A 57671-nucleotide genomic window follows, 5' to 3' on the forward strand; every position below is an offset into this window, starting at 1 on the left:
TGATGAAAAAGAAGTCCATCAAAGAAATTATCAGCAAATCGTTGAAACGTTCGAGCAAGAGCCTTATGCCCAGTACTTAGGGATCAAATTAATTGAATTAGGAGAAGGCACTGCGACTGCGGAGTTAGAGGCTAAGGATCATATGTTAAACTCTCATGGGACCGTTCATGGTGCAATCATTTTTGCTTTAGCTGACTATGTATTCGCAGCAGCATGTAATTCATATGGAAAAACATCTGTTGGGTTAACAACAACGGTCAATTTCATGTCGGCAGGGATGAAAGGCTCGAAGCTAAGAGCAATCGCTACGGAAGAGAAGAAAAACTTTCGGACAGCATGGTATAAAATTCGGGTTGAAAGTGACGACGAATTAATAGCAACGATGGAGGCATTGTGTTATCGGAAGGATCATTATTTTGTACCGATTGATAATGCAGAAGAAAAATAAGCAGGAAATCATGTTTAATCAAGTTATTATTTACCTAAAGCTTTATTATTTGAATTTTAAAAATAATGATAGCATTTCATTTTCTCACATGATAACTTTAGGGTGATAATAGTGATGAGAAAAGGAAGAATCAGAGGATAGGTACGAGCAGCTTTTCCCACTGTATGAGCATTACCGTAAGGCGTGTGAATTCATATCTAGTGAAGAGAGGTGCACAATCCAGATGAGTACACATATGGAAGGCAAGGAAAACAAGGTCATACGATTACACTACGGAGATGATCCCAATCAGTTTGGCGATTTACGAATACCAGATACAGCTGGGCCATACCCGGTGGTTGTTGTCATTCACGGTGGGTTCTGGAAATCAGTGTATGGGCTTGATTTATTGGAAGCGGTTTCGGAAGATTTGACACAACATGGGCTAGCAACCTGGAATATTGAGTATAGAAGAGTTGGTAATGAAGGAGGTAGCTATCCTGGAACCATGCAGGATGTATCACTGGCTACAGATTATGTACGTACGTTAGCTCCCACTTATAATCTAGACCTTTCCTCTGTTGTTGTTATTGGACATTCGGCAGGAGGACATCTGGCAATATGGACTGCTGGACGTCATCGTTTACCCGAAGAGAGTGAACTACGAAATACTACAGATCCTCTTCCATTAAAAGGGGCAATTAGTCTCGGTGGTGTTCTGGACTTAGAACAAATGTGGAAAATCTTTGATTATAAACAACAAACCTTTTCTACAGTAGAGATTGAAAATCCCGTTGCGGATCTGATGGGCGGATCTCCTTACGAATTATCCGAGAGATACGCACAGGCTTCCCCTGTAAATCTACTTCCACTCCAAGTGCCTCATGTCTTAATTCATGGAGATTTGGATGTAAATGTTCCATTTAAATTAAATGCGAAATATGAAGAGATTGCCAAAAAACAGGGAGATGCAATGAAGGTAATTATTTTACCTGAGGTTGAGCATTTTGAAATTACAAATCCGGCTTCTAAAGTTTGGCCGACTATTCGTGCTGAGGTAATGCGATTAATTCAAATGTAATCAGATGTTATACATAAAACGGGTAGCATATCGAAAGGGTGACCTCGCGCATGTCACAAATGGAAAAGAATAATCACGAAGAAAAGTCAGGTCTTGAGAAAGAGATTCATACTGATTTTCAAAAGGAAATGACGTATGGGGATTATCTTAAATTGGATCAATTGTTAGCTAGTCAAAGCAGGCTCTCTGATCATCACGATGAAATGTTGTTCATCGTGATTCATCAGGTGAGTGAGCTATGGATGAAGCAGATTCTACATGAAGTTCATGCGGCAATCGCTTGTATCCGCCAAAATGATTTGGAACCTGCTTTTAAGATGTTATCTAGAGTTTCTCGTATCCAACAACAATTAATTAAATCGTGGGATGTTCTTTCTACCTTAACACCTTCAGACTATATGCAATTTAGAGATAAACTGGGTCATTCTTCTGGATTCCAATCTTATCAGAATCGAATCATTGAATTTGCTTTAGGATATAAAAATCCACATGTCTTAGCTGTGTACGAGCATCAGCCTGAGTTACACACCATAATGGTTAATGCGCTGAATGAACCAAGTATTTACGATGCAGCGATTAGAGCAATGGCGACACGTGGCTTACCTGTTGATGCGGAATGCCTGGATAGGGATTGGACACTAGCTTATCAGCCTAATGAAAGCGTAGAGGAAGCTTGGTTAACTGTTTATCGCAATGTGGACCAGTACTGGGATTTGTACGAACTGGCTGAAAAATTGGTTGATATTGCGAGCCAGCAACAGCAATGGCGCTTTAACCATATGAGTACTGTAGAAAGAATTATTGGGCAAAAACAAGGAACAGGAGGATCTTCTGGTGTTTCCTATCTGAGAAGAGCCTTGGATCATAGATTTTTTCCAGAGCTATGGAGCTTACGTACCAAGCTATAATATCAAAAAAGCATCTTCTTGCATGTATTTGTACGTGCGAAGATGCTTTTTGTTTATTTATAGATGTATCAGAAAGGAATTACTTTATTAAGGCACTACATAGTATGAAAAACATTCACTAAAGTAGTGCCAGCTTTTTCTCCACCGAAGGTATGATTAAACGATCCTTCACAATAAATGGAATTTCAAAGCCTACTTATATTATTCAGAAAATTCATATAAATCAGATAATTACTTGACTATTTTTAACCACACCATATATGATGGAAAAATACAAATATAGGTAAAAACATAAGATGTACATCCATATTTCGTGGAAGGGAGGCCAAGTAATCCTGTTCTGAATCTTTGGAATCACAGTACAAGGTATCCAGTAGGAGGCGAAGAATCCATGAAAAAGATAATGTCCTCGGCAATTAGTATGATTTTATTAGTAAGCATGTTCTCAGGTGCTGCTTCAGCTGTAGCTGTAGAGGAAGTAGCTGACTCCGTTTACGTGAATGGGAACATTTATACAATGGATGATCAGGTGAAAAAAGCTAGTGAAGTGGCAATTAAAGGTCAGAAGCTGATTCACGTGGGAAAAGACGGAACATCGAAGAAATACATAGGTCCCAAGACGAAGGTGATTGATTTACAAGGAAAAACAGTAATTCCAGGCTTAAATGATGGGCATATCCATTTTCCATCGATCGGGATTAATCTTTTGCAAATTAATGGATTTAATAAACCTAAAGAAGATATATTGAAGCTGGTTAAGGAGGAGGCGTCGAAACGCGCAGCAGGCGAATGGATTATTGGAAATGGCTGGAATCATGAATTATGGCCTGACAAGCAATTTCCAACGAAAAAAGAGCTTGATGCTGTAGCACCGAATAATCCGGTATTGCTAGATCGAGTAGATGGCCACTCTATCTGGGTTAACTCCAAGGCTCTGGAATTGGGCGGTATCAAGAAAGAGACTCTTAACCCACAAGGTGGAGAAATCATTCGAGATAGCAAGGGAGAAGCAACTGGTGTCCTCATAGACACAGCAGGTGATCCAGTTTATTCTAAAGTTCCAGAATACAGCCAAGACCGTATAGAAGAGGGCTTATTAAAAGCACAATCGGAACTCTTCTCTAACGGTATTACTAGTGCATCGGATGCAGGAACGCACCTCAGTTATATTAATGATATGAAGAAGCTGTATGAAAAAGGTGAACTCAAAGTAAGATTAAATGTTATGGTTGCCAATGGAGAAGGTGGAGAAACAGGTGAAAGCCTGGAGTACTATTATAAAAAAGGCCCGGAAAATGGCTTATATGGTGACCGGCTAACCGTGAGCTCTCTTAAACTGGTAGGCGACGGCTCGCTTGGTTCAAGAAGCGCCGCGATGCTGGAAGATTACAGCGATCGACCAGGTCATAAAGGTAATTATCGATTTACGGATGAAGAATTATATCGATTGGTAAAAGAAGCGCGTGAAAATGGATGGCAAGTGGCAACACACGCAATCGGGGACGGTGCAATCCAGCAAGTCATCGACACATATGAAAAAGTGTTGAAAGAAAATCCGCTTGATGATCACCGGTGGAGAATCGAGCATTATCAGATTGCTACTGCAGAAGAAATCAGAAGGATGGCTGATTTGGGAATCATCCCTTCCATGCAACCGACTCACGCTACCTCCGACAAGAACATGGCTGAGACCCGGATAGGTCCAGAACGAATCAAATATGCTTATGCCTGGAGAAAGGCGATTGATGCGGGTACACATATTGTGGGAGGATCGGATGCGCCAGTTGAGTTGATCAATCCTTTCCACGGAATTTATGCAGCAGTAACAAGAATGGATCGAGAAGGAAGTCCGGATGGTGGATGGTATCCAGAAGAAAAGATGAACCGAACAGAGGCTATTAAGGCATTTACCATCTGGGCAGCTGAAGGAGCATTTGAAGAAAAGATCAAAGGATCGCTAACTGTTGGTAAACTAGCTGACTTTATTGTAATCGACAGAGATATCATGACTGTTCCTGAAAGCGAATTGAAGGATATTACTGTACTCTCCACAGTTGTTGGTGGGGAAGAAGTTTATAAGAAGAGCAATGAATAGGGAAGAATGAATGAATAATAGCCAAGAGACTGTCAGTTAAAATACAGTCTCTTGGCTTATTTTGCATCAAACTGAATGAAAAGTTTGGAATTACTTTACTCGTAGGCTTCTTTTTTTACGTACTAATGTCGAGATGTTAACTCCTAGTTTATCGGCACACTCCTGCATGGTTGAGGATTGGGCCAACATTTTTTCGATGTACTCTTTTTCGAATCTCTGAACAGCTTCTTTAAGAAGTAAGGGCTTTTCCATATCCCACATTCTAGTAGGTTCGAGTTCGTTACTCACAGGATGAATAGTAGAGGGAAGCTGTTCGAAGGTGATTTTGTCATGGTCACACAGATGATAGGTTCGCTCCATTACGTTTTTTAACTCCCTGATATTCCCGGGCCAACTGTAATCCACTAATTTCTCCAGCGTTCCGGTATCCAGACGTTTTTCGATACCGTATTTCTGTTCCAATCTGTTTAGATAATAAAAGATGAGAGCCGGAATATCCTCTTTTCTTTCTCGAAGCGGTGGTATGGTAATGGATAATACGTTTAGACGATAAAAGAGATCGCGACGGAATTTCTTCTCTTCTACCATTGCTTCCAGGTCGCTATTCGTCGCGGCAATAATTCGCATATTTACCAGCCGTACTTTCTTCCCTCCCAATCTTCTAATCTTACCGTCCTGTAATACATTCAAGAGTTTCACTTGCAGCTCATATGGAAGGTCCCCAATCTCATCGAGAAAAAGCGTACCGTTATCTGCTAATTCAAATAATCCCTCTTTTGACTGATTCGCTCCAGTAAAAGCTCCTTTTTCATATCCGAATAACTCAGACTCTAGCAAGTGATTGGGAATGGCGCCACAGTTAATATTGATGAATTCGCCTGATCTACCGCTTTGCTTATGAATATAGGTTGCAAGAACATCTTTACCAACTCCAGATTCACCTAACAACAAGATGGGCGAGTCATTTTTAGCAAATCGCTCAGCAAGTGATACGATACGGTGCATCGTACCACTTCTGTAAATGAGCTGATCAGCAAAAATATTGCCATTTTGAATCTGTTCCAGAGCTTTTTGATAGGTAGATGAAATCTGGCGTGTTTGTTCCAGATCTCGTTGAAGCTGATTAAGCTCAGTTATATCTCTTACATTACCTACTACGAATAATAATTTCTGATTATGGTCAAGTACAGGTGTTGCCGTATTAATGGTGGTCTTTCCGTTTTCATATTCAATCACGATGCTGTGGGTCTTTTTGGTTTGGAGCGCGCGTACACCTGAAGAATCTGAGACGATATGCAGATCCAATTGTTCGATAAAACTATAGGTATCCAGAATGGCAGCAGGAATCCCCGTTATGGAGAGATACGCATCGTTATAGAGAAGGACAAAACCGTTATGATCACAAATTGCCAACCCATCATGTGACGTATTAAAAATGGTGGTGATCAAGGTTACCAACTCATTTGTATTATTTGCTTGAAAATATTTAGTCTGATGCATATGATCCCACCCTTCCCTAACTAAGTGAATTACCTTAAGTGTAAAGAATATTCTGAGAGGTGTAAATACAAAATAGTCAGAATTGAGCATTATTATGCAAAACTGCATATGCAAAACTGCATTAGGAGTACATTCAGACTTATTATTAACCTGCTAAATCGTGTGTTTCAGTAAATGGCATGATTTTTGCTCATAAATTAAATGAAAGCGATTTCATTTGTAATGGATAGCCTTGTAAAAGATAGAAAGAGAGGGAACATCAATGACCAATCTATATCAAGTACTTACTCCCAAAGGTGAGCTATTAGAAAATATAGAAGGCAAGTTGGACGAAAAAATGATGGTCACCATGTATGAACAGATGGTGCTGGTCCGAGCGTTTGATCGTAAATCAATCAATTTGCAGCGCCAGGGAAGAATGGGTACCTATGCTCCGTTTAGCGGGCAGGAAGCTTCTCAGGTAGGAAGTGCGTTAGCTTTGTCTCCCGGAGACTGGTTGTTCCCGACTTATCGGGATCATGCGGCGAGTATCGTCCACGGTCAGACCATGGAACGCATCTTTTTATATTGGATGGGACATATGGAAGGAAGCATTAGTCCTGATAATAGAAGAATTATGGCTCCTTGCGTACCAATTGCGACGCATATGGTGCATGCGGTAGGAACTGCATGGGCGAGCAAGCTGAAGAATGAGAAACATGTTAGTATCGCCTATTTTGGGGACGGAGCTACCTCTGAAGGTGATTTTCATGAAGCTTTAAATTTTGCTGGGGTATTTAAAACTCCTACCATTTTTCTGTGTCAAAATAACGGATATGCTATCAGCGTGCCGTTCTCAATGCAGTCAGCTTCAGAAACGATTGCCCAACGTGCTGCTGCATATGATATAAAGGGGCTCAGAATTGATGGGAATGATATTTTTGCTGTGTGGCTAACTGTGAAGGAAGCAATTGAACGGGCATTCGCTGGAGAGGGTCCTACTCTTATTGAAGCGATTACCTTTCGTTATGGGGCACATACAACAGCGGATGATCCTAAGAAATATCGTGATCAGGACAGATTATCAGAGGAATGGCGAACACAGCGAGATCCGATATCTCGGCTTAATATATTCCTTGAAAAACGAGGACTCTGGGACGAATCCAAAGAAGCAGCCTTACAAGAAAAAGTTGGCATAGATATTGAGAATGCCTTGGTTGCAGCAGAAAGCTATCCGAAGTCTAAACCGGAAGACATGTTCAAGCATGTTTATGCAGAACCAAGCTGGATGGCGATCGAGCAAGAGAGAGAGCTGCCTAAACGAGGAGTAAAGGTAGGGATACACGCATGAGCAGAAAATTAACCATCATTCAAGCAATAACAGAAGCAATGGATCAAAAACTAGCAGAGGATCAACGTGTCATGCTGCTGGGTGAAGATATTGGAATAAATGGCGGTGTGTTTCGAGCAACAGAGGGCTTAATTGAAAAGTACGGAGCTGATCGAGTTGTTGATACACCGTTAGCAGAGGCTGGAATTATTGGGTCTGCTGTTGGGCTTGGCTTAAATGGAATGATTCCCATCGTGGAAATTCAATTTCTTGCTTTTATTTATCCGGGATTTGAACAAATTGTTTCCCATGCTGCCAGAATGAGATACCGTATGCGTGGTCAGTACAATGTGCCAATGGTTATTCGCACTCCTTATGGTGCTGGTATTCGTGGACCAGAGCTACATTCAGAAAGTGTGGAGACCCTATTCGCACATGTTCCAGGTTTAAAGGTAGTCGTACCTAGTACACCATATGATGCAAAAGGCTTGTTAATTTCTGCGATTGAAGATCCAGATCCGGTCATTTTTTTAGAACCAACTAAAATATATCGTGCCTTTAAAGAAGAAGTGCCAGAAGAGTTATATCGTGTACCAATTGGAAAAGCAAGAGTCGTGCAGGAAGGCGAGGACCTATCTATTTTTGCCTGGGGTCCTATGGTGAGAGTAGCAGAAGAGGCAGCGAAGCAAATTGAAAAAGAGCATGGGTATTCATGTGAAATCGTTGATATGCGCACAATATACCCATTAGATCGAGATACAATTGTAGATTCAGTGAAAAAGACGGGCAGAGGAATGGTTGTTCATGAAGCCCACAAAACAGCAGGAATGGGAGCAGAAATCATTTCAATTATTAACGATGAAGCGCTTGTCTACTTGAAGGCACCGATAAAACGGGTTACAGGATTTGACGTTCCTGTACCACAATTCTCCATTGAGGATGATTATGTACCGACGACTGATCGAGTCAAAACAGGAATCATAGAAACAATTCAATTTTAGAACAGGAGGGGCTTACTGCATGGTAGAGTTTAAACTCCCTGATGTGGGGGAAGGTATGCATGAAGGTGAAATCTTGCAGATGTTGGTAAAAGTAGGCGAAAACGTGAAGCAAGACCAGCCAATTCTGGAAGTTCAGACAGATAAAGTGAATGCGGAGTTAACTTCACCTGTCACTGGTATTATAAAACAAATCTTTTTCTTTGAAGGTGATACAGTTGAAGTAGGAACGACCCTCTTGGTCATTGATCCTGATTCCATTACTGGTTCAGAGTCAGGTAAGCAGGTAAACCAAACAAAATCAACGGATAATTCCAAAGAATCTGTTTCTAATCACGTAAGAAATGACTCAGCTTCAAATAGGATCGTTCCATCCAAAATGGAATCTAGCGAGCAAGCCTCGATTACGAACCAATCACATTCCGCTGCTAGAAAGTCAAGACGTGTCATGGCAACCCCTTATGTTCGTCAATTGGCTAGAGAAATGCAGATTGATATTGAACAGGTTAAGGGTACGGGTCCAGCAGGAAGAGTAACAGAGGAGGATGTTCGTAATTATGGCAAGGACGAAGCACTGGTTTCTATCAGCCAAGTGAGTGCCACTGAAGAAATCGGGAAGATTCGGACTACTTCTCAAAAAGCTACTCCTTCCATTAAACAGGAACGAGAAACACGCTATCACTTAAAAGGAATCCGTAAAAAAATAGCAGAACACATGGTCAAATCGGTATCCATCATTCCGCACGTAACCTCAGTAGACGAGATCGAGATGGATAAACTGGTGGAAGTAAGAGAAAACCTGAAACCATTTGCACAAAAACGGGGCATAAAACTAACCTATCTGCCTTTTGTGATTAAGGCTCTTGTGATTACGCTTAAAGAATTCCCAACCTTTAACGCTTCCATTGATGATGAGACGAATGAGGTTGTCCTGAAAAACTACTATAACATGGGCATTGCCACTGACACACCAAATGGGCTAATCGTTCCAGTTATTCGTGATGCTGATCAAAAAAGTATGTTTCAGTTAGCGGAAGAGATCAGCTCGTTTGCTCAACTCGCGCGTGACGGAAAATTATCGTTGGATCAAATTACTGGTGGAACGTTCACTGTTAGTAATGTGGGACCAATTGGCGGATTACAAGCTACACCTATTATTAATCACCCTGAGGTAGCGATTATTAGTCTTCACAAAGTGGAGAAGCGAATGGTAGTAAGAGAAGACCAGGCTGTGATTCGTCAGATGATGAACATCTCTCTCTCCTTTGATCATCGATTGATTGATGGAGTGACAGCAGTCAAATTCACGAACCGGATAAAAGAGCTGTTGGAGAATCCAAATCTATTGCTTGCGGAGATGGTATAGATGGTAGTCGGAGAAGTAGCTGTAGAAACAGATGTTGTCGTAATTGGTGGAGGACCAGGAGGATATGCCGCGGCAATTCGTCTTGGACAGCTGGGGAAATCTGTCGTGTTGGTTGAAAAAGAACAGCTCGGAGGCGTCTGTCTAAATCGAGGGTGCATTCCTTCCAAATCGCTTATCCATGCCGCTTCTGAGTTTTCAAGGATAGCTGGGTTATCCAAAATGGGCATACGTTTGCCGGAAGAAAAAGCTACATTTGAAATGATTGAGTGGCAAGAGTGGAAAAATTCTGTGGTATCACAGCTCAATAAAGGTGTAGGACAATTATGCGAAGAAAATGGAGTGACGGTGGTTTACGGTACAGCTAACTTTCTATCTGCTGATCGGTTGGGGGTAGAAACAGGAAATGACTTTGAGACGTTCAAGTTTCAACAAGCCATAATTGCCACTGGGGCAAGGCCGTTCGTCCCTACAATTTTACAACGAGATGGTATCCATATACTCGATTCTACGGACATCCTCCAGTTAGAAGAGATTCCTCAAAATCTCGCCATTATTGGGGGTGGCTATATTGGTATGGAACTAGGTATGGCATTTGCCAAGCTAGGAACTGCTGTTACAGTGATTGAAGCAACAGGTCAGATTCTTCCGCAATTGCCTACTCATCTGGTGCGTGAAGTGAATAAAAATAACAAAAAGCTAGGAATTATGGTGAAAACATCAACGAAGGTAGAATCGGCTGTGATAAAAGAGGGACAGGTAGAGTTACGTGTCACTTCTGAAAAGGCCGGATCAGAGAATCATTCTTTCAATAAGGTACTAGTGACCATCGGGCGTATACCTAATACAGAGGAGCTTGGTTTAGAGCAGGCAGGAGTTAAGGTGGATGATAGAGGTTATATTCACGTTGATTCTGCTGGACGTACTGAGCAATCACACATTTTTGCCATTGGTGATGTAACACCTGGCCCAGCAATGGCTCATCGTGCGACGAAACAGGGGATTGTTGCAGCAGAGGTAATTGCAGGTCTATCAAGTAGTGCAGCGGATGCTTTAGTTCCGTTTGTCATATTTACAGAACCGCAGATCGCTGGTGTAGGATTAACTAGGGATGAAGCGAAAGAACAGGGTTATAATGCGTCAGCTACTTCATTCCCTTATCGGGCAAACGGGAGGGCGCTTGCTACAGATGAAGCAGAAGGATTTGCCGAAATTATCATGGATGTAGATAATAATACGTTGCTGGGGATGTTTGTTGTGGGAGCAGATGCATCCAATTTAATTGGCGAAGGTGTTTTTGCCCTTGAAATGGCTGCGCGTGCTGAAGATCTCGCCTTAATCATGCATCCTCACCCGACGTTAAGTGAAATCTGGCAGGAAGCTGCTGAAGGTGCGTTAGGACATGCGATTCATATGATGAATAAAAAATAAGCAAAAGAGTGACTGTTCTTTCGTTTCATCTAAGAACGGTTGCTCTTTTTTTTGGTTCAAAATTCCTATTTAGTTGTTCATCTGCTGTTCATATTCCCTCTATATAATCTCCGTTAGAAAGAGAAGAAATAACACTTAGTAGTAAAAGGAGAGAAAAAGACATGTTAGCAGCAGTAATTGCAATAAATATGGCGCTGATCTTTTATACGATAGGGGTTTGGAGTGAAAAGCGTGCGGGTGAACTGAAAAAAGGACATTTGGGTTTATTTTCTCTCGGGTTAGTTTGCGATGTAATCGGTACTAGCTTGATGAGTATGATTGCTAATGCTAGCGGTGAGGTGAACTTCTTGCATGGATTAACCGGAACCGCAGCACTTGTATTAATGCTGGTGCATACAGCATGGGCAGCGATTGTGCTATGGAAGAAAGATCGTACACAAATTGAAAAGTTTCATAGATACAGCATATTTGTATGGGCAATTTGGTTGATTCCTTATTTCCTTGGTGTAGGTCTAAGCATTTTTGGATAGATGGAGTGATCATATTATTTCACAGTTAAAGAGGAAAGAATGATGTATAATGCATTGTTGTTTTCGCATGTCTTCAGTCTGTCGGTATAATCGCTCTCAAAATTAAACTCATCTTGACTTGTTGGTTAGAAAAATACGTAAAACCATCAAACTGAAGAAAAAATGCAGCTAAACAATCGATGTAACAACTTTTCATGTTGATTGGTTTATTTGTGATAGCTGTTACAGCAATCGTCTTACCTGTCAGCTTGAATGTTGTGTAAGCAAGGAGGGTTTACGTGAAGGTTTCCATATTGATTGCCGATGATGATTCACACATTTTGGAACTATTACGTTATTATTTGATCAAAGAAGGTTATCAGGTTATAGCTGCACCAGATGGTGAAGTGGCACTGCAATTATTAGAACAAGAAAAAGTTCACCTTGCTGTAATAGATGTAATGATGCCTGGAAAAACAGGATGGGAATTATGTCGAGAAATTAGAACCAATTTTGATATTCCAGTCATTTTACTCACAGCAAAAGGTGAGATTAAAGATAAAGAAAGAGGTTTTCTTTCAGGGACAGATGATTATCTGACAAAGCCATTTGAGCCTACAGAGTTACTTTTTCGTATAAAAGCATTGCTAAGAAGGTACCAAATTGTAAATCAACAGGTTATTACCATTCATAACACAGTGATTGATCGGAATAGCCATGTAGTAAAAGTGGGGGATGAGACAATTCATCTTCCACTAAAAGAATTTGAACTACTATCACAATTGGCTAGTTTTCCAGACCAGATTTTTACGCGTGATCAATTGTTGGAAATGATTTGGGGAATTGATTTCCAGGGTGATGCGAGAACGATTGATGTTCACATAAAAAGATTACGGGAACGCTTTGTCGATAAGTCACACGATTTTTTGATCACAACAGTTCGTGGTCTTGGATATAAGCTGGAGGTACGCGGCGAATGAAATCCTTGTACGGTCGCCTTGTTATTACCCTTGCAGCTATCGTTCTCGTCAGCAGTGTACTAGGATTCATTATTGCTAATATTTACTACCAGCAAAATGTAAGAGAGTATAACGAGAAAAAAATTGCTCGAATTGGTTATGAAATTGTAAATCTGTATGAAGAGAATCCGACTGGTGATCTGCACGGTTATTTTACCCATATTGCTAACATGCATTTTCAACTATATCTTGTTGATAGTCAGGGGAATGCGACATTATTCGGTGCACCTTTTCGTGAGCAGGAAATATCACCGGAAATAGTACAAAAGGTGTTAGATGGAGAAATATATCGGGGGATCACTGCAGAAAAGTATGGGTTGTTTATAACAGGCTTTTTTACAAATACACTAAAAAACAGCTTTGGACTCCCGATACATTCAAATGGGGAGACCTACGCCCTGTTCATTCGTCCCAATATTGAGCAACAATTTGGAGAAGTACATATCCTGTTTGGCTTGCTCTTACTTGCTACTTTTTTGATCAGTATTATATTTATTCTGATTTATACAAGGCAACTGGTAAAACCAATCAAGGAGTTAACGAATGCGACCCAGCAATTGGCTGAAGGGAATTATGATATTCACGTAGATAGCAATCGGCGAGATGAGATAGGGAATTTGTCTGCTAATTTTAAACAGATGTCGATATCTTTAAGGCAGCTGGATGAAATGAGGCAGGAATTTGTCTCTAATGTCTCACATGAAATACAATCCCCTCTTACCTCCATTCAAGGTTTTTCTCAAGCCATTCGTTCAGGTGGTGTTACTGATGAGCTGCAGGAGCAATATTTGGCAATCATTGAAGAGGAGAGCAAACGTCTGTCATTACTTAGTAAGCAGCTTCTAACGCTGGCTTCTCTTGAAAAAGAGACGAATCTATATGAACCGACGCTATTTCGCTTGGATGAGCAAATCCGCCTTATACTGGTTATGCTAGAGCCACAATGTAGGAAAAAAGGAATTGAGATAGATCCAGATCTACCTGAAACATACTTGTATGCAGATAAACAATTGCTAAGTCAGGTTTGGATCAATTTACTCACCAATAGTATCAAGTTTACGGAACCGGGAGGAACGATCTATATCAATGTTCGTTCAGGAAAAGATGTTACGGTCACCATTACGGATACAGGAATAGGGATCGCAGAAGAAGGATTGACTCAGATTTTTGAACGGTTTTATAAAGTAGATAAATCTCGTAGTCGTACTAATGAAGGTAGTGGACTTGGCTTGTCGATAGTGAAAGAAATTGTCCAACGCTCTGGTGGACGAATTGAAGTAAACAGTAAGTTAGAGGAGGGAACCAGTTTTCAACTGACATTTCCTTCAAAATAGAATATGATTGTAAGAAGCCTCTATTTCATGACAGGACCTTTCGAGTTCCATTGGAATAGTGGGCTTCTTTTTTATAAAATTGCTTTATCATTAAGGTGGAAATTGATCAATGTTAAACGAGAACTAAGAGAAAAATAATAAAATGTTAAAGAGTTATCGTATTCATATCCTGTATGAAATGGTAGAATAAACATACATTAACTTGCGTGAACTTCTGTTATGATTACACCTGTTTTTTGTGAGAAAGATGTAACCAAGTAGCTTGTTGTTGCGTACTAGGTATACCAACATAAAAGGAGTAATTGGATAAAAATGCCGCCACTTAAAGAGACGCTTCAAAGTTCGGGTGTGAAAAAAATAGTAGTTCTATTAACGATAGTTGCCTTTGCTTATTTTTTTAGAAGCATGATGAACATGATATTGTTTTTCTATATCATTACATTCTTAATGAATGAACTACACGTTTTACTTGTTCGGACAGGACGTATTCATTCAAAGATTATGCAAAAGATCATTCTTTTACTCCAATATGCAATTTTCATCTCTCTCATTGTTATAGGGGTATATAAGTTTTTACCTTCCGTTATAGAAGAAGTAACTCCTTTAGTACAGCAAATCATTAATTTTTATAAACAACCGATTGTGCTTCCTAATAATGTATATACCGAGTATATCGTTGATTATATCTCTAAAATTGACATTGCTAGTTATTTGAATAAGGGAATGGAATCTTTAGGAGCTCTTTTGGGAAGCGCCAGTAAGTTTGGTCTTAACTTCTTTCTTGGTACAATTCTCAGCTTGTTCTTCTTGCTTGAGAAAGAAAAAATTAAAGTCTTTAGTTCCAAATTTAAAACTAGTAAATTGTCGTATTTTTATAACGATCTAGCCTATTTTGGTCAGAAGTTCACTAACTCATTTGGTAAGGTAATTGAGGTGCAATTTATAATTGCGTTGTGTAATAGCTTACTTTCTATAATATTCTTGTCGATTATGGATTTCCCTCATTTGATCGCACTTGGAATCATGATATTTGTTTTAGGCTTAATTCCAGTGGCAGGGGTATTTATTTCCCTAATCCCGCTATGTGCAATTGCATTTAGTATTGGTGGGTTTGTAAAAGTAATTTACCTCTTACTCATGATTATTGTGCTACATGCATTTGAGGCATATCTGCTCAATCCGAAGCTAATGTCGTCCAAAACAAAACTGCCGATCTTTTTAACATTTGCAGTACTTCTAGTTGGGGAACATTTCTTTGGGGTATGGGGATTGATTTTGGGTATCCCAGTGTTTATTTTCTTGCTTGATTTACTTGAGATTAAGTTTTTGGAGAAAGAGTAATAAGGGATAGGCAATAGACAATTTCATATGATAAATGTCCCAATTAGTGCTGGCTGATTGGGATTTTTTATTTCTTGAAAAGAGTAACGGTGAATGAAAAAAATAAGACTGAATCATGTGGTAAAGCCAAGTTTTCTGTTCTGTAAGAATTTTTCTAATTCAGCAATTATATTAATAGATAGAGAATAAGATTGCAATGAAACCTGTTTCACTATAATATTACTAAATAAAATGAATATGAAATGATACAACTAGGTGCCTTAGTAAAGCGAGGCATAAAAGGGAATCGGGTGTAAGTCCCGAGCGGTCCCGCCACTGTAACCGAGGAGTTCTCTTTCACAAATGTCACTCAAACTAATCGTTGGGGAAGACGAAAGAGCGCATTGATTCGGGAGCCAGGAGACCTACCTAGATTGTTGATGCCTAAAGAACCTTCGAGGAAAGGAGAGGTGTACGAAAAGATAGTACGACGAGCAAATTTATGCGTGTCGAATTGTTTTGATTGTATACACTGCCCCATCTTCTAAGGTGGGGCTTTTTTATGTACGCGAAACACTTGAAACGAGCAGGATCCTTATTGCTCTATGACAATTCATCATGCATGAGAGGGAGTTGCAAATTGAGTGACTTGGTTACAAACCCCCTGCAAAAGAAAACTGTGCAATCTGAATCACAAGCACGTTTGACTCAAAGGGAAGGTAAACTGTCGCTACGAACGATTATTATGTTGTTGAGTAGCTTGTGTGTAGTGTCAATTACGCTCGCCGTTATGCTTGGTCCAGTGAAAATTGAGCCATTCACGGTGTGGAAAATCGCATTATCACATATCCCCTACATTGGAGACTTTATTGAGCCAGATTGGAGCAAATCGCAGGAGAACATTATCTGGACGATTCGATTTCCGCGTGTTCTCCTCGGGGCTGTGGCAGGGGCAGGACTTGCTTTGGCTGGTGCTGTTATACAGGCACTACTGCGTAATCCGCTAGCTGATCCATACATACTAGGTGTTTCTTCAGGGGCTTCAGTAGCGGCCACAACGATTATCATATTTGGCGGGTTTCAGATTTTCGGTCAGTATGCGTTATCCATTGGTGCTTTCCTTGGAGCCATTGTTTCGATAGTGATCGTCTATATTTTGGCACAGGTCTCGGGGAGGATTAATAGCTCACGTCTGCTTTTGTCAGGGGTAGCTGTATCTATGGTACTTTCTTCAATAACCAACTATATTGTTCTATCAGCACCGAAAGAGCAGGGAATGAGGGATGCCATGTTCTGGATGATGGGCAGTTTCTCTGGTGGGAAATGGGAACATTTAATGATTCCAGCTATAGTCGTGGCTGCTGGATTAACGTTTTTATTATTTCAATATCGTGCTCTAAATGCTCTGTTGATGGGAGAAGAGACGGCTAAGACACTCGGTATCAATACGGATTCTCTTAGGAAAATTCTAATTATCGTCATCTCACTATTGACAGGGGTAATCGTGGCTGTATGCGGTTCTATTGGATTTATTGGACTAATGATTCCCCATATATCCCGATTTCTAATTGGGTCTGACCATCGACGTGTTTTACCGGTAAGTGCATTACTTGGAGCGCTTCTCATGATCTGGGCTGATGTAGGAGCTCGGTTGGTGCTTGCACCGCAGGAAGTGCCAGTCGGGATCATAACCTCAATATGTGGCGGCCCATTTTTTATCTGGCTTCTAAGACGAGGTAACAATTCGCTTGGAGGGGGTAACAAATGAGTGTACAAGTAGAGAGTGTTTGTTTCCAGATTGGGCAAACCTCAATCATACAAGATGTATCAATCCGTGTAGCAGCAAAGCAATTTGTTGGGATCGTGGGTCCGAATGGAAGCGGGAAGTCAACGCTACTTAAAATGATATATCGTATCCTGCAGCCAGATATGGGAAGGGTTATTTTTGATAATCAAGATGTGTTTCAACTACCTGTGCGCACGATCTTTCAAAAAATGGCAGTTGTCAGCCAAGAGGCAGTACAGGACTTTGATTTTTCTGTACAAGAAGTCGTTCTGATGGGACGTACTCCGCATAAACGAATGTTTCAATCTGATACGGATGAGGATCATTTCATTGTCGAACAGGCATTATCTCGTGTAGATATGGGAGTGTACAAAGACAGGAGTTTTACGAGTTTATCTGGAGGAGAAAAGCAACGGGTATTGATTGCGAGAGCTCTAGCTCAGCAAGCAGAGATCATTGTGTTAGATGAGCCGACCAACCATTTGGATATTCGCCATCAACTGCAATTGATGGATCTTGTCAAAACCTTGAAAGTAACTGTCATATCTGCTTTACATGACTTAAATCTCGCTTCTACATATTGTGACTATCTATATGTCATGAATAAGGGGCAGATAGCTTGCGCAGGAACACCTGTAGAAGTGATGAAACCAGAAATACTCCGAGAGGTTTTTGGTGTGGAAACAGAAATCATCACCCATCCCGTAACGAAAAAACCGCATATTACTTTTTTGTCACACTGTTCACTAAAACTAGCACCGGCAGTAGGAGGGGGATGAGGAACGATGACGTTTTGGAAATGTAGTTTTTGTAACTTCATGTATGACGATTGGTACGGAGATAGTCGAAATGGTGTTCCAGCAGGTATTTCATTGCCGGAAATTGCAGGTAGCTTGTGCTCACGATGTGGTATGCAAGGAGCAAGGCACAAGAAGCAAGCCAGTCCATTTTACACTGGAATGGAGGCTGAGTATTATGATCAATTTGCTGGAAAGGCAGGGATTGCTTTTTACCGGAATTGGCTTCTTGAACAGGAAATGTCACCTGTTGTATTGGAGTTAGGTGTGGGAACGGGCAGAATTGCCACCGAGGTTGCAGAGAAAGCGGGAGCTGTATGTGGAGTAGATTGGAGCCCTGACATGTTGAAGGTGGCAAAAACGAAGCGTGACAGGATTTTCAGAGGGAAAACAGAGCGATTGGAATTGCTCGAATCAGACGTAATGGATTTTGATTCTGGCAAAAGCTTTTCACATATCATTTGTTCAGATGGGTTATTTCAACATTTTACTCATATAGAAGACCAGATTGCGCTGCTTCAACGAATTCGAAGTAATTTACAGGAAGGTGGCTCAGTCGCCATCGATCTGATGCTCCCACCTGCAGGAGAAGAGTGGAAAACGGCACGACGTAAACGGTTACCCAACGGAAAAGTAGTCTATCAACAAGTAGCAGGTGAGACGTCCCTACGTCGACAACTGTTCCATTTCTCAGTTACATATGAGGCATTTATAGATGGAGTTGAACAGACTCGCTATCGCATTGAACGCGAGTATTCGTTACTGACTCCTAAAGAACTAGGGTTGCTCTTGTCAATGGAAGGATTCAAGGTTACTCATACCTATGAAAATTATGGGTTATCAAAGCCGTGGCGAACTGCCCTTCTCACAGAGGTCCAACCGATGCTTGCTCCTCTGCACCCAGATGAAACACTTGATGAGGTACTGGGAGTCAGGAAAGATAATTTACTTCGTCCCTATCAAGAGGATGTGTGGGTGAACGGTGGCTATCCGTTTGACACAGAAGGTGTTCAAGCGAATGCAAATCATGCATCAAGATTTACACTGATTGCGAAAGTGTGCTAATGGAACAGAGTAGAGGGAAATGAAAAATCATACTAGAAAATAAGGGGATTTTGCACATGAATAACAGACACAAGGTAAGATTTTTATCCACAATGGTAATACTCCTCGTGCTCGTACTTACTGCATGTGGTAACAAAGCAACAAATACACAAGAGGGTGCTTCTAATGCCCAAGCAACTACCTCCCAAGAAACAAATGGGTATCAACCATTTGAACTAACCAATCTGGACAATACCATCACTTACACCCAAGCTCCAAAGCGGGCAATTACCTTAAACCAACATGCTACTGAGGTCATGCTTGCTTTAGGATTGCAAGATTCCATGGTTGGTACTGCCTATTTGGATGACAAAATTTTGCCAGAGTTTCAGGAAGCTTACGCGAAAATTCCTGTGTTGTCACCGAAATATCCATCTAAAGAAATATTCATCGCACAAGAACCTGATTTTGCTTATGCAGGCTGGAAGAGTGCTTTTACAGAAAAAACATTAGGTACCGTTCAGGACTTGAATCAAGCGGGAATTAACACGTATGTTCAGGAATCTTCTATCAAAACTGCACCTAGTTTAGAGGATGTATATACAGACATTCAGAATATCGGGCGTATATTTGGAGTAGAAGATAAGGCGAACGAATTAATTGATACGATGAAAAAAGAGATTGAGAACACTACAAAGAAAATTGGAGAGGTAACTACTCCGGTGAACGTATTTCTATATGACAGCGGTGATGATAAAGCCCTTACGGCTGCAAATAACTACATAACCCAATTGATTAAGATTGCTGGCGGAAAAAACATTTTTGATGATATTGAAAAAAGTTGGGCTGAGGTAAGTTGGGAAGAGGTAGTTAGCCGGAATCCAGACGTAATCGTCATTATTGATTATGGTGATCAGTCAGTAGACCAGAAAAAAGAGCTTCTCTTGTCCAAACCAGCACTAGCCGACGTCACAGCGATTAAAAACGAGCGATTCATTGTACTACCTCTATCAGCAGTAGCCGAGGGAGTTCGTGCTCCGATGGCGCTTACTATTTTGGGAGAAGGTTTTTACCCAGATCGTATGAAAGAATAACGGGAAAAGGGAGACTATGTATGGCTACTTGGGATTTATCCCGAACCAACCATCATATTTTAATATGTAATGGTGGAAGTTGTATGAGAAAAAGTGCAGAAGAAGTGACGCAAGCGATTCGAAGTGAAATCAGTCGCTTAGAGGCTCATGATCTTATTCATACGACAAGAACACGTTGCAACGGTCGTTGTGAAGATGCTTGTGTTGTTATTGTTTATCCAGAGGGTATCTGGTATAAAGATATTGGTCCTAATGAAGCACCGCTTATCGTGCAGCATCACTTACTAGAAGGAAAACCGGTTAGGGAGTTTGTTAGTCATGAGTACGCTCTACATGGTTTTGAACGAACAAAGGGTACAATAAGAGGGACTAATAAATCAGAGAAGTAGATAAAAAACAATATAATGAAGACTAAGCTTGGGCCATGAGGGATCCTCATGGCTTTTTTTTGAGAAAAAGTTTAATGACTTGGGATTGTGTAGATCAGTTACTCATACTCAGGGTGTATCTATTCGAAAAAGAAATATGTGGCAGTAAAATGAATGTTGTTCGAATTCTTAAACTTAGACCGAAAATATGTGACATTTATCACACGTGATTACGGTGGCATCTGGCAAAATAACTTCAGGATAGATATAAAACTAAATTGTTAAAAAAACTAAGAAATGAAATCTTCCTTTATAGACCTTAATTCTTGAGTCTTTTGGGAAGGTATTCATATGTGTCGGGGGAACAATTTGACAATTTTGTTAATACTCCTGATACAAAAATTATGAATGGCTAAGGGAGGAAAAGAAATGCTGGATATGGAAATGCTATCACGAATCCAGTTCGCTTCCACTACAATTTTTCACTTCTTTTTCGTTCCAATCACTATTGGTCTTGCTTTTTTTATTGCGATTTTGGAAACGATGTATGTAGTGAAAGGTGAAGAGCGTTACAAAGATATGGCTAAGTTCTGGGGGAAATTATTCCTCATTAACTTTGCTGTCGGGGTTGTAACAGGTATTATTCAAGAGTTTCAATTTGGTATGAACTGGTCTAATTATTCACGTTTTGTCGGTGACGTATTCGGTGCACCACTTGCAGTCGAGGCACTACTAGCATTTTTCCTTGAGTCTACATTTATAGGTTTATGGATTTTTGGTTGGGAACGCTTATCCAAAAAGGTCCACTTGCTTTGTATCTGGCTCGTTTCTTTTGGAACGACGATGTCGGCCTTCTGGATATTAGTAGCCAACTCATTCATGCAACGTCCAGTCGGATATCAAATGGTAAATGGTCGTGCTGAGATGAACGATTTCTTCGCACTCATTACCAATGGTCAAGTACTGGTAGAGTTCCCACATACTGTTTTTGGAGCATTAGCTACAGGTGCTTTCCTGGTTGCAGGTATTAGTGCATGGAAGTTAATCAGAAAACAGGATGTACCGTTCTTTGCAACTTCTTTCAAGTATGCGACTACCATTGGACTTATTACTTCTCTTTTAGTTGCTTTGTACGGTCACGCTCAAGCACAATATCTGGTGGGTACACAGCCGATGAAAATGGCTGCCAGTGAAGGTTTGTGGAATCAAAGTGAAGACCCTGCACCATGGACGGTTTTTGCAATGATTGATCCTGAAACGAAAACAAACACAATGGAAGTTAAGATTCCATATTTATTAAGTTTCTTGTCTTATAGTAAATTTGAAGGTTCCCTAAAAGGAATGAATGAACTTCAAGCAGAGTATGAACAATTATATGGTCCCGGTGACTACATTCCCCCTGTGAGTACTACCTTCTGGAGCTTTAGAATCATGGTTCTAGGTGGTACAGCAATGATTCTGCTTGCGATGTATGGTGTATATCTGACAGCACGTAAGAAACTGGAAAAAGGTAATACGATCTTTATGAAATTGATGGTAGCAGCTATTTCACTGCCATTTATATCTAATACAGCTGGCTGGATTATGACGGAAATAGGTCGTCAGCCTTGGACAGTATTTGGTTTGATGACAACGAAAGATTCTATTTCTCCTAGTGTAACAGGTGGAGAGGTACTCTTTTCTCTCATTTCATTTACAGTGATCTATACGATCCTGGGTATCTTGCAAGTGAAACTGTTCGTGAAAGAGATTAAAAAGGGTCCTTATCCTAAACTAGAGGCCGAAGCACATACGCATGATCCGTTTGATAAGGAGGATGTGACAAATGGCTCTTAATGAGATCTGGTTTATACTCGTCGCAGTTTTGTTCATAGGTTTCTTTTTTCTAGAAGGCTTTGACTTTGGGGTTGGTATGGCTACGAAGTTCCTGGCAAAAACAGATATGGAACGACGCGTTCTGATTAATTCAATAGGACCGTTCTGGGATGCTAACGAAGTATGGTTAATAACAGCTGGTGGTGCGATGTTTGCCGCATTCCCTCACTGGTATGCTACCTTGTTCAGTGGTTACTATTTCCCGCTTGTGATCTTGCTTCTTGCATTGATCGGTCGAGGTGTTTCTTTTGAATTCCGCCATAAAGGGCATACACAGAAGTGGAAAGATTCATGGGACAATGTTATTTTCATTGGAAGTCTATTACCTCCATTCCTATTTGGTGTTGTGTTCGCAGGATTGATTAAAGGCTTACCAATCGATGTCAACATGGAAATGCAGGCTGGTCTGTTTGATATGGTGAACGTCTACACAGTTGTAGGTGGAATTACCGTTACTCTCTTATGTTTTGTACATGGTTTAATGTTTACAACTCTTAGAACTGTGGGAGACTTACAAAATAGAGCACGTGCGATGGCTAAGAAGATGTTAGTACCGCTAGCGGCTTTACTAGCACTATTCGGAATCATGACGTACTTTATGACAGACGTATTCGAAGTGCGTGGAATCGTGTTAACTGCTATGGCGATTCTTGGCGTGATTGCGTTTGTTCTAATTGGTTTCTTTGCCTCTAAGAAACGTGATGGTTGGGCATTCAGTATGAGTGGTGCCGTTATCGTACTAGGGATATCGTCCGTCTTCGTAGGATTATTCCCTCGTGTAATGATCAGTTCGATTGATAGTGCGTTTAGCCTGACTGTCCAGAATGCAGCATCAGGAGCTTATTCATTGAAAATCATGACAATTGTTGCCTTTACCTTGTTACCATTCGTTTTAGGTTATCAAATTTGGAGCTACTTTGTTTTCCATAAACGTGTAAATGAGAAGGAGCACCTGGAATACTAATGAGTAAATCCCTGCTTGGATACAAAGGGAGTAAGCCGGTACTAGCGTCAGTTGCTGTGCTTACTCTCATCCAAACCATTTCAATTATTTTACAGGCAAAATGGCTGGCGGAATCTATTTCCGCCCTTTTTGCTGGACATTCACTGGAACAAATCACCACGCCGGTCATCTTGTTCCTATTTGCTTTTCTTATCAGAATCTTGTCTGGCTTGTTCCAGCAAAAAATTGCGTATCGATTTGCAGAAACGACTTCGGCGGCGATTCGCGGGCAACTGATGGAACAATTATTTAATCTAGGACCGCGGTTTGCCAGAATAGAAGGAACAGGTAATCTGGTTACGCTCGTACGGGAAGGAATTGGCCAATTTCGTACCTATCTGGAGATTATTATTCCACGAATGATAGCTACAGGTATTACCCCTTGGCTTGTTCTCTTGTTTATTTTTACGCAAGACGTACTATCAGGTCTGATCTTGTTGATCACCATGCCAATCCTGATTGCATTTATGATCTTGATTGGATATGCGGCGCGCAAACAGACCGAGAAACAATGGCACTCTTATCGCATTTTATCCAATCATTTTGTTGATTCCTTACGTGGCTTAGAAACATTGAAAGTACTTGGTCGAAGCAAAAGTCATGTAAAAACGATTGAAGATGTAAGTGATCGTTATCGAAGGGCAACAATGAAAACCTTGCGAGTTGCCTTTTTATCTTCCTTTGCGTTGGACTTTTTTACGATGCTGTCAGTTGCCTCTGTAGCGGTTAGTCTCGGTCTCAGGTTGATTGAGGGAGATATGACGTTACTAACAGGTTTAACTGTATTAATTCTTGCCCCGGAATATTTTTTACCCATTCGCATGGTCGGAGCAGACTACCATGCCACCTTAAATGGAAAAGAAGCTGGAGCAGCTATAGATAAAATTATTGGTACAAAACCAGATCAGGATAATTGCAGCGAACTCTCAGAATCCTACTCTTGGACAGGAAATAGCGAACTTATGATCCAAAAGCTTCGCGTTCAACATGATCAGGCGTCAAAAGCTTCTCTTGATCAGATAAACCTATGCCTTACAGGCAATAAAAAAGTTGGGATTGTAGGAGAGAGTGGAGCAGGTAAATCAACCCTGATTGATGTATTAGCAGGCTTTCTGCGCCCAGTGGATGGGGAGTTTATTCTTGAAGGGCACATGCTAAACAGCTTAACCTGTGAAACGTGGCAGAAACAGACTACGTATATCCCACAGCATCCTTACATTTTTGCTGGTTCGTTAGCTGAAAATATTCGCTTTTATACACCAGGTGCTTCAGACGAAGACGTAGAGAACGCTGTGGAAGCCGCAGGACTTAGTCCATTAGTTGCTAAACTGCCTAATGGATTACATGAACGTATTGGGAATGGTGGTAGACCACTTAGTGGGGGACAGGAGCAGCGTGTTGCACTTGCGCGTGCTTTTTTAAGTAATCGTCCCATTATCTTACTAGATGAGCCAACTGCTCATTTGGACATTGAAACAGAATATGAATTGAAGAAGACGATGCTTCCACTTTTTGAAGGGAAGCTGGTTTGTCTGGCTACACATCGATTACACTGGATGCTTGAGATGGACGTGATAGTGGTCCTTGATCAGGGAAAAGTGGTTGAGGTGGGGACACATCAGGAATTAGTAGCGAAACAAGGCTTCTATTATGAATTGCTTGCGACGCAACAGGAGGTGCTGTAATGAGGGGAAAAGAGTGGATTCGTCCTTATTTTCATCAGCATTTGCGTAGCTTCCTGCTGATTATTTTTCTCGGGGCGTGCACCATCCTATCGGCAAGTGCACTGATGTTTACCTCAGGAGACCTCATATCTAAGTCTGCGCTTCGACCTGAAAACATCCTGATGGTTTACATTCCGGTGGTACTGGTGCGTACATTTGGTACCAGTCGAGCGGTGTTTAGTTACGTTGAACGGTTAGTCGCTCATAATACGATCCTTCACGTACTATCTAATATGCGTGGACGTTTGTATAAAATTTTGGAACCACAAGCTCTCTTTGTACGCTCACGGTTTCAGACGGGTGATGTATTAGGCGTGCTTGCTGATGATATTGAGCAACTCCAAAATATCTATATTCGTACGATTTTTCCCAGTATAATCGCCCTCTTTATGTTCGTACTGACTGTGATTGCCTTGGGCTGGTTTGATCTGTGGTTTGCGCTTTATATTGGACTTTTTCTGATTATGTTGATCGTAATAATCCCGATTGGTTCATTATGGATGACGAAGGCAAAACAAGCCGAGCTAAAACAAGAGAAAAATCGTCTGTATCAGAAATTGACCGATGCCGTAATGGGTCTCGGTGATTGGATGATAAGTGGAAGAGCTTCACAGTTTATCTCTTCCTATCAACTGGATGAGGAAAATGCAACGGTACTGGAGAGCTGGCTAACACGCTTTGGAAGATGGCGAATGTTTTTTATGCAGATGATTGTAGCCTTTGTGGTGGTCGCAAGTCTCGTCTGGACAGCTGGAGAGTATGCAACGGGACAGCTTTCTGTTACATTAATCGCTGCGTTTGCCCTGGTTGTTTTCCCATTGATGGATGCTTTTTTACCTATTTCTGATGCCTTAGAGAAGCTCCCGCGCTATGAAGATTCTTTTGCCCGATTGGATGCATTAGATAATCCACTCGATAAACAAGTGAGTGAACAAGGAGCATTACCTACCAAGTTAGAAAATGAAGTAGTGGCGAAAGCCCACGAGAAAGCAAATCTCTCATTGGAACATGTATCCTTCCAATATGATTCAAAGGAGCATGCAGTTCTTGATATTAATTTGGAATTACCTCAAGGTAAAAAAGTAGCGATCATTGGGAGAAGCGGAGCCGGAAAATCAACTCTGCTAAAATTGATCCAAGGAGCGTATACACCAACTGATGGACATGTAAAAATCAATGGTGTAGATGCAAAGCTATATGGGGAAGAAATTCCAAGTGTGATTGGTGTATTACAGCAAAGCCCATATCTATTTGATACGACAGTAGCCAATAATATCCGATTAGGGAATCCGAACGCGTCCGATGACGAAATTCAAGCAGCAGCAAGACAAGTGAAGCTATCAGCAATGATTGAAGCCCTGCCGAATGGATACAAGACTCCTATGCATGAAACAGGCGAACGTTTTTCTGGGGGAGAGCGTCAACGAATTGCTCTTGCACGAATCCTTTTGCAAAATACACCTGTTGTCATGTTGGATGAACCGACTGTTGGATTGGATGCAAGAACGGAACGGAATTTGCTCCGAACGATTTTTGATACGTTACAGGACAAAACACTTATCTGGGTAACACACCATCTAGTCGGAGCTGAGCGGATGGACGAAATCATTTTCATGGAGCATGGAAAAATTGTAATGAGAGGTACACATGCCGAGCTGATGGAGAAATATCCTCGGTACCGTCAGCTATATCTCATGGATGCACCATGTCTAGAGAGTGAATAGTAGCCTCAGTAATAAATGAAACAAGAAAAGGAAGTATCGAACAGGAAACTCCTGTTGGATACTTCCTTTTTGCATTGTGGGAAAAAATTTGATCTTGCACCATTTTAAAACTTGAAAGTGACGTCACGTCATCTTTTATCATGAAGAGCAAGAGGAAAATTATCCTGTCACTTCGCTACTCAACTCTTTTTGCCCTTCTTTTGGTAAAGAGAAATTGATTTTAAGACTTACCAATGCACTGCTAGCAACGATGATTCCCGACACTATATATACAGTAACTAGCGAAAATTCTTCTTTCATGAAACCCGTAAGTAAGGAGGCTGCGATAATACTTGCTGTAAACATGGGAGCGATTATCCCGTTTACCCTTCCGATATGGCTTTCGGATACATATTGGATGAACCATGCACTAAGTAATACTTGAATGAAGGCTAAAAATACCCCGGTTAATAATTCAACACTTGTCGTTAACCAGAAGGAGGTAGACAAGCCTTCAATAATAGAACCAATGGCCAGAAATAAGATACTTGTTGACATTACGGCACCGCGATGGCGAGTTGTAAAGTTGCTGGCAGCTGAAGATAAGCCTATTCCGACAAACATTCCAATCCCTGCCGCAACCGTAAGCCATTGAAGAGATTCTTTAGGTAAACCGAGTCTTTCTGTCACAAGGAAAATTTCTAATGGTTGAATCAGACCAACACCAAAGCCAATAATGACTTGCACAACAGCTAGTAAGCGTAGATTAGCATTGGACCAAACATAGTGAAACCCTTCCTTGATATCTGTTCCAATATGGGTAGGCTCTTTTTGTTCTCGTTTGAAAGAAGGGAGAGCTAGTTGAATGAGAGAAGCAGTTAAGAAAATAGAAACCAATACGATAAGACAACCGTGCAACCCTAATAGCTGATACAGAGAGGTACCAATAATAGGGCCGGCAATTACGAATAGGGAAGAAAGTCCCTGCGTGATCCCCATAGCTGTCTGTACCTGAGAAGCTGGTACAAATCGCTTGAACAAAATAGAAGATGAGGGTACGGAAAATTGACTAACAATAGCTGAGATAGCCGTAGCAAAAAACACAGCCTGCCAGATGCCAGACGAGAGGCAAATCATGATGACCACGATTGATATAGCACTGAGTAAATCACCAATTACCACTGTTTTTTTCGGATTCCAGCGATCTGCGAAGACCCCGCCAAGTAGTGAGAAGATGAGAATAGGTGCCATTTCAAATACGGTGAGTAGCGAAATGGCAACAGCATTACCATTTGTCATCTCAGTTACAGCAAATAATAGTGCCATATTACGTACCCAGATGCCGACTTGTTGAAGTAAATCAGCAGAAGCAACAATGAGAAAAACCCGATTTCTCCATAAAGAGGGAGGAGTAGAGTCAATAGTACTTGTCATGTAAACCATCCTTTACAATTATTAAACTGACCGTTCGGTTTGATAAGGGGTGAAAAAGGAGATGGATGACGTACATCCATCTCCGTAAAGGTATGCTTCAGGTAATCGTTACGTTAATCGTATCCCATTCAAAAACAGATCAATTGCTTTATCATGGAGTTTTTCTATTTCTTCAGTCGTATAATCTTCAAATAAAAGGACTCCTAACCCACTAAAAATAATATGTAGCATAAGCGTAATTTTATCTTCATCTTCTGGTTTGAACTCCTGATTCGCGATTCCTTCCAATACGACTTCTTTTAGCAGAGGAATCGATACTTTTGACAACTCCACTACTTTAGCTGTAACTTCAGGATCTGCTCCTCGTGTTCCAGAGAACTCTATGGAAGCATGTAATAACGGATTGTTAAAATCGCTAGCAGATATTCGCCCATATATGTAGAGCTTTTCTGTTGCGGTAGCAGCAGTTTTAAATTGCTCCTTGCATTTCGTAACCCACTCCATCACGTTAAGTTCCAGCAAATAGAGAAACAATTTTTCTTTATTCTTAAAATGGTAATAGATACTCCCTTTGCTTGTTGCAGAAGCAAGTCGAATTTGGTCCATGGAAGTTGCCTGATAGCCATGCTGGATGAATAATTGCTTGGCAGCTTCAGCGATAGCTTGTTTTGTTTGTTCTGCTTCTTCAGCAGTTCGACGTGCCATTACAAGAGCCCCTTTCATTATTTGAACGATCGGTCAATATAATTCATTATAAAAAACTTGGAGAAATTGGTCAAATTGAAATAGCCTTCGAAGATAGAAGCTGGTTTGCAGCTATCATCGAGGGCTTTGTTATTATTCTTTCGGAACTTCACATTGTAATGTATCGTGGATAATACTGGAATCCTCAATCTGAAGAGTCGCATGCTCGATATGGTACTTCTCGGTTAATATGTGGAGTGCCTCCTTCAGGATCGGATAACTTGATAGCCCATCTTTTACCTGGAGGTGGCCACTTAGGGAGATAAAGCCTGAGGTGACAGTCCAGATGTGCAAATCATGTACTTTAATCACACCATCTAATTGAGTAAGGTCATCTAACACATCATCCGCATTGATATGGGAAGGAGTGGCTTCCATCAAGACATTGATCGCTTCTTTTGTCACTCTGTAAGCACTAATAATGATGAGAATCCCAACGATGATACTAATAATCGGGTCAGCGATGTACCAGCCGAATTTCCACATCAAAAGACCAGCGATAATCGCTCCCACAGAGCCTAACAAGTCACCTAATACATGGAGGAACGCACTTCGAATATTTACATTATCCTTGTAGTCACCGCGCATAAGCACAAAGGCAACCGCGATGTTTGCTAATAAACCAATAAAGGCTATTCCGATCATAGGTAGACTAGAAACTTGCGGTGGTGCTTGCAAGCGTTGATATGCTTCCCAAAAGATATAAAGTGAGATAAGAACGAGTGTAATCCCGTTAACTAACGCTGCTAGTATTTCGAATCGAAAAAAACCAAACGTTTTTTTAGCAGACGGTTTTCTTGCTGAAAAATAAACAGCAACTAAACTTAAGAACAAAGCAGAGGAATCGCTTAACATATGTCCAGCATCAGATAACAATGCGAGACTGTTGGTCTTTAACCCACCAATTATCTCTACAACAAGAAATATTGTAATAATGATGAGGGAGGTAGAGAGTGCTTTCTTATTCTCGCTACGGTTTACATGTCCATGACCGTGACTATGTAAATGATCGTGACCATGACCATGACCATGACCATGACCATGACTATGATTGTGATGTAATCCCATATTACATTCCCCTTTCCTTGTGAACCCAGTTACTCAGTTTTTTCTCTACTGTTATTATACATATAAAACAATAACATTCAAACGTTTATTTGAATGTTTGAATTAAAAATTTTTCTTGCCTATCTTATACCCATTTTCATCTGCATTTACTACATCTGATTTCGGGTCAGCTATTCTTCATTCTAAACCTGCCGAGAATACAATGCTATACACTGACGGATGACAAATCGTTTGCGAAAATAGGATTTCCCAGCTACTTTTTGTATACTTGAAGGAAAGGTACATGAAAAAAGACAAATAATTGAAGGGAGGAATCCTGTTGAACGTTCTAGTGCTTGGAGCAAGCGGTTATGTAGGTTCAATGCTGTATTCTAAACTTATAACCAAAATGGAATTTCGTGTCACAGGAACATGCTATAGGGAAGAGAGACCAGGATTACTAAAGGTGGATGTACGAAATGAGGAGAGCATTCGAGCTTGTTTACTTCAATCGAATCCAGAAGTCTTGATCTGGGCTTTGATGAGTGGAGAAGAAGAGGAGAAGCTCATTATGGAAGGTTTACGTCATACATGTACACACCTACAAAAAGATGCAAAATTGATCTTCCTTTCAACAGATGGTGTTTTTTCAGAAGGAAAAGGCGGATACTCTGAACAGGATACTCCTAGCTTTTTTCTCTCTGAGAGCAATCTCAGCCGATATTCAAATGCCAAATTAAATGGGGAACGCTTTCTTCAGGAGAGTTGGCCCAATCATGTTATTATTAGAATTGGACCTGTATATGGGCAAAAAGTAGATGGCTCATGGGATAAGAGAATCAGCTCATTTCTTATGCACCAACAACAGCACAAAGTACTACCGGCAGCAACAAATATGTACCGTTCCTTTGTTCATGTTGATGATGTCACAGATGCAATTGTGGAGTTATTACCACTATCATATCAAGGAATCATTCACCTAACCCCTGATCAGAAAGAGTCTCCTTATACTTTCTACTCGAAAATGGCAGTTTTATTAGGAGAGAGATCTAATAATCTCGTTATAAAAGATTTAGAAGAAACAGAAGCCAGTAAGAATGGTGTTCCATTCGACACTTCCTTACGCAGTATAGTTGCATCTACACTTCTAAGCAAAAAATGCAGGAATGTCGGAGAGGTACCCATTACGCTTCATAAATGAGAATGAGGAGAGAAACATGCTTACTATTGAACATGTAACAGGAGGTTATCCTCCAAGACTGGTCGTCACTAAAGATGTGTCCTTTCAGGTAGACCCAGGTAAAATCGTTGGGTTGATTGGTTTAAATGGTGCAGGAAAAAGTACAATCATTAAACAAATTCTCGGGATCTTACGTCCGTTTTCAGGAGAGATTCGATTAAACGGTAAAACGCTTCAGCAAGACCCCGTTCAATTCCGTTCGCACCTTTCCTATATTCCAGAGGTTCCACAATTTTATCAGGAGCTAACGTTATGGGAGCACTTGCAATTTACCGCCTTAGCGTATGGTCTTACAACAGAAGAACTGGAATACAGAGGAAACGACCTATTGGAACGATTTAGAATGACCAAGAAAAAGAATGAGTTCCCATCAACCTTCTCCAAAGGAATGCAACAAAAGGTAATGATCCTTTGCGCCTTTTTGGTTGAACGCCCTTATCTAATCGTAGATGAACCGTTTGTTGGGCTAGATCCATTGGCAATTGACGCACTGGTAGAGCTAATGAAAGAACGTAGAGAGGCAGGGACAGGAATCTTGGTCTCTACTCATATATTAACGATGGCTGAGAAGTATTGTGATGAGTTTATTCTGTTTCATGAGGGTATGATCAGATACAAAGGAAGTATGGAAGACATTCAAAAACAGAGTGGAAAAACAGGCGCCTCTCTTGAGGACATTTTTATCGGAGTGGTGAAGGAGTGAGACAGGAACAATACTTTGGAGAACTATATAACAAACGAGTAAAACAAAATGGAAAAGAGGTTGTACGCTATCTGACACGCATTGGTAGCAACAGCGGACTTTACTATTTGTTTATCTTATTTCTCTATGCGTATATTCAAGGGACAACGTGGCTGAATCAATGGGTAACGAACCAACAGCTTTTCTTAGCAGTAGTGGCAATTGTGCTAGCAATATTTGTGACAAAATCCCATATAAGAACTTTTTTTACTGACACGGATATCACGTTTTTATTACCTGCCGAGCCGTACCTGCGAGGGTTTTTTACAAAGAGCATCCTATATAGCTTTGCTATTCATGCACTTCAGTCTGTCTTGCTCGTCATGTTTATTTATCCACTTTTCTTGGCAAAAACAGAGAGTGTACCACTTTTCTTGTTAACTCTGTTTGCTGTGATCTTGTTGAAGGGGCTTCATCTCCTCTATCATTTTCAATATCGTCAAGGCAGTATCTTCACGAACAGGTTTGTTCAAATTATCATTGCCTTTGCCTTGTTCATGAGTCTATTCTTTAAACCGATTCTTTTTCTCGTATTGTTTGGGGTAACGAGCTATTTGATTATCATGAAAACAAGCTTGCTCATTCCTAGTTTTCACTGGAAAATACTAGTGGAAGAAGAGAAGAAAAGAAAGAGTGGGTTTATCTCTATCATTAATATATTTGTTGATGTTCCTAAGGAGCAAATAGTGGTTAGAAGACGAGCTTGGCTCGTGTCTCTATTTACGAAACATCCGTATGCTACCAAATCTCCGTTCTTTTACTTGTTTGGTCGTAGTTTAGTCAGACAGGGTGAGTTTTTCGGGATTTATATCAGATTGACGTTACTGATGTATATCGCTATCTGCCTGACGACAAATATATATGTGGGTATTCTGATCGTACTTATCGGGCTACATCTTAGTGCAAATCAACTAGGTTATCATGTAAAAATAAACAATTATCCGATGCTACTACGGACATATCCGGTTACCAATGAAGATGCCAAACTTGGGATTTCTCACGTATCTGTACTTATGTTAGGAATACAAATCCTATTATTGATCGTTGTATCACCAATCGCTCAATTATCAGTCGTAGAGATCCTCCTGTTACAGGGTATAGGTATATGTTATCTCTTGTTTGTCAGCTTAAAGATTGTTCCCAATAAAGTGATGCTGTAACTAGAGCTTTCACGCCCGGTTATAGAATAAACGTAGGGGATTGAAACATCCCATTTCGATCAAAATTAGTTGAATTACAAAGAGAATATGGGGAAATTAAGGCTATTTGAAAGGAGATTTTGTCAATAAAATAATTTTGAAAAATAAACAAGGAAGGCTTCCTAACAGGTAGGAGGCCTTTCTTATATGAATGGGTCAACAGGGATGACCTTTAATAGACCTAAAATAAATGTGTGATATTTTAAGTAGTAATTTAAGTGAAAGTAGGTATAATAAGTAATAATTAAATTTTTAGAATATTAGGAAATCGAGGTGGGATGATGTTAGAACTGACGCAAGCAAAGAATCCAGAGCAGGAAGATTCCTGGAAAATCCAGATAGATAAAATTGTAAGAAATCTTGAAAAAAAAGGCACTACCATTGGCATCTTGGCTAAATACCTCGATCGTAAAACTGAACAAGAGTACTTCTATTATCATGATGCAGACAGATTATTTACTCCCGCTTCAAATACGAAGATCCTAACGGTACTATGTGCACTCCTGCAATTAGGAGAAGAATATCAATTCAAAACTGAAATATCTTACTCGGGTATTCTTGAAGCGGATGGAACATTACAAGGAGATCTGTACATAAAAGGATATGGGGACCCATCTATTCATTCAGGTAAACCTCTACAAGTACATGATGGTGTATCCCTAGATCAAATCGTGAATGCTGTGAAACAGAAAAACATAAGAAGGATCAGCGGTAACATTATTGTAGATGATTCATTTTTTGATCACGTCCGCCTTGGTGAAGGATGGGGATGGGATTATGAATCAGAATACTACAGTGCTCAAAACAGTGCCTTATCCATCAACAGAGGGGTCGTACAAATAGAGTATCGTCCGGGAAAAGAAGTTGGAGAAGCGGTTGAGGTTATGCTGTCACCCCGGACGAAATATGTGCAGCTCATACCGGAAGCACAAACTGTTGCTTCCTCGGAACCCAATTCCTTTCACATTATAAGGGACCGTGCAAAAAATATTATACGGATAAAGGGGAATCTACCAATCGATGCCGAGGCTGGATGTGAGCAGATAACAGTTGAAGAACCAGCGCTCTATCTAGGAACCCTTTTACTTGAAAAATTACTAGAAACAGGTATTGCTTTCTCCTCTGAATGTACGGTAAAAGCAGGGTGCGTCCAAGAGGCGAACATCTTGATCGAAGAGTGTACCTCCCCATCATTAAAAGAAATAGTTAAACATCTTAATAAAACTAGCGATAACCTGTATGCAGAAATGTTACTCAAGACAATGGGTGCAAGGAAGAATGGGAAAGGAAGTGCAGACGCAGGTATCCAGGTGATTCGTAAGACACTGGATGATCTAGGGGTAAAAGGGCCATATGAACTGAAGGATGGCTCGGGTTTAACGAGATATAACAAGCTTTCACCCAAGCAAATTTCTATCGTGCTGGAAGAAATGATAAAAAGAGAAGAATTTATCAGTTTTCTTCACTCACTCCCGATTTCAGGAGTAGATGGGACGTTGGAGAATCGGTTGAAGAATGAAGACACGATCCAATCAGTTCAGGCGAAAACTGGAACTCTTAATGCAGTTAGCAGTTTGTCTGGGTATGCAACCTCAGTTTCAGGAGAACGAATGATCTTTTCCATCATGATTAATGGGTACGTCGGAGATACAGATGATTTGAAGCCTATTGAAGACAAGATTGTCACACTTCTTGCCAGCTCAACTCTTCTAAGTGAACAATGATAAGTATGAAAAAGGAGGAGCGTTATGGTTGGATACATTGTAAAACGGTTCTTCGCGAGTCTTTTAACAATGTTCGTTCTTATTACAATCACATTTTTCCTCATGCATTCCATTCCTGGAGGTCCATTCAGTCCCGCTGAGGAGAGAAAAGTACCTGCCAGTGTCCTTCAAAAAATGGAGGAAAAATTCGGCTTACACGAACCTCTTCATGTTCAATATGTGAATTACTTGAAGAACCTGCTACAAGGTGATCTAGGCTTTTCTTTTAAACAATTGGATGTATCTGTTAACGAATTAATCGCACAGGGTTTTCCTATATCAGCAAAGGTGGGACTGATAGCCATTGGTCTTGCTCTCCTTATAGGAATTCTACTCGGTATTGTCTCAGCTATTAAACGTGGAAAATGGGCAGACTGGACAGCCATGATTTTTGCTACTATTGGAATTTCTATCCCTAATTTTGTCTTAACGGTTTTGTTGATGTTCTTCTTTTGTGTGATGTTTAAGCTACTACCTACTTATGGTCTTACCAGTTGGAAACATTACATCCTACCCGTCATTGGACTCTCCTTTGGTCCGATTGCCTACATCGCTAGATTAATGAGGTCTAGTATGCTTGAAGTGATGAGGCAAGATTTTATCTTAACGGCGAGAGCCAAAGGTGTTCCGGAATACCGTGTTATCTTTAAACACGCATTAAAAAATGCCATTATCCCGATTGTTACATATCTAGGTCCGCTAGTTGCGGCAATGTTAACCGGTAGCTTTATTGTTGAACGGGTCTTTTCTATTCCTGGAATCGGAAGAGATTTCGTAAGTGGAATCGGAGATCGTGATTATTCTGTCATTCTTGGTTTAACGGTCTTCTTTGGGGTTTTTATCATCGTGATGAATTTTATCGTTGACATTCTGTACGCGATTATTGACAAGCGCGTAAAAATTGAAGAGTAGGTGATGACCTGATGCATTCTGCGCTGAATAAGAATGGAGACATTGTAGTTCCTCGTGAATCTAGCCTTGTGTGGCACGATATTCCGGATGAAGAGTTTGAAAAGTTGGATCAATCGGCAAAACAAAGCGAGGTAGTATTACGTAAGAGTAAATCATACTGGCAGGATGCCTGGTCCCGCTTTCGTAAAGATCCTTTGGCTATGGCAGGATTAGTCGTTATTGTCGTGATTACCTTAGCTGCCATTTTTGGACCAATATTCTCTTCCTACTCCTATGAGGATCAAAATATTGCGAATCAAAACCAATCCCCATCTCTAGAGCATTGGTTCGGTACTGACAAGTTTGGACGAGACATTTTTGTTCGTACTTTATATGGGGCAAGAATCAGTTTGACGATCGGTTTCGTGGCCGCAGGAATCAATCTGGTTATTGGAGTGATTTATGGCGGTATCTCTGGATACTTCGGTGGAAAAATCGATATGATCATGATGCGTTTCGTTGATATTTTATATGGCGTTCCGGATTTATTGTATATCATTTTATTGATGATGTTTCTCGGAAACACCCTTGAGAGTATTCTTATTGCTTTATCGTTAACGTATTGGATAGGAACAGCGCGAATGGTTCGCTCCCAGGTAATCACACTCAAATTTCAGGAATATACCTTGGCTGCAAAGGCGATCGGCTCATCCAATTTACGAATTTTGTTTAAGCATTTGATTCCGAACAGTATGGGTCCTATTATTGTGACTGTTACTTTTTTGGTTCCTTCAGCAATATTTTCAGAAGCATTTCTTAGTTTTTTAGGTATTGGTATTCAGGTTCCTATGGCAAGCTGGGGAACTTTGGTGAACGATGCCATCCCAAGTCTCTTTACACAGCCTTATCAAATGCTATTTCCAGCAATCGCTATAAGTATTACGATGTTTGCCCTTAATTTTATTGGTGATGGCTTACGAGACGCGCTTGATCCAAGGCTAAAGAAATAATGGGAGATGATCATATGCATTTACTCCAGGTACAAAATCTTCGTACAACATTTCGTATCGATGCCGGACAGGTTCAGGCGGTGCGGGGCATCTCCTTCTATGTAAAGAAAGGAGAGTCACTTGGAATAGTCGGCGAGTCGGGATCGGGAAAAAGTGTGTCTATGCTCTCAATCATGAAACTGTTACCACAAAACGCGGAATTGCAAGCGGACCATGTCCAGTTTAATGGGCAAGACCTTAATCAAATTGACCAAAAAGAAATGAGAAAAATGTTGGGTAGCGAGATTGGAATGATTTTTCAAGATCCAATGTCCTCGCTGAATCCTTTGTTAACGATTGGGGATCAAATCGTTGAACCTATACGAATCCATCAAAAAATAAGTAAAGAAGCAGCACGTAAAAAAGCAATTGATATTCTGCGGATTGTGGAAATACCCAGCCCAGAAAAAAGATTAAAGCAATATCCTCATGAATTTTCCGGTGGGATGAGGCAACGGGTCATGATCGCAATCGCCATTTCTTGTAATCCAAAGCTACTGATAGCAGATGAACCAACGACTGCACTGGATGTGACAATTCAGGCGCAAATCCTTGATTTAATGCATGATTTGAAGAATAAAATGCAGACGTCGATTGTGATGATTACACATGATCTGGGTGTGATTGCAAATATGTGTAATCGAGTCCTTGTGATGTATGGTGGAACGATAGTGGAGGAAGGGACGATACGTGAAATTTTTTATCAACCCAAACATCCTTATACATGGGGTTTAATCAAATCGATCCCTACAGTCTCAACTGGTAAAAGAGAGAAATTAATCCCAATTCCAGGAAGTCCACCAGATTTGATCGCTCCACCTAAAGGATGTCCATTTACTGCCCGATGCGAGTATGCAATGAAAATATGTGAAAAGATACCCCCACAGCAGATTACATTATCCGAGACCCATCGTGCAGCCTGTTGGTTGATGCATCCTAAGGCATCAGGAGTGGCGAAGGAGGTAACCGTCTAATGGTAGCCTCTAAAGAGAAATTGCTTGAAGTACGCCACTTGAAAAAGCATTTTGAAATGAAAAAAGGTTTATTTGCAAGCAGTAAAAGCGTTCTAAAAGCAGTGGATGATATTAGTTTCAGCATTAACAAGGGAGAAACTTTCGGGTTAGTTGGAGAATCTGGATGCGGAAAGACAACAGTAGGAAGAACGATTTTGAAGCTGTACGAACCAACGTCAGGTCAAATTTTGTATAAGGATACTCCAATTGAAGGCCTACTTCATAAGGAAATGCTACCATACCGCAAAAAAATGCAAATGATTTTTCAGGACCCGTACGCTTCCCTTGATCCACGAATGACAGTGGGAGAAATTATTGCTGATCCCTTAATCGTTCATAGCATGTATTCGGGTAAAGAACGGATGGATCGTGTGAAAGAGTTGATTGAACTGGTTGGGTTGCAACGAGATCATTTGAATCGGTATCCGCATGAATTTTCAGGCGGTCAACGCCAACGAATTGGAATAGCGAGGGCACTAGCAGTAGAACCAGAATTTCTTATCTGTGATGAGCCTATATCTGCACTTGATGTATCGATTCAGGCCCAAGTCGTCAACATGCTTGAGGAGTTACAAGAAAAGTTCGGTCTTACGTATTTGTTCGTTTCCCATGACTTGTCAATGGTGAGACACATGTCCCATAAAGTGGGCGTGATGTATTTAGGAAGCCTGGTTGAATATTCGGAAGTAGATGAACTATATACCAACATGCAACATCCTTATACACAAGCATTACTATCTGCCTTACCAATTGCTGATCCTGACCGTGCCGAACAGTCAGAAAGAATACACCTGCAAGGCGACGTTCCTAGTCCGATTAATCCGCCTAGTGGATGTGCTTTTCGCACACGGTGTAAATTTGCCATGCAGGTATGTAGTGAAGAGAAGCCTTTACTACGGGACATTGGTAATTCTCACATGGTAGCTTGTCACCTGTCCAACCAATGAGTAGCCTTGTATTCTTCAATCATTTTCGTTATGAAAGCTGGCACTTATGAGCGGCTTCATATAAATGAGAAAACGGGGGAGAGATTATGAAGAAAAGAATTGGCCATTTATTTGTAACGATTCTTACGGTTACTTCGTTAGTGGCTTGCAGTTCGGGTGCACCGAGTGGAACAGAAACGAAGCAGGAGAGTGGGGGCGAAACAGCAAAGGTAGAACAAAAAATCATTTATGCATTACCAAAAGAGCCAGAGCAAATGGACCCGACATTAAATACGTATTCCCGATCTTCTACTGTTTTGCAGAACCTGTTTAGAGGCCTATACAAAATTGATGAATCCGGGAAAAAGGCAGTTCCTGCGCTAGCAGAAAGCCATGAAATTGATGCAACGGGAACCAAATACACCTTTAAGCTGAAAAAAGATGTGAAGTGGTCGGACGGTAAACCGATAACCGCTCAAGATTTTGAATATTCATTCAAAAGGGTCCTGAACCCTGAAGTGGGTTCGGGTGCTGCTTTTTATTTGTACTATATAAAAAATGGTCTAGCGTATAACCAAGGTAAAGCTAAAGCAGAAGACGTAGGAGTTAAAGCTGTTGATGAAACTACACTGGAAGTGACATTGGAAAGCCCTACTCCATTTTTCATTGAATTATTGTGTGTTACCGCGTATTATCCCGTTCGTAAAGATGTAGTGGAAGGAAAAGATGGCTGGACCAAATCGCCGGAAACCTACATTACCTCTGGCCCATTCATGCTGACGGAACTAAAACCGAAAGAAAAATACGTGTTAAAGAAAAATCCGAACTACGTGGAAGCGAGCAAAGTAAAGCTTGATACACTTGAGATTGTTTTCATTGAATCTTCAGAAGCAGAGCTAGCTGCCTATTCCAATGGTGAGATTAACGTTTCTGACAGTGTTGGTAAGGAAGCGATGACACAATTTCAAAGTACACCTGAATTTGTTTCTGTACCAAGAATAGGTACGTATTATTTTGACTTTAATGCTTCACGTAAACCTTTTGATGACCCTAAAGTCCGTAAGGCATTCAGTATGGCGATTAATCGTGAGCAAATTGTCTCAAATATCCTGCAATCTGTTGAAAAACCAGCCTTTGGTATGGTTCCATACGGTATTCCACATGCAACACAAGCAGGTAAGGATTTCCGTGAAGTAGTGGGTAATCAGTTCCAGGAAAACACGGAAGAAGCGAAAAAATTACTTGCAGATGCTGGATATCCAGATGGAAAGGGGATTCCTGAAATTGTCTTAATCGTAATGGCGGATCAAGCTGATAAAGACGTAGCACAAGCTATGCAAAATATGTGGAAAGAGAATCTAGGTGTAAATGTAACCATTCAGACGTTCGAATCAAAAGTATACTGGGATGAAATTGAACAAGGTAATTTTAGCATTGCCAGAGATGGCTGGACGGGAGACTACCCAGATCCAATGACGAATCTTGATCTCTTTGAAGGGGTTAATACAGGAGACGATATTCGTTGGAGCAGTGCTGAATATGATCGGTTGTTGAAAGAAAATAGAGAGATTTCTGATCAGGCTAAACGCATGGATAACTATGTGAAAGCTGAGAAAATCCTCATGGATGAGATGGCTGTTATGCCGCTTCACTTCCTAGAGGATCAGTATCTGGTTAAGCCAAATGTGAAAGGTGTCCTGAAAAACTATATCGGACATACGATTTTTGAATATGCTCATGTTGAGTAACGAGCGGTAAGCGAAAGGTCTAAGGGCACTAGCTCTTAGACTTTTTACAGGAGTAGGGATTGCATGAAGAATATGAGGGAGAAAGAAGGTAAGTAGCATGAAACCAGTTATCGGTATAACCACATTTTTATCTGAGAAGAGCAATTATAGCTCTGTAAATGCCAACTATATTGATTCTATCTATGCTGCGGGAGGAATTCCTCTAACTATCCCCATAGTACGTGGGGAAACAGAGTATGAACCATATGTTACTATGGTGGATGGTCTACTTTTTACAGGAGGAAACGATGTTGCTCCCTATTTTTATGGAGAGGACCCTTTAAAAGAAGTAAACTCGATCTCTTCTGTTCGAGATGAATATGAATTTGCGCTGTTTAGAAAGGCATATGAACAAAAGAAGGCAATCATGGGTATTTGCAGGGGAATTCAATTAATTAATGTTGCGCTTGGAGGAAGTCTCTTTCAGGATATCAACAAGCAGATTCCTGATACAATAGGGCATTATCCAAAAGAAACGGCTACCGACGAGTTATATCATGCTATTAAAATCGTTGAAAACAGTAGAGTACATGAAATATTTGGAGCAGATCGGATTTATACGAATTCATTTCATCATCAATCATGCAAGCTGCTAGGTACAAACCTAGTTGCCACTGCGTTTTCTGAGGATGGTGTGATCGAAGCTTTTGAAAGTACAGAGGATCGATATTTAATGGGAGTTCAATGGCATCCGGAATGTATGACAAAACGTCATCCTATGTTTTTGAAATTATTCAGTAGTTTTGTTGAAGCAGCTAGCTCGTATAAGCGAAATATAGCTATTTCCTATGATAAGCAAATTGGGTAGATAAAAAATCAAAAAGAAGATTGCTCATTCCTTTAGCCAATTAGGTTAGAGGAGCGGAGTATCTTCTTTTTGATTTGAGCAAATACCATTAAATGGCTCTAATTGAATTCCAAAAATTCAATCCGATTCCCAAAAGGATCCGTGACAAAAAATCGGGTACGTCCATCAATAGAGGGTTCTTCCTTAATCGTAATTCCAGATTGGGTCAGTTTTTCTCGCAGTTGTTGCAGGTTTTGCACCAAGAATCCTGGATGGGCTTTTGTAGCAGGAGTAAAATTCTCCTGTACCCCAATATGTAGTTCCTGTTGACCAACAATAAACCAGCAACCACCTCTTGAAACGAGGTTAGCCGGTTTTGGCAATTCCTTCATACCGAGTACACTACCATAAAACTCTCTAGCTTGGTCTTCACACCCTTTAGGTGCTGCAATTTGAACGTGTTCAATACCTGTAAAGGAATAAGACATTACTTGTAACCTCCCTTCATACCAATCATTATAAATTTTTTTCGAAAAGTTGCAAAAAAATAATTACAGGAATTTGTATTCCTCCTCTTTACATAGGGTAGGGGGGTATAGTAATATATATTCATTAGGTGATGTAAGGAAATTATTTGCATCACATTTACCAACCGTATAGGGAATTATATTAATATAAAAGGAGTGCAGGGACATGAATCATACAACTTATCAGGTAGAAGGAATGAATTGCAAAAAGTGTGTCGCTAAAATTGAAAGTAACTTGAAGGAAAAAGGTGCTAATCAAGTTGAGGTCAATCTGAATAATAAATCGGTTGAAGTAACGCATGACCAAAATGCACTTTCAACAGTGAAGATTGCAGAAATTATAGAGGATTTGGGTTATAACGTGGTAAAATAAAGGAATATAATGAGCTTGTTGTTCCAGTAACACAAGCTCTTTCTTCCTTAAATAATATACCCCCTCGGTGTATATTATCAAGTATTAATTAGGAGGTATTCATATGTCTGGCGAGCAAAGGGCTAAGAGTCTTACTGCTACTGATCATAAAGCAACTTTACAAGTTACAGGAATGACCTGCGCAGCGTGTGCGGTTCGTATAGAAAAAGGACTTTCCAAAACGAAAGGTGTTCATGAAGCAAATGTAAATGTAGCTATGGAACGAGCGACAGTAAGCTTTGATCCAAGCATGGTTTCAATAACAGATATTGAGAAAAAAATCGAATCTCTCGGATATGGTACGATAAAAGAAAAAACTGAATTGATCATAACTGGTATGACTTGCGCTGCGTGTTCAACCCGCATTGAAAAAGGATTAAACAAAATGGCAGGTGTCTCGAATGCCAATGTGAATTTGGCCATGGAACGGGCAACTGTTGAGTTTAATCCTGCCGAAATTCAGGTGACAGATCTTATTAAAAAAGTAGAGGATCTGGGGTACGGAGCAAGTGTAAAAACGGAAGGAGCCGAATCAGAGACTGATCATCGTGAAGCAGCTATAAAGAAACAAAAAATGAAGTTTTTCATCTCGGCACTCTTATCTATACCACTATTATGGTCGATGGTTTCTCACTTTAGCTTTACTTCCTTTATCTGGATTCCCGACATCTTCATGAATCCGTGGTTCCAGTTCGCCTTGGCTACACCGGTTCAGTTTATTATCGGTTGGCAGTTTTATACAGGTGCGTATAAAGCATTGCGAAACGGTTCAGCAAATATGGATGTACTGGTCGCGTTGGGAACCTCGGCTGCTTATTTTTACAGTGTTTATGAAACAATAAAGTTTGCTGGTAATCCACATCATGGAGCCGAATTATACTTTGAAACGAGTGCGGTTCTGATCACTCTTATTATACTAGGTAAGCTTTTTGAGCTACTGGCAAAAGGGCGTACTTCGGAAGCCATAAAAAATCTGATAGGATTACAGGCAAAGACCGCTACAGTTATTCGTGACGGGCAAGAGCTGGTTCTTCCGATTGAGGAATTAAGAGTGGGAGATCTTTTCTTAGTAAAACCAGGTGAAAAGGTTCCGGTAGATGGAGAGATCATTGAAGGAAAATCAACAATCGATGAGTCTATGCTAACTGGTGAGAGCCTGCCTGTTGAAAAAGCAATTGGAGACGAAGTAATAGGTGCAACCATTAATAAAAATGGTGTATTACAAGTAAAAGCGACCAAAGTCGGTAAAGATACAGCATTAGCACAAATTATTAAAGTAGTGGAAGAAGCACAAGGATCAAAAGCTCCTATTCAGCGTGTAGCAGATAAAATTTCAGGTATTTTCGTTCCGGTCGTAGTTGGTCTGGCAATCATTGCGTTTGTGATCTGGTTTTTCATCGTCTCACCTGGTGACTTTTCCAGCTCACTAGAAATATTAATCGCTGTTCTGGTTATTGCCTGCCCATGTGCACTTGGGCTAGCTACCCCTACGTCAATTATGGCTGGTTCAGGTCGTGCTGCCGAAGCGGGTATCCTATTTAAAGGTGGAGAACACTTAGAAACTGCTCATAAAGTAAATACGATTTTACTAGATAAAACAGGTACGATTACCAAAGGGAAACCGGAATTAACAGATGTCTTGCCTGAAGTTGGGCTCAATGTAGATCAATTTTTACAAATTATCGCAGCGGCTGAAAAAAATTCTGAACATCCTCTAGCAGAAGCAATCGTAGAGGGAGCGAAAGTAAAAGGATTACCAATTGGTAATCCAGTTGAATTCGAAGCCATTCCGGGTTATGGGGTACGCGCTGTCATCAATGGCGATGAAGTATTGGTGGGAACACGTAAGTTAATGGCTCGCTATGAAATCTCTATTGAACAGTCACTGGCTACTATGGAACAGTTGGAAGAAGCGGGTAAAACAGCAATGTTAGCAGCAATTAACGGCCGATTCGCAGGAACGGTAGCAGTAGCTGATACTGTAAAAGAAACATCTAAAGAAGCGATTGCTCGATTAAAAGCGATGGGACTTACCGTTTACATGGTAACAGGTGACAATAAACGTACCGCGGAGGCTATTGCGAAGCAGGTCGGAATTGATCATGTCATTGCAGAAGTATTGCCAGAAGGAAAAGCTGCAGAGGTTAGCAAATTACAGCAATCTGGTAAAATCGTAGCGATGGTTGGGGATGGTATCAATGATGCACCTGCTTTGGCAACAGCAGATAGTGGAATCGCTATGGGAACAGGAACAGATATTGCAATGGAAGCAGCTGATATTACGTTGATGCGTGGGGATTTAAACAGCATAGTAGATGCTTTTACCATGAGTCGCAAAACAATGAGAAATATTAAGCAAAACCTGTTCTGGGCTTTAGGCTATAACTCACTAGGCATCCCAATTGCAGCGGCAGGATTTTTAGCGCCTTGGGTGGCAGGTGCAGCAATGGCACTCAGCTCTGTTTCTGTCGTACTGAATGCACTTCGTCTGCAACGTACTAAGTTGTAATAGATTATCCATTGAAAAGTCATAACATATTCAAACTATGATAATGATTCAACTAGTTAATTTTGTTACCATTATCATAGGGGGTGATATGGTTGAAAAAGAAATTAATTATGGTCTTAAGCGGTGTACTGGTCGCTGGAATTGCAACTTCTGTCTATGCTAACGGCATCTATAGTGAACATTATCAGCAAATGAAGCCATATATGCAACAGATGCATCCAGAAATGTCTGACGGACAAATCGAACAAATGTATCGTAATTGCCATGGACAAAATGTTGATCAGAGTCCTCAAACGGAACAGAGACAAATGTATCGAGATAATGGCCAACATATGAATAGAAACGGTCATATGAACGGTATCGATCATATGAATCAGAATCAACATATGAATCCAGGAAATATGCCACATCACATGAATTCGTATCAGAATGAACTTTAATAGTTAGTTATGCTGAAAAGGTAGTCTCCTAATGGGGGCTACCTTTTTCATAACCATTTTTTTACTGATTACTCAATAAATACTAGATAATATTTTCGTACGCTCTTCCTTGCCTTGTGAATAGAATGTATTTTGATTAAAATAGCAGAATAGTCATTACGGCCTGTATGATCGTTTTTTCATGATTCATGATCAAAGAAATTCTAGCGAGTAACAAGGAGGAACGATGAATATGACAACCATTTTTATTGTTGAAGATGATCCGAAACTAGCTGAACTACTCCAACGTTACATCGAGAAATATGGATATCGAGCTGTGATTGTAAAGGATTTTGAACACGTCTTGGATGAATTTATTCAATTGAATCCACAATTAGTATTATTAGACGTCAATCTGCCCAAGTTCGACGGATATTACTGGTGCAGACAAATTCGCAAGCATTCAACTTGTCCAATTTTATTCATTTCGGCTCGGGCTGGAGAGATGGACCAAATCCTAGGTTTGGAGAATGGTGCAGATGATTATATTGCCAAGCCTTTTCATTATGATGTCGTTATGGCGAAAATTCGTAGCCATCTACGTCGCAATTATGGTGATTACGCCCCGAAAGCTGATGAACGAATCATCCAGCAGGACGGGCTCGCTTTATATCCAGAGCGAATGGAATTGGTGCTTGGGGAGAAGATGGTCAGCTTGACCAAAAAAGAGGCCGTTTTAATCGAGGAATTGGTAAAACGCTATCCTCGAATTGTGAGCAGGGATCGATTGTTAGAGAACCTCTGGGATGACCAAGTGTATGTGGATGATAACACTCTTAATGTTAATATTACGCGTGTGCGTAAAAAATTTCAGGATCTCGGTATAGAAGATGCAATTGAGACGGTAAGAGGTGCAGGATACCGACTTGTTATAACCTGGGGGAATGAAAAGTGAGGCTGTTCCTGCGTGAACATCTCAAGCTGTTCATTTTTCAATTTTGTCAGTTGTTTTTTCTATTTCTAATCCTAGTTTTTGACGGCTATGATAATTATTCGGTACTAATGTACTTTTTTATTCTAAGTACGGGGTTGTTAGCCGTTTATCTTATCATGTCATTTATCCGTTCAAAGGAAATGTATCAACATCTGGAGCAACAGCGTGAAACCTTGGAGGATTATCTAGGGAAATGGGGAGATTCTCCGTTAAGTGAAGCGTATTTTGAATCGACTCAGGAACAATATCGGCTATATCAACGCATGATTATTGAACGTGAACGTAAGAAAGAGGAACAGGTTACCTTCATGAACCAATGGGTACACCAAATGAAGACACCACTTTCTGTAATACAGCTATTGGTACAGGATGAGGATGAACAACCTTTTCCTAGTATAAGAGAAGAGGCGGAACGAATTGGTCGAGGACTTGATATGGTCTTGCATTCCTCTAGACTGGAAGTATTTGAACGTGATTTCCGTGTTGATTCGATAGAGCTTCGTTCACTCGTGCAAAAAGTCGTGCAAGAACATAAAACCTTTTTTATCCGTAGTAAGGTATTTCCCGATGTGCAGATTGAAGAAGGAGTGCGTGTGGAGACAGATGCAAAATGGCTTGCTTTCATGTTAAGCCAACTTATCTCCAATGCGATTAAATATTCGGCTGGTCAAAACCAAAAGATCACTTTATCTCTTCGAAAACGGGAAACAGATTTAATCCTAGATGTTATTGATCGAGGGATAGGAATTGTCGAGTCTGATAAAAAACGAGTATTCCGACCGTTTTTTACAGGCGAAAATGGACGTAAATATCGCGAATCAACAGGGATGGGATTATATTTGGTGGAACAAATCAGCGAGAAGCTAGGGCATAAGGTGGAACTCGAATCAAAAGTAAATGAAGGAACGACTGTCTCTATTGTTTTCCCAGAAGCAAATCGAACATAAGATAAACTTTGATCATGATTCATTCTAATATCCAACGAAAGACGTACCAACTCAGGAGTAGTTGGTACGTCTTTTTGTCTATAGACTAAGGCAGAAGCGAAACGGTATGAAGAAATTGTTGTAATAAAAGATTCACCTCTTGGTATGTCTTGGTAGGTAATTGGTGTGCTACTCTAGGGATTGAACGGATCCAGCTGTTGGGAAGAACGTGTGACATATATTTCCCAAAGCGAGCATACCGTTTGTCGGTTTCGCCTACCAACAATAGTACGGGTTGCTTAATTCTGTGTAACTGATGGCTACAATCATATTGCAGGCTATAAGCATAATAGGAAGCAATCGTGTCAGGATCACCTTTTAATGCTTCCCGTAATAAGAGAGCGAAGGTGACTGGATTATTGGCGTTACTGAAACAGATACTGGTTGCTAAGGCGAGAAAAGAACCGCGTTTTGCCATAAAGACCGCCATCTTAATATTACGTTGAAGCGCTGAGTCCTTCGTGTTAGGCATTCCGCTGAGCAGAACCCCTGCTTTTATGCGATCTGGATAGGTAATCATCATATGGCAGGCAATTTCTGCACCTGTTGAATAACCAACAACAACGGCTTGATCGATACAAAGATGAGAAAGCAGGTTTACTAGGATACTGGCGACCATATCATAAGTAAAGGGTTCTGGTGAAATGCTGCTCCTCCCATGCCCAGGCAAATCAACGGTAATAATACGACAACGATCAGCGAGATTTTTTTGTTGATATGCAAAATTCGTCCCGGTAAGAAGAGGAGGATGAATGAACAGAAGGGGGATTCCTTCACCAGATACTTCGTAATATAAATGGACACCGTTTGTAATGAATATGGACATAGGACACCTCGCACTGTTGAATCATGCTCGTCTTACTATGCGCTAGTCTGCAAGTTTTCAATCATGAAGAAAGTTGAAATGTTGCAGAGCATACAAGAATCAGTTTATCCTGAAGATAAGTCATGACACAGAACGGGTGAGAATGGTGGAAGAGAATAAGATTAATAAAATGGTAGAAGCTGCTAAAATGTATTACCTATTAGATAATAGCCAACAGGATATTGCATTAAAATTAGGAGTTTCAAGACCGACTGTTTCTCGGTTACTTCAACAGGCAAAAGAAGAGGGAATCGTAAAAATTGAAATTATTGATCCAGAGGAAAGCATTCAACAATTAGAAGCTGCCTTATGTGCAAAGTACCATCTGAAGCATGCTTTGGTCGCACCCAACGCGTCATGGGATGAGCAGATCATCAAAGTCCGTATAGGAAAGCGTGCTGCGCAATTTCTAAACGATACGGTGAAAGAATATGATATTTTAGCTGTGACCTGGGGAACCACGATGTATCAAATAGCTAGAGGTTTACAGCCAAAACCGCTAAAAGGTGTAAAGGTTGTCCAGTTAAAGGGTGGGGTAAGTCACTCGGAAACAAATACGTACGCATCCGAAGTTCTTCATTTGTTCGGGCAGGCGTTTCAAACCACCCCACACTATTTGCCCCTCCCTGCAATAGTAGATTCCGCATTGGTTAAACAGACAATTGAAGCAGATCGATATATCCACCGCCAATTGGAATTGGCAGAGCAAGCTAATTTTGCCATTTTTACAACGGGCGGATTGATGTCTGACGCTCTATTATTCCGTTTAGGATACCTGAGCAAGGAAGATGTGCGAATTGTAACAAAAAAAGCTGTTGGAGACATTTGCTCGCGTTTTTTTGATCGAAATGGAGATATTGTTCATCAGGAGTTAAATGACCGTACGATTGGTATTCAGCTGGATGAGTTGCGAAAGAAAGAATACTCCATCCTTGTAGCGGGGGGAAAAACAAAGCTGGAATCAATGAAAGCTACAATGAACGGGAAGTATAGCAACGTGTTGGTAACAGATCAATTAACTGCAAAGGAATTACTAAATAGCAGCTTGTAAAAGAATGAAAACTGGGGTTGCTTCACATAGTTGTAACAAGATTGTTCATACTGTAACCAGTTTCTCGAACATTTGTTCAAAGGTAGTTTGACATTTTTTCATGCTGCTGATATGGTGAAGGAAGGTATAATGATGCACCTGAATCATATGCCTTATCAGCATTATACATACAGAAATGGCTGGTGATTAAGATGAGAATGGTTGATCTGATTGAGAAAAAGCGAGATGGAGGACAATTAACAAAAGAGGAAATTGCTTTTATCATTAAAGGTTATACCGATGGCTCTATTCCTGACTACCAAATGTCTGCTCTTGCAATGGCCATTTATTTTAATGGAATGAGTACAGATGAGACAGCTTATCTAACAATGGCAATGGTCGAATCGGGGGACCAAATTGATTTGTCCGGCATCGAAGGAATTAAAGTCGATAAACACAGCACAGGCGGTGTAGGTGATACGACTACATTAGTACTAGCTCCACTTGTAGCTGCTGTAGGTGTACCTGTTGCCAAAATGTCGGGACGTGGTTTAGGACATACTGGTGGTACCATTGATAAGTTGGAAGCGATTCCTGGTTTCCATGTTGAAATCGACAATCCAGAATTTAATCGTCTGGTTAATACGAATAAATTAGCAGTCATTGGACAAAGTGGGAATCTTACACCTGCTGATAAAAAATTATACGGACTTCGCGATGTAACAGCGACAGTCGATTCCCTACATTTAATTGCTAGTTCAATCATGAGCAAAAAGATTGCTGCCGGCGCTGATGCGATTGTTTTAGATGTTAAAACGGGTGCAGGTGCTTTCATGAAAACGCTGGAAGATGCAAAAGCATTAGCTTCAGCAATGGTCCAGATTGGTAATCAAGTTGGCCGTAAAACAATGGCTGTCATTTCCGACATGAGTCAACCATTAGGATTTGCGATTGGGAACGCTCTGGAAGTGAAGGAAGCGATTGATACACTTAGCGGTGAAGGCCCTGAGGATCTACGAGAATTATGTCTGGTGCTTGGCAGTCAAATGGTGTTCCTAGCTGATCAGGCAAGCTCTCTGGAGGAAGCACGAACCAAACTGGAAGAAGTTATTCAAAACGGAAAAGCTCTGGAAACCTTCAAGATTTTCTTGGCTGCACAAGGCGGGGATGCTTCGGTTGTAGATGAACCTGAACGCTTGCCTACTGCTCGTTATACATTTGAGGTTCTTTCCAAAGAGAGCGGTTATGTAAGTGAAATCATTGCAGATGATATCGGAACAGCTGCCATGATTCTAGGAGCAGGACGCGCTACCAAGGAATCAGAAATTGATTTGGCAGTTGGACTCGTCCTTCATAAAAAAGTTGGTAACCCGGTCCAAGCAGGGGAGACCTTGGTAACTATCCACAGCAACTCCGAGAATATAGAAGAAGTAACAAAACGAATTTATGATTCTTACACAATTTCAACTCAACCAGTGGAAGCTCCGCCGCTTGTTTATTGTGAAATAAAAGCGTAAGTCAACAATTAATGTGAAGGATGGGAAACAAACATGACAAAACAAAGTGTTGCATCCTCAATTGACCACACAGTTCTTAAACCAGAAACAACAAAAGAAATGATTCTAACACTATGCCAGGAAGCAAAAGAAAATAGCTTTGCCTCCGTATGTATCAATCCTACTTGGGTTAAATTGGCTGCTGAGCAATTAAAAGATCGCGACGATGTGCAAGTATGCACAGTTATTGGTTTTCCTTTAGGTGCCAACACACCAGAAGTAAAAGCATTTGAAGCGAAGAATGCCATTCTGAATGGTGCAACAGAAGTGGATACGGTTATCAACATTGGTGCCTTAAAAGATAGAAATTTGACTTTCGTTGAAGAAGACATCCGTGCAGTAGTAGAGGTAGCAAAAGGAAAAGCATTGGTTAAAGTCATTATTGAAGCATGTCTCTTAACTGATGAGGAAAAGAAAATTGCATGTGAACTCTCTGTAAAAGCAGGAGCGGATTACGTAAAAACTTCTACTGGCTTCTCTACAGGTGGAGCAACCATTGAAGATGTCGCTCTTATGAGAAAAACGGTAGGTCCTGATATTGGCGTAAAAGCATCAGGCGGCATTCGCAGCTATGAGGATGTTGCTGCAATGATGAAAGCAGGTGCTTCACGTATTGGGGCAAGTGCTGGTGTGGAAATTGTAAAAGGGGAAGTCGCAAGCTCTGATTATTAAAAGTAGAATATGATCCAATACAAAAAGCGTGTCTTATCCTTATAAAAGGAAGACACGCTTTTTAATACGAGAATGATTTAGCTGTCAGAAGAATCGGTTTGACCTGAAAGCTTTACGATCAATAGGATGAATACCCCAAACCCAACGTAGGTAATGGCACCTAGCAATAAAGGTTCCAGAACCGGTAATTGACCTGTGATAAACATAAACATAAGAAGTCCAATCAGGAACAGGAATAACAAGGGCGTCTTTGCTAAACTAGAATCGGTTTCGAGAGGGATCAGAAGACTTTTTAATAATAAACCAATGAACAAAATGGTTTGTACCATCATGAACAATAAGAAATATGGTAATCCAGAGGAGAATTCCGTCTTGATAATTGTAAGAATTGGTTCTGCTTGAGCATAGACCTCATGCCAATGAGCAAGGATCTGGATGTGCAATAAAAAAGCTATGATCCCGACAACAATGCTACCTAGGACAACCCCGGAAAGGAATGTTTGTACATGATCCTGATTCCGCAACACTGGTAATAATACGGTAAGTACAAAGACGAGATGAAACCCGACAAAGAGGACAGCGTTCCATATCCATTTAATGTTTAACTGGTAAAGCATGCTTGGTAATGGGATGTGAGTTAACTTACTAGAAAGAATAATCAAAAAGAAGAGGCTGCCTGCAATAAGGAAGTATAATAATGGAATCCACGTTGAATCTTTGAGAATGGTGCTGCAAACCACTAGAAGAACGAGTGTGAAGAAGAGCAGCCATCCTGGCAAGGAATAATAATCGTACAACAGGTTCACCTGAGCAGTTAACGAGATTCCCCCATACGCAATGACTACCATGGCTACAAGGAATCCAAAGAAAGCAGTAGAGGTCGTACCAGTAACGTGAGCCAGTAATTCCTGAAGGGAATACAATTGATTCCGTGCGGCGTACTTGACTGCTTTAATCAAAATCCAAGTAATGAGAAAAAGCGAGAGGATGAGTCCTAATGACCCCCAGGAGCCATAATAAGAGAAGAACTGCAACCACTCAAACCCACTAAGATAAGTTGCGCCAAGCATGGAGGTACTAGTTAGACAGGTAGTGCGTAGCGTTTTATTTATCATAGATCAACTTCCTTTTTCCTAAAGAAGTGCTGTACCCATTGAAATGCCAGTTTTTCCTACTTTATGATGCTAGTCCTAGATAAAGAACTAAAAATAAAAATCAACTTATTAAATATTTATTTTTACTAAGTATGGTAAAAAGGTAAAATATGTGTAACGAAATAAAAAAGTATACAGGTAAGCGAGGTAAGTAACAATGAAAATAGTTGGCATATCAGGAAGTATGAGTCCGGAATCCACCACACGTCAAGCCATGGAAATCATTCTTAATGCTGCTGAGTCCGCTGGAGCAGATACGAAGCTAATACATTTGGCAGAATGGCCACTACCTATGTTTGATTGTCGGGAAGATCGAGATACGTATCCCGAGATAGTAAGTCAGTTTATCCAGGAAGTGGACGGGGCAGATGCTTTAGTTCTAGGGTCACCACAGTACCACGGATCTGTAACGGGAGCTATCAAGAATGCGCTTGATTTCTTAAACGGTAGACATCTAAAAGGAAAACCAGTCGCTATTTTCGGTACTGCTGCGAGTAAATTGGGAGCAACGGATACTGTTAATGCACTGCAAGTTATCATGCGTAATCTACATGCATTTCCCTTGCCTAGTTCTCCAAGTATTCCAGTAGCGTACGAAGCCTTTGATGAGGATGGAAGATTGAAGGATGCTGGTCTACAGGAACGATTGGAGAAAGAAGGCAAAGACCTGGTCTGGTTCACTTCAAGCCTGAAATCTTAATTTTTTTATAGTTATTTATGAGAAATCCACGCTTGTCCCTTGAAACAACTACTTTAAAAGCGGTATGATTAATGTATATGCGCTTTGGGATAGACTGGCAGAAACGAGGGATGAGTGTGCCTACTCCGAGTATGGAAGATTATTTAGAGAGAATATATGGCTTAATAGAAACCAAGGGATACGCACGAGTATCAGACATTGCAGAGGCGTTAGAGGTGCATCCATCTTCCGTAACTAAAATGGTGCAAAAACTGGATAAAGACCAGTATCTAATATACGAAAAGTATCGCGGTCTTGTTTTAACTCCCAAGGGTAAAAAAGTGGGAAAAAAACTGGTTCATCGACATGAGCTATTAGAAGAATTTTTAACCCTCATTGGAGTTCAGGAGGATCTGATCTATAAAGATGTAGAAGGTATAGAACACCACTTAAGCTGGAATTCGATTGCAAGTATTGAATATCTGGTGCAATATCTGAAGACAGATCCGAAGCGTTTAGAAGACCTGCGTAGTATCAGGGAAGAAGAGGAACAAAAAGAGCAAACAGAAGCAAAGTAAGAAAACAGATCCGTTTGGGTCTGTTTTTTTGTGCGATTTCAGCCTTTTCTTTCATGTTCAAGCACCATTCTCATGTCAATAGGCAACAAAAAAACAGCTGTGCATACCTTAAAAAAAGAGAGCATGTGAACTGATTAGACATCAGGAGGAGAGAACATGAGAGCCGACGCGGTATTTGAAGGAGGAGGCATGAAAGGTATCGCCCTGATTGGAGCGATAACCACAATGGAAGTCAATGGCTATCAATGGGAAAATGTGGCAGGAACTTCAGCAGGTTCCATCGTAGCGGCATTACTGGCTGCAGGTTATCGGCACCAGGAGTTACGCAAGATTTTTGACAACCTTAATTTTCTAAATTTTTTAAAACGAAAAGGTTGGCAACGTGTTCCATATGCGGGTGCGGCATATGGCTTGTTAGTTCAAAAGGGGCTATATCCGGCAGATGAGATTGAAAAATTCGTTGGAGAACTTTTACGAAAAAAAGGCATTTTGACTTTCGGCGATCTTCCCCCATCCAGTTTGCGAATCATTGCTTCAGATATAAGTGAAGGTCGAATGTTGGTATTACCAGATGACTTACCTGAATTCGGAATTCATCCTGCTTCATTTCCGGTAGCGAGAGCTGTCAGAATGAGCTGTAGCATCCCGTATTTTTTCCAGCCTTATATCTTAAACCGGCGGGGAAAACAGCATGTGATTGTGGATGGTGCCCTCTTAAGTAATTTTCCAGTTTGGCTTTTCGATAATAATGAACGACCGTTGTGGCCTTCTTTTGGATTTAGATTACTAGATGAGAACAAAAAAAAGAAACCACAGCCCACTAGAGGATTGTACAGTTTCTCAAAAGCCTTGGTTACAACCATGCTAGATGCACATGATAGACAATATGTGAAGAAAGCAGAAGAAGTACGTACCATTTTTATACCTACACTTGGATATACAGCTATAGATTTTTCACTTAACTCTGCACAAAAAGATGAGTTGTTTGAGTCTGGTAGAAAAGCTGCGGATCAATTTTTACGTCAATGGGACTTTAATCGTTATCTCGTCGCATATCGCTCCAGCAAGAACGCAGGAAAAAACGGCTTTCTTATTTAGAAAGCCGTTCTCTTAAATTATTAATTATGAACCTGTTTGTTTCTCTTTTTTCTGTCCTTTTTTCCCCTGGATCACTTGGAAAGGAATATCCTTTCGTTCTGTTCGTGTTGATCGTTTTAATCCCGGCTTAAAAGGTTTACCTTTTGACTTCGGTTTTTTGGCTGAAAAAGTCAGGAAGCGACCTGTTTTAGTGTAGTTACGTAATAACAGGAACAGAACCCCTGTGATAATAATAAGCGCCAAAATACCTGCTGGATTAGATCTTAGCTGATAAAAAAAGCCGACTGCCGCCAAGACTAAAATTCCCCATACAACCGGATGAAAGCGACTTCTCATCGAAATTCACCTCTTAGGATAAGGTATTAAGCTAGCTCTGCGTTTTCTAAATAGTCTTTGTCCCGTTCTTTCATTTTGTTAAAAGATGCGATAGCAACTTCGACTTGAGTGTCTTCTGGTTCTCTTGTGGTGATGCGTTGTAACCAGAGACCTGGATATCCAAGAAAACGCAAGACAGGAATATCTCGAACTTTGTTCGTTCCTTGAAGAACCTCATAGGATAGACCAATTACTACCGGGAGAAGTATGATTCGTTGAATGACACGGTCCCACATAGTAGTGTAGTCAATCAGTGAATATACCACTACGCCGACGATAATAGTGAAAATCAGAAAGCTGCTCCCGCAACGGTAGTGTAACGTAGAAAAACTTTGAACGTTTTTTACAGTTAATTCTACCCCAGCTTCGTAAGCATTAATCACCTTATGCTCGGCTCCGTGATATTGAAAGAGTCTTTTGATGATAGGAGTCTGGGCGATCAAGGTGATATAACCTACCATAAGAAAGAACTTGATAACTCCTTCCAGTAGATTCTGCCATACTCCATTTGGAACCCACGCTCCAAAAAGTGAACCTGCTAAAATGGCAGGTACTACCGTGAAGAGTATTTTACCGAACAAAAAGGAAAGGACACCCACAACAGCTATACCTAAAATCAGGGTAATTTTAGAAGGACCGGAATCCTTGTATTCTTCTTCATCGGTTTCCATGCTGTATCTGTCTGAAGCAAAATTCAAATGTTTTGCTCCCGTTGCACTCGCTTCTATTAAACCGACAATTCCCCGGATGAAAGGTATTTTTTTTAGCTTGTTAGCCCAATTCCAGGATGTTCTCGGTTCTTCATAATACTCAATTTCATTATTTTTTCGGCGAATGGCAGTAACTGTTACCTTCTTTCCACCGAACATTACACCTTCAATTACAGCCTGACCGCCATAAGCAGGCACATTTTGTTGCTTCAACATCTATCACCGTCCTTACTCTGTATTGTAACGCAAATATGCCTAAGTCTGCTATAGAGAGTTATAGTAAAAAGTATTTGGGCCCTCATGATTTCCCATATTTTTGCCATACTAACTATGAGGTGATCATCATGGAGACCACGAAGTCCAATAAAGAAACTGACCAACAGACCCAAACAGACTCTGAGCATAAGAGTGAGAATAAACAAGAGAGTACTTCAAATAGTGGACGTATGGGTAAGCAGATTGTAACATTAGCCTTATGGGGAGCCATACTATGGGGGATTCTTCGACTTGTTTTTAGCACTTTTCAGTTTACTCCTTATAAGCTCTATGTCTTTTCACGCCCAATCCTTGGAAAAGTACATGAAAATTCATATCCTGGACTGTTCCTCGGCATTCTTGTTCTATTTATTCTCATTCTGGCTGCAGCAGTTCTCTATTATGTATTTTTGAGTAGAATTTATATATGGTGGCTCGGTATTTTGTATGGAATTGGATTTTTTTATTTATACGGTTATTTTTTTCAGATGTGGCGATGGGGATGGGGAACCTGGAGTACGGAATTTTTCTGGTTCGTTTCGTTAGGGATGTTTCTTGGGATGAGTATCATAGCCGACCGAAATAATCGTGATGAAGAGACGGGATCTGAAGGAGGTACTGCAAAGTTTGGGTAGGACTTTCATTATTCTGGTACCATTCCAGTACGTAGACAGTGTGTGGTAAAATGTAAGTAAATTCTTGTGTTGCAACTAGGATAACTCATTTCCCCAGCTAGGACTGGTATGCTAAGTGAAAGCGAAGGATTTGATTCGGGAAGCATGGGATTGAAACTGAATAATAGGTAAAGCGGCAAAGAGACAGGGGATATGACAGGGAAAATGTTTCTTTGCCACTCCATGCAATGCGTAGGTTATCATGATGTTGGCAATACGATATTTCATACATATTCATTGACTCAAACCAATTTCATTTTACGGTAGGGAGAGATTTTATCATGGCTAATCGTTTATCTGCACTTAGAAGCGCTTTAGAGCAACAAGGGCTTGAAGCAATCATCATTGAAAGTCAGGTTAATCGTCAGTATATTACCAATTTTACTGGTTCTACCGGATGGGCAGTTATTACTGGAAAAGATGCATTTTTTGTAACAGATTTTCGGTATATTGAACAGGCAACGGCGGAATGCGAAGGCTTCGAGGTGGTTAATAACGATCGCAAGGCTCTAGAAACAATTTATGGAGTGTTAAAACAATCTTCAGTAAACCGAGTGGCATTTGAAGCTGCCCACATTAGTTATGCTACTTATGAGGATTGGAAGCAGGCGTTTACAGGTGTAGAACTTGTTGCTACGAAAGGATTGATTGAAGGTTTGCGCATCTATAAAGATGAGCAAGAATTGGTGATCATGCGTGAAGCTGCTGAGTTGGCAGATGATGCATTAGCACATGTGATACCAATGATGAAGCCAAGTGTAAGCGAACAGGTGGTTGCAGCTGAACTGGAATACTATTTGCGTAAAAATGGTGCGAATGGTTCGGGATTTGATATCATCGTCGCTTCAGGTAAACGCGGTGCACTTCC

53 protein-coding genes and 1 riboswitch (2 of these 54 cut by a window edge) are annotated in these 57671 nt (G+C 40.6%); of the genes, 44 read left to right on the forward strand and 9 right to left on the reverse strand.

The genetic code is table 11. From position 1 onward, the window contains the following. From LM917_RS03100 to LM917_RS03115, 4 genes are all read left to right on the forward strand, one after another. Nucleotides 1–448: the 3' portion of a PaaI family thioesterase gene (locus tag LM917_RS03100; protein ID WP_232696032.1), read on the forward strand. Its footprint begins 14 nt before the window's first position; the window shows 448 of its 462 coding nt (coding positions 15–462); its start codon lies off the left edge, out of view; it ends in the stop codon at nt 446–448. A gap of 223 nt (nt 449–671) precedes the next feature. Continuing rightward, complete coding sequence (locus LM917_RS03105; protein ID WP_232696033.1) at nt 672–1508, forward strand: alpha/beta hydrolase family protein; 837 nt, start codon at nt 672–674, stop codon at nt 1506–1508. 59 nt (nt 1509–1567) lie between these two features. Continuing rightward, nucleotides 1568–2416 (forward strand): tryptophan 2,3-dioxygenase, encoded by an 849-nt coding sequence (kynA, locus tag LM917_RS03110; RefSeq protein WP_232696538.1) that lies wholly within the window; start codon nt 1568–1570, stop codon nt 2414–2416. Nucleotides 2417–2807: 391 nt separating this feature from the next. Beyond that, the gene (locus LM917_RS03115; protein ID WP_232696034.1) at nt 2808–4511 is read left to right on the forward strand and encodes an amidohydrolase; all 1704 of its coding nucleotides are present in this window, start codon (nt 2808–2810) and stop codon (nt 4509–4511) included. Between the two features lie 90 nt (nt 4512–4601). Here the strand turns inward: LM917_RS03115 and LM917_RS03120 are convergent, their stop codons facing one another. Continuing rightward, entirely contained in the window at nt 4602–6011 is a 1410-nt protein-coding gene (locus tag LM917_RS03120) for a sigma-54 interaction domain-containing protein (RefSeq protein ID WP_232696035.1), read from the reverse strand. 262 nt (nt 6012–6273) lie between these two features. Between LM917_RS03120 and pdhA the strand changes: the two genes are divergently transcribed. The 17 genes from pdhA (at nt 6274) to cydC (ending at nt 26709) form a co-directional block, all read left to right on the forward strand. Further along, the gene (pdhA, locus tag LM917_RS03125) at nt 6274–7341 is read left to right on the forward strand and encodes a pyruvate dehydrogenase (acetyl-transferring) E1 component subunit alpha (protein WP_232696036.1); all 1068 of its coding nucleotides are present in this window, start codon (nt 6274–6276) and stop codon (nt 7339–7341) included. After that, on the forward strand, nt 7338–8321 hold the full coding sequence (locus tag LM917_RS03130) for an alpha-ketoacid dehydrogenase subunit beta (RefSeq protein WP_232696037.1): 984 nt from the start codon (nt 7338–7340) through the stop codon (nt 8319–8321). Before pdhA ends, LM917_RS03130 begins: the two co-directional genes overlap by 4 nt. Nucleotides 8322–8340: 19 nt before the next feature. Next, nucleotides 8341–9684 (forward strand): dihydrolipoamide acetyltransferase family protein, encoded by a 1344-nt coding sequence (locus LM917_RS03135; RefSeq protein WP_232696038.1) that lies wholly within the window; start codon nt 8341–8343, stop codon nt 9682–9684. Further along, nucleotides 9685–11112, forward strand: coding sequence for a dihydrolipoyl dehydrogenase (gene lpdA, locus LM917_RS03140; RefSeq protein ID WP_232696039.1), 1428 nt, complete (start codon nt 9685–9687; stop codon nt 11110–11112). It abuts the gene before it with no gap. 161 nt (nt 11113–11273) lie between these two features. Further along, entirely contained in the window at nt 11274–11642 is a 369-nt protein-coding gene (locus LM917_RS03145) for an HsmA family protein (RefSeq protein ID WP_232696040.1), read from the forward strand. A 278-nt stretch (nt 11643–11920) separates the two neighbouring features. Continuing rightward, nucleotides 11921–12601 carry a response regulator transcription factor gene (locus LM917_RS03150; protein WP_232696041.1) on the forward strand — a complete coding sequence of 227 codons (681 nt, stop codon included), beginning with the start codon at nt 11921–11923 and terminating at the stop codon, nt 12599–12601. Next, complete coding sequence (locus tag LM917_RS03155) at nt 12598–13974, forward strand: sensor histidine kinase (RefSeq protein ID WP_232696042.1); 1377 nt, start codon at nt 12598–12600, stop codon at nt 13972–13974. Before LM917_RS03150 ends, LM917_RS03155 begins: the two co-directional genes overlap by 4 nt. Nucleotides 13975–14286: 312 nt before the next feature. Continuing rightward, nucleotides 14287–15315, forward strand: a complete 1029-nt coding sequence (locus tag LM917_RS03160) for an AI-2E family transporter (RefSeq protein ID WP_232696043.1) — start codon at nt 14287–14289, stop codon at nt 15313–15315. 236 nt (nt 15316–15551) lie between these two features. Further along, nucleotides 15552–15741: riboswitch (cobalamin riboswitch) on the forward strand. A 298-nt stretch (nt 15742–16039) separates the two neighbouring features. After that, on the forward strand, nt 16040–17062 hold the full coding sequence (locus tag LM917_RS03165; protein ID WP_232696539.1) for a FecCD family ABC transporter permease: 1023 nt from the start codon (nt 16040–16042) through the stop codon (nt 17060–17062). Beyond that, a complete protein-coding gene (locus tag LM917_RS03170) occupies nt 17059–17859 on the forward strand; it encodes an ABC transporter ATP-binding protein (RefSeq protein ID WP_232696044.1) in 801 nt (266 codons plus the stop codon). The genes LM917_RS03165 and LM917_RS03170 overlap by 4 nt, the downstream gene beginning before the upstream one ends. Before the next feature lie 6 nt (nt 17860–17865). Further along, nucleotides 17866–18942, forward strand: coding sequence for a class I SAM-dependent methyltransferase (locus LM917_RS03175; protein ID WP_232696045.1), 1077 nt, complete (start codon nt 17866–17868; stop codon nt 18940–18942). Between the two features lie 56 nt (nt 18943–18998). Further along, nucleotides 18999–20015, forward strand: coding sequence for an ABC transporter substrate-binding protein (locus tag LM917_RS03180; protein ID WP_232696046.1), 1017 nt, complete (start codon nt 18999–19001; stop codon nt 20013–20015). Between the two features lie 20 nt (nt 20016–20035). After that, nucleotides 20036–20404: a (2Fe-2S) ferredoxin domain-containing protein gene (locus tag LM917_RS03185; protein ID WP_232696047.1), complete on the forward strand. Its 369-nt coding sequence runs from the start codon at nt 20036–20038 to the stop codon at nt 20402–20404. Nucleotides 20405–20815: 411 nt separating this feature from the next. Then, on the forward strand, nt 20816–22219 hold the full coding sequence (locus tag LM917_RS03190) for a cytochrome ubiquinol oxidase subunit I (RefSeq protein WP_232696540.1): 1404 nt from the start codon (nt 20816–20818) through the stop codon (nt 22217–22219). Then, on the forward strand, nt 22209–23222 hold the full coding sequence (cydB, locus tag LM917_RS03195) for a cytochrome d ubiquinol oxidase subunit II (protein ID WP_232696048.1): 1014 nt from the start codon (nt 22209–22211) through the stop codon (nt 23220–23222). The genes LM917_RS03190 and cydB overlap by 11 nt, the downstream gene beginning before the upstream one ends. Continuing rightward, complete coding sequence (gene cydD / locus LM917_RS03200; protein ID WP_232696049.1) at nt 23222–24946, forward strand: thiol reductant ABC exporter subunit CydD; 1725 nt, start codon at nt 23222–23224, stop codon at nt 24944–24946. Before cydB ends, cydD begins: the two co-directional genes overlap by 1 nt. Then, a complete protein-coding gene (cydC, locus tag LM917_RS03205) occupies nt 24946–26709 on the forward strand; it encodes a thiol reductant ABC exporter subunit CydC (RefSeq protein WP_232696050.1) in 1764 nt (587 codons plus the stop codon). Before cydD ends, cydC begins: the two co-directional genes overlap by 1 nt. A 159-nt stretch (nt 26710–26868) precedes the next feature. Here cydC and LM917_RS03210 read toward each other — a convergent pair whose 3' ends face one another. From LM917_RS03210 to LM917_RS03220, 3 genes are all read right to left on the reverse strand, one after another. After that, complete coding sequence (locus tag LM917_RS03210) at nt 26869–28122, reverse strand: MFS transporter (protein ID WP_232696051.1); 1254 nt, start codon at nt 28120–28122, stop codon at nt 26869–26871. A gap of 108 nt (nt 28123–28230) precedes the next feature. Beyond that, entirely contained in the window at nt 28231–28827 is a 597-nt protein-coding gene (locus LM917_RS03215) for a TetR/AcrR family transcriptional regulator (RefSeq protein ID WP_232696052.1), read from the reverse strand. 132 nt (nt 28828–28959) lie between these two features. After that, a complete protein-coding gene (locus tag LM917_RS03220) occupies nt 28960–29934 on the reverse strand; it encodes a cation diffusion facilitator family transporter (RefSeq protein ID WP_232696053.1) in 975 nt (324 codons plus the stop codon). Nucleotides 29935–30253: 319 nt separating this feature from the next. Between LM917_RS03220 and LM917_RS03225 the strand changes: the two genes are divergently transcribed. The 10 genes from LM917_RS03225 (at nt 30254) to LM917_RS03270 (ending at nt 41331) form a co-directional block, all read left to right on the forward strand. Beyond that, nucleotides 30254–31114 carry a sugar nucleotide-binding protein gene (locus LM917_RS03225; RefSeq protein ID WP_232696054.1) on the forward strand — a complete coding sequence of 287 codons (861 nt, stop codon included), beginning with the start codon at nt 30254–30256 and terminating at the stop codon, nt 31112–31114. Between the two features lie 16 nt (nt 31115–31130). Further along, nucleotides 31131–31856 (forward strand): ABC transporter ATP-binding protein, encoded by a 726-nt coding sequence (locus LM917_RS03230; protein WP_232696055.1) that lies wholly within the window; start codon nt 31131–31133, stop codon nt 31854–31856. Beyond that, complete coding sequence (locus tag LM917_RS03235) at nt 31853–33055, forward strand: ABC transporter permease (RefSeq protein WP_232696056.1); 1203 nt, start codon at nt 31853–31855, stop codon at nt 33053–33055. Before LM917_RS03230 ends, LM917_RS03235 begins: the two co-directional genes overlap by 4 nt. Nucleotides 33056–33375: 320 nt before the next feature. Continuing rightward, nucleotides 33376–34818 carry a D-alanyl-D-alanine carboxypeptidase/D-alanyl-D-alanine endopeptidase gene (dacB, locus tag LM917_RS03240; protein WP_232696057.1) on the forward strand — a complete coding sequence of 481 codons (1443 nt, stop codon included), beginning with the start codon at nt 33376–33378 and terminating at the stop codon, nt 34816–34818. 24 nt (nt 34819–34842) lie between these two features. After that, nucleotides 34843–35769 (forward strand): ABC transporter permease, encoded by a 927-nt coding sequence (locus LM917_RS03245; RefSeq protein ID WP_232696058.1) that lies wholly within the window; start codon nt 34843–34845, stop codon nt 35767–35769. Nucleotides 35770–35780: 11 nt separating this feature from the next. Then, nucleotides 35781–36758, forward strand: a complete 978-nt coding sequence (locus tag LM917_RS03250) for an ABC transporter permease (protein ID WP_232696059.1) — start codon at nt 35781–35783, stop codon at nt 36756–36758. Nucleotides 36759–36772: 14 nt separating this feature from the next. Further along, nucleotides 36773–37771, forward strand: coding sequence for an ABC transporter ATP-binding protein (locus tag LM917_RS03255; protein WP_232696060.1), 999 nt, complete (start codon nt 36773–36775; stop codon nt 37769–37771). After that, nucleotides 37771–38757 carry an ABC transporter ATP-binding protein gene (locus tag LM917_RS03260; RefSeq protein WP_232696061.1) on the forward strand — a complete coding sequence of 329 codons (987 nt, stop codon included), beginning with the start codon at nt 37771–37773 and terminating at the stop codon, nt 38755–38757. The genes LM917_RS03255 and LM917_RS03260 overlap by 1 nt, the downstream gene beginning before the upstream one ends. An 86-nt stretch (nt 38758–38843) precedes the next feature. Then, the gene (locus tag LM917_RS03265) at nt 38844–40484 is read left to right on the forward strand and encodes a peptide ABC transporter substrate-binding protein (protein WP_232696062.1); all 1641 of its coding nucleotides are present in this window, start codon (nt 38844–38846) and stop codon (nt 40482–40484) included. Between the two features lie 97 nt (nt 40485–40581). Next, nucleotides 40582–41331 carry a gamma-glutamyl-gamma-aminobutyrate hydrolase family protein gene (locus LM917_RS03270; protein ID WP_232696063.1) on the forward strand — a complete coding sequence of 250 codons (750 nt, stop codon included), beginning with the start codon at nt 40582–40584 and terminating at the stop codon, nt 41329–41331. Nucleotides 41332–41429: 98 nt separating this feature from the next. Here LM917_RS03270 and LM917_RS03275 read toward each other — a convergent pair whose 3' ends face one another. Next, nucleotides 41430–41798, reverse strand: coding sequence for a VOC family protein (locus LM917_RS03275; protein WP_232696064.1), 369 nt, complete (start codon nt 41796–41798; stop codon nt 41430–41432). A gap of 205 nt (nt 41799–42003) precedes the next feature. On the opposite strand from LM917_RS03275, the gene LM917_RS03280 reads away from it, so the two are divergent. The 5 genes from LM917_RS03280 to LM917_RS03300 all read left to right on the forward strand — a co-directional run bounded on the left by LM917_RS03280 (nt 42004) and on the right by LM917_RS03300 (nt 47118). Beyond that, nucleotides 42004–42210, forward strand: coding sequence for a heavy-metal-associated domain-containing protein (locus LM917_RS03280; RefSeq protein ID WP_232696065.1), 207 nt, complete (start codon nt 42004–42006; stop codon nt 42208–42210). Nucleotides 42211–42313: 103 nt separating this feature from the next. After that, nucleotides 42314–44758, forward strand: a complete 2445-nt coding sequence (locus LM917_RS03285; RefSeq protein WP_232696066.1) for a heavy metal translocating P-type ATPase — start codon at nt 42314–42316, stop codon at nt 44756–44758. Between the two features lie 92 nt (nt 44759–44850). After that, on the forward strand, nt 44851–45198 hold the full coding sequence (locus LM917_RS03290; protein ID WP_232696067.1) for a hypothetical protein: 348 nt from the start codon (nt 44851–44853) through the stop codon (nt 45196–45198). 232 nt (nt 45199–45430) lie between these two features. After that, nucleotides 45431–46132 carry a response regulator transcription factor gene (locus tag LM917_RS03295; RefSeq protein WP_232696068.1) on the forward strand — a complete coding sequence of 234 codons (702 nt, stop codon included), beginning with the start codon at nt 45431–45433 and terminating at the stop codon, nt 46130–46132. After that, a complete protein-coding gene (locus LM917_RS03300; protein ID WP_232696069.1) occupies nt 46129–47118 on the forward strand; it encodes a sensor histidine kinase in 990 nt (329 codons plus the stop codon). The genes LM917_RS03295 and LM917_RS03300 overlap by 4 nt, the downstream gene beginning before the upstream one ends. A gap of 85 nt (nt 47119–47203) precedes the next feature. Here LM917_RS03300 and LM917_RS03305 read toward each other — a convergent pair whose 3' ends face one another. Further along, complete coding sequence (locus tag LM917_RS03305; protein WP_232696070.1) at nt 47204–47983, reverse strand: alpha/beta fold hydrolase; 780 nt, start codon at nt 47981–47983, stop codon at nt 47204–47206. Between the two features lie 145 nt (nt 47984–48128). On the opposite strand from LM917_RS03305, the gene deoR reads away from it, so the two are divergent. The 3 genes from deoR to deoC all read left to right on the forward strand — a co-directional run bounded on the left by deoR (nt 48129) and on the right by deoC (nt 51280). Continuing rightward, nucleotides 48129–49073, forward strand: a complete 945-nt coding sequence (gene deoR, locus LM917_RS03310) for a DNA-binding transcriptional repressor DeoR (RefSeq protein ID WP_309241920.1) — start codon at nt 48129–48131, stop codon at nt 49071–49073. A gap of 191 nt (nt 49074–49264) precedes the next feature. Next, nucleotides 49265–50569, forward strand: coding sequence for a pyrimidine-nucleoside phosphorylase (locus tag LM917_RS03315; RefSeq protein WP_232696072.1), 1305 nt, complete (start codon nt 49265–49267; stop codon nt 50567–50569). A 33-nt stretch (nt 50570–50602) separates the two neighbouring features. Further along, nucleotides 50603–51280 (forward strand): deoxyribose-phosphate aldolase, encoded by a 678-nt coding sequence (deoC, locus tag LM917_RS03320; protein WP_232696073.1) that lies wholly within the window; start codon nt 50603–50605, stop codon nt 51278–51280. Nucleotides 51281–51357: 77 nt separating this feature from the next. On the opposite strand, the gene LM917_RS03325 is transcribed toward deoC, so the two are convergent. After that, complete coding sequence (locus LM917_RS03325) at nt 51358–52395, reverse strand: hypothetical protein (RefSeq protein ID WP_232696074.1); 1038 nt, start codon at nt 52393–52395, stop codon at nt 51358–51360. Between the two features lie 196 nt (nt 52396–52591). On the opposite strand from LM917_RS03325, the gene LM917_RS03330 reads away from it, so the two are divergent. The 3 genes from LM917_RS03330 (at nt 52592) to LM917_RS03340 (ending at nt 54789) form a co-directional block, all read left to right on the forward strand. Beyond that, nucleotides 52592–53134, forward strand: coding sequence for an NADPH-dependent FMN reductase (locus LM917_RS03330; RefSeq protein ID WP_232696075.1), 543 nt, complete (start codon nt 52592–52594; stop codon nt 53132–53134). A 116-nt stretch (nt 53135–53250) separates the two neighbouring features. Beyond that, the gene (gene mntR / locus LM917_RS03335) at nt 53251–53691 is read left to right on the forward strand and encodes a transcriptional regulator MntR (protein ID WP_232696541.1); all 441 of its coding nucleotides are present in this window, start codon (nt 53251–53253) and stop codon (nt 53689–53691) included. 156 nt (nt 53692–53847) lie between these two features. Further along, on the forward strand, nt 53848–54789 hold the full coding sequence (locus LM917_RS03340) for a patatin-like phospholipase family protein (RefSeq protein ID WP_232696076.1): 942 nt from the start codon (nt 53848–53850) through the stop codon (nt 54787–54789). Between the two features lie 24 nt (nt 54790–54813). Here LM917_RS03340 and LM917_RS03345 read toward each other — a convergent pair whose 3' ends face one another. Beyond that, complete coding sequence (locus LM917_RS03345) at nt 54814–55125, reverse strand: hybrid sensor histidine kinase/response regulator (protein WP_232696077.1); 312 nt, start codon at nt 55123–55125, stop codon at nt 54814–54816. Between the two features lie 26 nt (nt 55126–55151). Beyond that, a complete protein-coding gene (locus LM917_RS03350; RefSeq protein ID WP_232696542.1) occupies nt 55152–56087 on the reverse strand; it encodes a DUF1385 domain-containing protein in 936 nt (311 codons plus the stop codon). Nucleotides 56088–56218: 131 nt separating this feature from the next. On the opposite strand from LM917_RS03350, the gene LM917_RS03355 reads away from it, so the two are divergent. Both LM917_RS03355 and LM917_RS03360 read left to right on the forward strand, forming a co-directional pair. Then, nucleotides 56219–56764: a YqhR family membrane protein gene (locus LM917_RS03355; RefSeq protein ID WP_232696078.1), complete on the forward strand. Its 546-nt coding sequence runs from the start codon at nt 56219–56221 to the stop codon at nt 56762–56764. A 320-nt stretch (nt 56765–57084) separates the two neighbouring features. Continuing rightward, nucleotides 57085–57671, forward strand: partial view of a M24 family metallopeptidase gene (locus tag LM917_RS03360; RefSeq protein WP_232696079.1) — the 5' portion only. Its footprint extends 487 nt past the window's final position; the window shows 587 of its 1074 coding nt (coding positions 1–587); the start codon lies at nt 57085–57087; the stop codon falls past the right edge of the window.

The sequence above is a fragment of the Brevibacillus daliensis genome (assembly GCF_021245735.1).
Lineage (GTDB): Bacteria > Bacillota > Bacilli > Brevibacillales > Brevibacillaceae > Brevibacillus_B > Brevibacillus_B daliensis.

Coding starts and splice junctions, on each gene's coding strand:
- LM917_RS03105 (WP_232696033.1), top strand. CDS start 672: ATGAGTACACATATGGAAGGCAAGGAAAACAAGGTCATACGATTACAC.
- kynA (WP_232696538.1), top strand. CDS start 1,568: ATGGAAAAGAATAATCACGAAGAAAAGTCAGGTCTTGAGAAAGAGATT.
- LM917_RS03115 (WP_232696034.1), top strand. CDS start 2,808: ATGAAAAAGATAATGTCCTCGGCAATTAGTATGATTTTATTAGTAAGC.
- LM917_RS03120 (WP_232696035.1), bottom strand. CDS start 6,011: ATGCATCAGACTAAATATTTTCAAGCAAATAATACAAATGAGTTGGTA.
- pdhA (WP_232696036.1), top strand. CDS start 6,274: ATGACCAATCTATATCAAGTACTTACTCCCAAAGGTGAGCTATTAGAA.
- LM917_RS03130 (WP_232696037.1), top strand. CDS start 7,338: ATGAGCAGAAAATTAACCATCATTCAAGCAATAACAGAAGCAATGGAT.
- LM917_RS03135 (WP_232696038.1), top strand. CDS start 8,341: ATGGTAGAGTTTAAACTCCCTGATGTGGGGGAAGGTATGCATGAAGGT.
- lpdA (WP_232696039.1), top strand. CDS start 9,685: ATGGTAGTCGGAGAAGTAGCTGTAGAAACAGATGTTGTCGTAATTGGT.
- LM917_RS03145 (WP_232696040.1), top strand. CDS start 11,274: ATGTTAGCAGCAGTAATTGCAATAAATATGGCGCTGATCTTTTATACG.
- LM917_RS03155 (WP_232696042.1), top strand. CDS start 12,598: ATGAAATCCTTGTACGGTCGCCTTGTTATTACCCTTGCAGCTATCGTT.
- LM917_RS03160 (WP_232696043.1), top strand. CDS start 14,287: ATGCCGCCACTTAAAGAGACGCTTCAAAGTTCGGGTGTGAAAAAAATA.
- LM917_RS03165 (WP_232696539.1), top strand. CDS start 16,040: ATGTTGTTGAGTAGCTTGTGTGTAGTGTCAATTACGCTCGCCGTTATG.
- LM917_RS03170 (WP_232696044.1), top strand. CDS start 17,059: ATGAGTGTACAAGTAGAGAGTGTTTGTTTCCAGATTGGGCAAACCTCA.
- LM917_RS03175 (WP_232696045.1), top strand. CDS start 17,866: ATGACGTTTTGGAAATGTAGTTTTTGTAACTTCATGTATGACGATTGG.
- LM917_RS03180 (WP_232696046.1), top strand. CDS start 18,999: ATGAATAACAGACACAAGGTAAGATTTTTATCCACAATGGTAATACTC.
- LM917_RS03185 (WP_232696047.1), top strand. CDS start 20,036: ATGGCTACTTGGGATTTATCCCGAACCAACCATCATATTTTAATATGT.
- cydB (WP_232696048.1), top strand. CDS start 22,209: ATGGCTCTTAATGAGATCTGGTTTATACTCGTCGCAGTTTTGTTCATA.
- cydD (WP_232696049.1), top strand. CDS start 23,222: ATGAGTAAATCCCTGCTTGGATACAAAGGGAGTAAGCCGGTACTAGCG.
- cydC (WP_232696050.1), top strand. CDS start 24,946: ATGAGGGGAAAAGAGTGGATTCGTCCTTATTTTCATCAGCATTTGCGT.
- LM917_RS03210 (WP_232696051.1), bottom strand. CDS start 28,122: ATGACAAGTACTATTGACTCTACTCCTCCCTCTTTATGGAGAAATCGG.
- LM917_RS03215 (WP_232696052.1), bottom strand. CDS start 28,827: ATGGCACGTCGAACTGCTGAAGAAGCAGAACAAACAAAACAAGCTATC.
- LM917_RS03220 (WP_232696053.1), bottom strand. CDS start 29,934: ATGGGATTACATCACAATCATAGTCATGGTCATGGTCATGGTCATGGT.
- LM917_RS03230 (WP_232696055.1), top strand. CDS start 31,131: ATGCTTACTATTGAACATGTAACAGGAGGTTATCCTCCAAGACTGGTC.
- dacB (WP_232696057.1), top strand. CDS start 33,376: ATGTTAGAACTGACGCAAGCAAAGAATCCAGAGCAGGAAGATTCCTGG.
- LM917_RS03245 (WP_232696058.1), top strand. CDS start 34,843: ATGGTTGGATACATTGTAAAACGGTTCTTCGCGAGTCTTTTAACAATG.
- LM917_RS03250 (WP_232696059.1), top strand. CDS start 35,781: ATGCATTCTGCGCTGAATAAGAATGGAGACATTGTAGTTCCTCGTGAA.
- LM917_RS03255 (WP_232696060.1), top strand. CDS start 36,773: ATGCATTTACTCCAGGTACAAAATCTTCGTACAACATTTCGTATCGAT.
- LM917_RS03260 (WP_232696061.1), top strand. CDS start 37,771: ATGGTAGCCTCTAAAGAGAAATTGCTTGAAGTACGCCACTTGAAAAAG.
- LM917_RS03265 (WP_232696062.1), top strand. CDS start 38,844: ATGAAGAAAAGAATTGGCCATTTATTTGTAACGATTCTTACGGTTACT.
- LM917_RS03270 (WP_232696063.1), top strand. CDS start 40,582: ATGAAACCAGTTATCGGTATAACCACATTTTTATCTGAGAAGAGCAAT.
- LM917_RS03275 (WP_232696064.1), bottom strand. CDS start 41,798: ATGTCTTATTCCTTTACAGGTATTGAACACGTTCAAATTGCAGCACCT.
- LM917_RS03280 (WP_232696065.1), top strand. CDS start 42,004: ATGAATCATACAACTTATCAGGTAGAAGGAATGAATTGCAAAAAGTGT.
- LM917_RS03285 (WP_232696066.1), top strand. CDS start 42,314: ATGTCTGGCGAGCAAAGGGCTAAGAGTCTTACTGCTACTGATCATAAA.
- LM917_RS03295 (WP_232696068.1), top strand. CDS start 45,431: ATGACAACCATTTTTATTGTTGAAGATGATCCGAAACTAGCTGAACTA.
- LM917_RS03305 (WP_232696070.1), bottom strand. CDS start 47,983: ATGTCCATATTCATTACAAACGGTGTCCATTTATATTACGAAGTATCT.
- LM917_RS03315 (WP_232696072.1), top strand. CDS start 49,265: ATGAGAATGGTTGATCTGATTGAGAAAAAGCGAGATGGAGGACAATTA.
- deoC (WP_232696073.1), top strand. CDS start 50,603: ATGACAAAACAAAGTGTTGCATCCTCAATTGACCACACAGTTCTTAAA.
- LM917_RS03325 (WP_232696074.1), bottom strand. CDS start 52,395: ATGATAAATAAAACGCTACGCACTACCTGTCTAACTAGTACCTCCATG.
- LM917_RS03330 (WP_232696075.1), top strand. CDS start 52,592: ATGAAAATAGTTGGCATATCAGGAAGTATGAGTCCGGAATCCACCACA.
- LM917_RS03340 (WP_232696076.1), top strand. CDS start 53,848: ATGAGAGCCGACGCGGTATTTGAAGGAGGAGGCATGAAAGGTATCGCC.
- LM917_RS03345 (WP_232696077.1), bottom strand. CDS start 55,125: ATGAGAAGTCGCTTTCATCCGGTTGTATGGGGAATTTTAGTCTTGGCG.
- LM917_RS03355 (WP_232696078.1), top strand. CDS start 56,219: ATGGAGACCACGAAGTCCAATAAAGAAACTGACCAACAGACCCAAACA.